General features: G+C 72.8%; 52 protein-coding genes and 1 riboswitch (1 of these 53 cut by a window edge). Of the genes, 30 read left to right on the forward strand and 22 right to left on the reverse strand.

The genetic code is table 11. From position 1 onward, the window contains the following. Positions 1–138: 138 nt before the first annotated feature. Entirely contained in the window at positions 139–1,740 is a 1,602-nt protein-coding gene (locus ACGF4C_RS02780) for a VWA domain-containing protein (protein WP_393562678.1), read from the reverse strand. Positions 1,741–2,266: 526 nt separating this feature from the next. Between ACGF4C_RS02780 and ACGF4C_RS02785 the strand changes: the two genes are divergently transcribed. After that, entirely contained in the window at positions 2,267–3,577 is a 1,311-nt protein-coding gene (locus tag ACGF4C_RS02785; RefSeq protein WP_393562680.1) for an alpha/beta hydrolase, read from the forward strand. 128 nt (positions 3,578–3,705) lie between these two features. Here ACGF4C_RS02785 and ACGF4C_RS02790 read toward each other — a convergent pair whose 3' ends face one another. Further along, positions 3,706–4,521 (reverse strand): polysaccharide deacetylase family protein, encoded by an 816-nt coding sequence (locus ACGF4C_RS02790; protein WP_393562681.1) that lies wholly within the window; start codon positions 4,519–4,521, stop codon positions 3,706–3,708. 219 nt (positions 4,522–4,740) lie between these two features. Here ACGF4C_RS02790 and ACGF4C_RS02795 point away from each other — a divergent pair, with 219 nt between their 5' ends. From ACGF4C_RS02795 to ACGF4C_RS02805, 3 genes are read left to right on the forward strand one after another with little or no spacing between them, the layout of a single operon-like run. Further along, on the forward strand, positions 4,741–5,508 hold the full coding sequence (locus ACGF4C_RS02795; protein ID WP_393562683.1) for an ABC transporter permease: 768 nt from the start codon (positions 4,741–4,743) through the stop codon (positions 5,506–5,508). Then, complete coding sequence (locus tag ACGF4C_RS02800; protein ID WP_030802809.1) at positions 5,505–6,182, forward strand: ABC transporter permease; 678 nt, start codon at positions 5,505–5,507, stop codon at positions 6,180–6,182. Before ACGF4C_RS02795 ends, ACGF4C_RS02800 begins: the two co-directional genes overlap by 4 nt. Before the next feature lie 23 nt (positions 6,183–6,205). Next, positions 6,206–7,141, forward strand: a complete 936-nt coding sequence (locus ACGF4C_RS02805; protein WP_393562847.1) for an ABC transporter substrate-binding protein — start codon at positions 6,206–6,208, stop codon at positions 7,139–7,141. Between the two features lie 123 nt (positions 7,142–7,264). Here ACGF4C_RS02805 and ACGF4C_RS02810 read toward each other — a convergent pair whose 3' ends face one another. Continuing rightward, positions 7,265–8,422, reverse strand: a complete 1,158-nt coding sequence (locus tag ACGF4C_RS02810; protein ID WP_393562685.1) for an ABC transporter ATP-binding protein — start codon at positions 8,420–8,422, stop codon at positions 7,265–7,267. Positions 8,423–8,511: 89 nt separating this feature from the next. Further along, positions 8,512–9,192 (reverse strand): response regulator transcription factor, encoded by a 681-nt coding sequence (locus ACGF4C_RS02815; protein ID WP_393562687.1) that lies wholly within the window; start codon positions 9,190–9,192, stop codon positions 8,512–8,514. Positions 9,193–9,417: 225 nt separating this feature from the next. Here ACGF4C_RS02815 and ACGF4C_RS02820 point away from each other — a divergent pair, with 225 nt between their 5' ends. After that, on the forward strand, positions 9,418–10,359 hold the full coding sequence (locus ACGF4C_RS02820; RefSeq protein WP_393562689.1) for an NADP-dependent oxidoreductase: 942 nt from the start codon (positions 9,418–9,420) through the stop codon (positions 10,357–10,359). Between the two features lie 11 nt (positions 10,360–10,370). Here the strand turns inward: ACGF4C_RS02820 and ACGF4C_RS02825 are convergent, their stop codons facing one another. The 3 genes from ACGF4C_RS02825 to ACGF4C_RS02835 form a co-directional block, all read right to left on the reverse strand. Next, positions 10,371–11,348 (reverse strand): hypothetical protein, encoded by a 978-nt coding sequence (locus tag ACGF4C_RS02825; protein ID WP_393562690.1) that lies wholly within the window; start codon positions 11,346–11,348, stop codon positions 10,371–10,373. A 129-nt stretch (positions 11,349–11,477) separates the two neighbouring features. After that, positions 11,478–12,113 (reverse strand): hypothetical protein, encoded by a 636-nt coding sequence (locus ACGF4C_RS02830; RefSeq protein WP_393562691.1) that lies wholly within the window; start codon positions 12,111–12,113, stop codon positions 11,478–11,480. Between the two features lie 125 nt (positions 12,114–12,238). Continuing rightward, on the reverse strand, positions 12,239–13,282 hold the full coding sequence (locus ACGF4C_RS02835; RefSeq protein WP_393562692.1) for a cation diffusion facilitator family transporter: 1,044 nt from the start codon (positions 13,280–13,282) through the stop codon (positions 12,239–12,241). A gap of 283 nt (positions 13,283–13,565) precedes the next feature. Between ACGF4C_RS02835 and cbiE the strand changes: the two genes are divergently transcribed. The 3 genes from cbiE (at position 13,566) to ACGF4C_RS02850 (ending at position 16,330) form a co-directional block, all read left to right on the forward strand. Then, positions 13,566–14,834 carry a precorrin-6y C5,15-methyltransferase (decarboxylating) subunit CbiE gene (gene cbiE, locus ACGF4C_RS02840; RefSeq protein ID WP_393562694.1) on the forward strand — a complete coding sequence of 423 codons (1,269 nt, stop codon included), beginning with the start codon at positions 13,566–13,568 and terminating at the stop codon, positions 14,832–14,834. A gap of 94 nt (positions 14,835–14,928) precedes the next feature. Beyond that, positions 14,929–15,735, forward strand: coding sequence for a precorrin-4 C(11)-methyltransferase (cobM, locus tag ACGF4C_RS02845; protein WP_393562696.1), 807 nt, complete (start codon positions 14,929–14,931; stop codon positions 15,733–15,735). Between the two features lie 187 nt (positions 15,736–15,922). Continuing rightward, entirely contained in the window at positions 15,923–16,330 is a 408-nt protein-coding gene (locus ACGF4C_RS02850) for a hypothetical protein (RefSeq protein WP_393562698.1), read from the forward strand. Positions 16,331–16,410: 80 nt separating this feature from the next. Here the strand turns inward: ACGF4C_RS02850 and ACGF4C_RS02855 are convergent, their stop codons facing one another. Continuing rightward, entirely contained in the window at positions 16,411–17,565 is a 1,155-nt protein-coding gene (locus ACGF4C_RS02855) for a cobalt-precorrin-5B (C(1))-methyltransferase (protein ID WP_393562849.1), read from the reverse strand. Positions 17,566–17,735: 170 nt separating this feature from the next. Between ACGF4C_RS02855 and ACGF4C_RS02860 the strand changes: the two genes are divergently transcribed. After that, entirely contained in the window at positions 17,736–18,518 is a 783-nt protein-coding gene (locus ACGF4C_RS02860) for a cobalt-precorrin-6A reductase (RefSeq protein ID WP_393562699.1), read from the forward strand. A 129-nt stretch (positions 18,519–18,647) separates the two neighbouring features. Here the strand turns inward: ACGF4C_RS02860 and ACGF4C_RS02865 are convergent, their stop codons facing one another. Continuing rightward, the gene (locus ACGF4C_RS02865) at positions 18,648–18,869 is read right to left on the reverse strand and encodes a hypothetical protein (protein WP_393562700.1); all 222 of its coding nucleotides are present in this window, start codon (positions 18,867–18,869) and stop codon (positions 18,648–18,650) included. A 139-nt stretch (positions 18,870–19,008) separates the two neighbouring features. Here ACGF4C_RS02865 and ACGF4C_RS02870 point away from each other — a divergent pair, with 139 nt between their 5' ends. The 4 genes from ACGF4C_RS02870 to ACGF4C_RS02885 are packed head-to-tail and all read left to right on the forward strand — an operon-like array spanning position 19,009 to position 20,946. Next, positions 19,009–19,830: a helix-turn-helix domain-containing protein gene (locus ACGF4C_RS02870; protein WP_393562851.1), complete on the forward strand. Its 822-nt coding sequence runs from the start codon at positions 19,009–19,011 to the stop codon at positions 19,828–19,830. Beyond that, a complete protein-coding gene (locus ACGF4C_RS02875; protein ID WP_393562702.1) occupies positions 19,827–20,033 on the forward strand; it encodes a DUF397 domain-containing protein in 207 nt (68 codons plus the stop codon). Before ACGF4C_RS02870 ends, ACGF4C_RS02875 begins: the two co-directional genes overlap by 4 nt. After that, entirely contained in the window at positions 20,030–20,440 is a 411-nt protein-coding gene (locus tag ACGF4C_RS02880; protein WP_393562703.1) for a DUF397 domain-containing protein, read from the forward strand. Before ACGF4C_RS02875 ends, ACGF4C_RS02880 begins: the two co-directional genes overlap by 4 nt. Further along, positions 20,410–20,946: a CchlQ gene (locus tag ACGF4C_RS02885; protein ID WP_393562705.1), complete on the forward strand. Its 537-nt coding sequence runs from the start codon at positions 20,410–20,412 to the stop codon at positions 20,944–20,946. The genes ACGF4C_RS02880 and ACGF4C_RS02885 overlap by 31 nt, the downstream gene beginning before the upstream one ends. A 38-nt stretch (positions 20,947–20,984) precedes the next feature. Here the strand turns inward: ACGF4C_RS02885 and ACGF4C_RS02890 are convergent, their stop codons facing one another. The 3 genes from ACGF4C_RS02890 to cobG are packed head-to-tail and all read right to left on the reverse strand — an operon-like array spanning position 20,985 to position 24,669. Continuing rightward, positions 20,985–22,598, reverse strand: a complete 1,614-nt coding sequence (locus ACGF4C_RS02890) for a precorrin-2 C(20)-methyltransferase (RefSeq protein ID WP_393562706.1) — start codon at positions 22,596–22,598, stop codon at positions 20,985–20,987. Beyond that, positions 22,595–23,227, reverse strand: a complete 633-nt coding sequence (locus ACGF4C_RS02895) for a precorrin-8X methylmutase (protein WP_362147101.1) — start codon at positions 23,225–23,227, stop codon at positions 22,595–22,597. Before ACGF4C_RS02895 ends, ACGF4C_RS02890 begins: the two co-directional genes overlap by 4 nt. After that, positions 23,224–24,669: a precorrin-3B synthase gene (gene cobG / locus ACGF4C_RS02900; RefSeq protein WP_393562708.1), complete on the reverse strand. Its 1,446-nt coding sequence runs from the start codon at positions 24,667–24,669 to the stop codon at positions 23,224–23,226. Before cobG ends, ACGF4C_RS02895 begins: the two co-directional genes overlap by 4 nt. A gap of 215 nt (positions 24,670–24,884) precedes the next feature. Further along, a riboswitch (cobalamin riboswitch) is annotated at positions 24,885–25,013 on the forward strand. Between the two features lie 36 nt (positions 25,014–25,049). Between cobG and cobN the strand changes: the two genes are divergently transcribed. Next, positions 25,050–28,703 carry a cobaltochelatase subunit CobN gene (cobN, locus tag ACGF4C_RS02905; protein WP_393562710.1) on the forward strand — a complete coding sequence of 1,218 codons (3,654 nt, stop codon included), beginning with the start codon at positions 25,050–25,052 and terminating at the stop codon, positions 28,701–28,703. 46 nt (positions 28,704–28,749) lie between these two features. Here cobN and ACGF4C_RS02910 read toward each other — a convergent pair whose 3' ends face one another. Further along, the gene (locus ACGF4C_RS02910) at positions 28,750–29,517 is read right to left on the reverse strand and encodes a DUF4097 domain-containing protein (RefSeq protein ID WP_393562852.1); all 768 of its coding nucleotides are present in this window, start codon (positions 29,515–29,517) and stop codon (positions 28,750–28,752) included. Positions 29,518–29,733: 216 nt separating this feature from the next. Here ACGF4C_RS02910 and ACGF4C_RS02915 point away from each other — a divergent pair, with 216 nt between their 5' ends. Beyond that, a complete protein-coding gene (locus ACGF4C_RS02915; protein ID WP_199816264.1) occupies positions 29,734–30,006 on the forward strand; it encodes a DUF1876 domain-containing protein in 273 nt (90 codons plus the stop codon). 166 nt (positions 30,007–30,172) lie between these two features. Here the strand turns inward: ACGF4C_RS02915 and ACGF4C_RS02920 are convergent, their stop codons facing one another. Together ACGF4C_RS02920 and ACGF4C_RS02925 are read right to left on the reverse strand one after the other, a co-directional pair. Beyond that, positions 30,173–31,504 carry an LCP family protein gene (locus ACGF4C_RS02920; protein ID WP_393562854.1) on the reverse strand — a complete coding sequence of 444 codons (1,332 nt, stop codon included), beginning with the start codon at positions 31,502–31,504 and terminating at the stop codon, positions 30,173–30,175. A 733-nt stretch (positions 31,505–32,237) separates the two neighbouring features. Then, positions 32,238–32,684 (reverse strand): BlaI/MecI/CopY family transcriptional regulator, encoded by a 447-nt coding sequence (locus ACGF4C_RS02925; protein ID WP_393562856.1) that lies wholly within the window; start codon positions 32,682–32,684, stop codon positions 32,238–32,240. 645 nt (positions 32,685–33,329) lie between these two features. Between ACGF4C_RS02925 and ACGF4C_RS02930 the strand changes: the two genes are divergently transcribed. The 3 genes from ACGF4C_RS02930 (at position 33,330) to ACGF4C_RS02940 (ending at position 34,899) form a co-directional block, all read left to right on the forward strand. Next, the gene (locus tag ACGF4C_RS02930) at positions 33,330–33,566 is read left to right on the forward strand and encodes a hypothetical protein (RefSeq protein WP_393562712.1); all 237 of its coding nucleotides are present in this window, start codon (positions 33,330–33,332) and stop codon (positions 33,564–33,566) included. After that, complete coding sequence (locus tag ACGF4C_RS02935; protein ID WP_393562713.1) at positions 33,563–33,985, forward strand: DUF5994 family protein; 423 nt, start codon at positions 33,563–33,565, stop codon at positions 33,983–33,985. The genes ACGF4C_RS02930 and ACGF4C_RS02935 overlap by 4 nt, the downstream gene beginning before the upstream one ends. Before the next feature lie 353 nt (positions 33,986–34,338). Next, complete coding sequence (locus ACGF4C_RS02940) at positions 34,339–34,899, forward strand: DUF6344 domain-containing protein (protein WP_393562715.1); 561 nt, start codon at positions 34,339–34,341, stop codon at positions 34,897–34,899. Positions 34,900–35,225: 326 nt separating this feature from the next. On the opposite strand, the gene ACGF4C_RS02945 is transcribed toward ACGF4C_RS02940, so the two are convergent. From ACGF4C_RS02945 to fabI, 3 genes are read right to left on the reverse strand one after another with little or no spacing between them, the layout of a single operon-like run. After that, entirely contained in the window at positions 35,226–36,794 is a 1,569-nt protein-coding gene (locus tag ACGF4C_RS02945) for a class I adenylate-forming enzyme family protein (protein ID WP_393562716.1), read from the reverse strand. Further along, a complete protein-coding gene (locus ACGF4C_RS02950) occupies positions 36,791–37,417 on the reverse strand; it encodes a MaoC family dehydratase (protein WP_393562718.1) in 627 nt (208 codons plus the stop codon). Before ACGF4C_RS02950 ends, ACGF4C_RS02945 begins: the two co-directional genes overlap by 4 nt. 6 nt (positions 37,418–37,423) lie before the next feature. Continuing rightward, on the reverse strand, positions 37,424–38,194 hold the full coding sequence (gene fabI / locus ACGF4C_RS02955; RefSeq protein WP_351539229.1) for an enoyl-ACP reductase FabI: 771 nt from the start codon (positions 38,192–38,194) through the stop codon (positions 37,424–37,426). Positions 38,195–38,337: 143 nt separating this feature from the next. Between fabI and ACGF4C_RS02960 the strand changes: the two genes are divergently transcribed. Both ACGF4C_RS02960 and ACGF4C_RS02965 read left to right on the forward strand, forming a co-directional pair. After that, complete coding sequence (locus tag ACGF4C_RS02960) at positions 38,338–38,826, forward strand: acyl carrier protein (protein WP_393562719.1); 489 nt, start codon at positions 38,338–38,340, stop codon at positions 38,824–38,826. 680 nt (positions 38,827–39,506) lie between these two features. Beyond that, a complete protein-coding gene (locus tag ACGF4C_RS02965) occupies positions 39,507–40,004 on the forward strand; it encodes a hypothetical protein (protein WP_393562720.1) in 498 nt (165 codons plus the stop codon). Between the two features lie 783 nt (positions 40,005–40,787). Here ACGF4C_RS02965 and ACGF4C_RS02970 read toward each other — a convergent pair. Continuing rightward, positions 40,788–42,032: a helix-turn-helix domain-containing protein gene (locus ACGF4C_RS02970; RefSeq protein ID WP_393562722.1), complete on the reverse strand. Its 1,245-nt coding sequence runs from the start codon at positions 42,030–42,032 to the stop codon at positions 40,788–40,790. 415 nt (positions 42,033–42,447) lie between these two features. Here ACGF4C_RS02970 and ACGF4C_RS02975 point away from each other — a divergent pair, with 415 nt between their 5' ends. Next, positions 42,448–43,689 carry an aldehyde dehydrogenase family protein gene (locus tag ACGF4C_RS02975; RefSeq protein WP_393562723.1) on the forward strand — a complete coding sequence of 414 codons (1,242 nt, stop codon included), beginning with the start codon at positions 42,448–42,450 and terminating at the stop codon, positions 43,687–43,689. Continuing rightward, complete coding sequence (locus ACGF4C_RS02980; protein WP_393562725.1) at positions 43,686–45,428, forward strand: thiamine pyrophosphate-binding protein; 1,743 nt, start codon at positions 43,686–43,688, stop codon at positions 45,426–45,428. Before ACGF4C_RS02975 ends, ACGF4C_RS02980 begins: the two co-directional genes overlap by 4 nt. 299 nt (positions 45,429–45,727) lie before the next feature. Here ACGF4C_RS02980 and ACGF4C_RS02985 read toward each other — a convergent pair whose 3' ends face one another. Next, positions 45,728–46,570, reverse strand: coding sequence for an ABC transporter permease (locus ACGF4C_RS02985; protein WP_030411461.1), 843 nt, complete (start codon positions 46,568–46,570; stop codon positions 45,728–45,730). 14 nt (positions 46,571–46,584) lie between these two features. Then, positions 46,585–47,253 (reverse strand): DUF1707 domain-containing protein, encoded by a 669-nt coding sequence (locus tag ACGF4C_RS02990; protein ID WP_393562727.1) that lies wholly within the window; start codon positions 47,251–47,253, stop codon positions 46,585–46,587. Positions 47,254–47,723: 470 nt separating this feature from the next. Here ACGF4C_RS02990 and ACGF4C_RS02995 point away from each other — a divergent pair, with 470 nt between their 5' ends. Continuing rightward, complete coding sequence (locus ACGF4C_RS02995) at positions 47,724–49,028, forward strand: helix-turn-helix domain-containing protein (protein ID WP_393562728.1); 1,305 nt, start codon at positions 47,724–47,726, stop codon at positions 49,026–49,028. A gap of 483 nt (positions 49,029–49,511) precedes the next feature. Here ACGF4C_RS02995 and ACGF4C_RS03000 read toward each other — a convergent pair whose 3' ends face one another. Further along, a complete protein-coding gene (locus ACGF4C_RS03000) occupies positions 49,512–49,691 on the reverse strand; it encodes a DUF5708 family protein (protein WP_030411458.1) in 180 nt (59 codons plus the stop codon). Positions 49,692–50,141: 450 nt separating this feature from the next. Between ACGF4C_RS03000 and ACGF4C_RS03005 the strand changes: the two genes are divergently transcribed. The 7 genes from ACGF4C_RS03005 to ACGF4C_RS03035 all read left to right on the forward strand — a co-directional run. Further along, positions 50,142–51,407 carry a beta-ketoacyl-[acyl-carrier-protein] synthase family protein gene (locus tag ACGF4C_RS03005; RefSeq protein WP_393562731.1) on the forward strand — a complete coding sequence of 422 codons (1,266 nt, stop codon included), beginning with the start codon at positions 50,142–50,144 and terminating at the stop codon, positions 51,405–51,407. Between the two features lie 92 nt (positions 51,408–51,499). Continuing rightward, positions 51,500–52,201 carry a GNAT family protein gene (locus ACGF4C_RS03010; protein WP_362144978.1) on the forward strand — a complete coding sequence of 234 codons (702 nt, stop codon included), beginning with the start codon at positions 51,500–51,502 and terminating at the stop codon, positions 52,199–52,201. Then, on the forward strand, positions 52,198–54,879 hold the full coding sequence (lanKC, locus tag ACGF4C_RS03015; protein WP_393562732.1) for a class III lanthionine synthetase LanKC: 2,682 nt from the start codon (positions 52,198–52,200) through the stop codon (positions 54,877–54,879). The genes ACGF4C_RS03010 and lanKC overlap by 4 nt, the downstream gene beginning before the upstream one ends. A gap of 9 nt (positions 54,880–54,888) precedes the next feature. Then, complete coding sequence (locus ACGF4C_RS03020) at positions 54,889–54,966, forward strand: class III lanthipeptide (RefSeq protein WP_355782455.1); 78 nt, start codon at positions 54,889–54,891, stop codon at positions 54,964–54,966. Between the two features lie 132 nt (positions 54,967–55,098). Then, the gene (locus ACGF4C_RS03025; RefSeq protein WP_236680023.1) at positions 55,099–55,176 is read left to right on the forward strand and encodes a hypothetical protein; all 78 of its coding nucleotides are present in this window, start codon (positions 55,099–55,101) and stop codon (positions 55,174–55,176) included. 77 nt (positions 55,177–55,253) lie between these two features. Then, positions 55,254–55,331, forward strand: a complete 78-nt coding sequence (locus ACGF4C_RS03030; RefSeq protein ID WP_355782455.1) for a class III lanthipeptide — start codon at positions 55,254–55,256, stop codon at positions 55,329–55,331. Between the two features lie 89 nt (positions 55,332–55,420). Further along, positions 55,421–55,624, forward strand: partial view of an FAD/NAD(P)-binding protein gene (locus ACGF4C_RS03035; RefSeq protein ID WP_393562734.1) — the 5' end (the start) only. The gene runs 1,611 nt beyond the window's last position; only the first 204 of its 1,815 coding nucleotides appear in the window; it begins with the start codon at positions 55,421–55,423; the stop codon falls past the right edge of the window.

A 55,624-nucleotide genomic window follows, 5' to 3' on the forward strand; every position in this document is an offset into this window, starting at 1 on the left:
TTTTGTTTTTTTTTTTTTTTTGTTTGGGGGGGGGGGGGGGGGGGGGGGGGGGGGGGGGGGGGGGGGGGCGCGGCGGGGGGGGGGGGGGGGGCGGGCCCCCCCCCCCCCCCCCGGCGGGGATGAGGGGGACGGGACGGGTCAGTCGTCCTTGAGGACCTTGGCGGTGCGGGCCTCGGTGAGCCACTCGGGGAACTCGACCATCAGCTGCTGGTAGAGCTCGTCGTGGGAGAGGCTGCGGGGGTCGCGGCCGGCGTGGAAGAAGCCCGCGTTGTCGACCGCGCGCTTTTCCGGAACGGTCAGGTCGTCGAGCTTGCGGAGGAAGTCGAAGCCCTTGGCCTCCGGGTCGCCGAAGCCGATGAACTGCCAGAAGATCGGCAGCTTCGCCGCTTCGCAGAGCGCCTTTTCGGCGGCCGGCTTGGAGGTCGGGGCGCCGTCGGTCTGGAAGATGACGAAGGCCGGGGCGGTGGTGCCGGACTTCTTGTAGTGCTCGACGACGGCGTTGACGGCCCAGTGGTAGTTGGTACGCCCCATGTGGCCGAGGCCGGCGTGCAGCTCCTCGATGCGGCCCTCGTAGTTGGTGAGGTCCAGATCGGCGGTGCCGTCGATGTCGGTGGAGAAGAAGACGACGGGCACGGTGGGCTCGTCGTCGAAGTGCGCGGAGAGGGCGAGGGCCTGCTCGGCGAGGTTCTGGACGGTGCCGTCCTTGTAGTAGTTGCGCATCGACCCGGAGCGGTCGAGGACGAGGTAGACGACGGCGCGCTGGGCGCTGAGGCCGTGCTTCTCCAGGGTGGCGCCGGCGGAGGCGTGAAGGGGGCGGAGACCGGCGGGAACTCCCTTCGCCTCCGGAACGGTCGCGACCTCCGGAACGGTCGCAGCCTCCGGCTCCGGCGCCGCTTCAGCCTCGGGCGCCGCTTCAGTCTCCGGTGCTGCTTCAGCCTCCGGGGCGTCCTCCGCCTTCGGGGCGGCCTCGGCCTCGGGGTCGGCCTCGGCCTCGGGCTCGGGCTTGGCCTCGGGCTCGGCTGCCGGGGTTTCGGCTGCCGGCTCCGGGGTCGCCTCCTGCACCGGCTCAGCCTCAGCCTCGGACTCGGCCTCAGCCTCCGCCCCGGACTTGGCCTCCACCTCGGGGGCGGCCTCCACCTCAGCGGTGGCCTCCACCTCAGGGGTGCTCTCGGCCTCAGCGGTGGCTTCCACCTCCGGGGTCGCCTCCGCCTCAGCGGTGGCCTCCACCTCCGGGGTCGCCTCCGCCTCAGCGGTGGCCTGCGGTTCCGGGGCGGTGGGCGGCTCCGGCTTGGTGGCCGGGGTCGGGTTGTCGAAGGCCTGGCTCACGAGCTCGGAGGCGGCGGTGTCGGGCGCGGCGGTGTCCGCCTCGGGGGCGTGCGTCTCGGCCTTGTCGTCGTCCTTGGCCTTGGGCTCTGCCTCGTTCTCCCGTACGGGCTTCTCCGCGCGGTCCACCGGGGAGCCCTGGGCGGGCAGGGTGGCCGTCGTGGGCGTCGGGGCCGGCTCGGGGCTCGGGTGCTCCGCGGGTGCCGTGCGGGCGGCCGGGACCTCGGCCTCGACAGGCTTGTCGGACGGCTTGTCGGACGGCTTGGGGGACGTGGCGGGCGCGGCCGGGGTGGACTCCTCGCGGGCCTCGGGGATGGTCGCGGATTCCGGGGCGGCGCTGTTCTGTGCCGCGCCGGTTTCTTCACGGGTCGCCTTGGAGCGACCGAAAGCGTTGCGCAGCAGACTCCGAATGCCCATCGGCGAACCTCTCTTGCGTGTGGTGGGTGCGGTGCGGCGTATGTCCGTGAAGCACGGACATGTCCCTGACCAGGACGGATACGTAAGCGTAGCGGCCGGGAGCGGCCTCATCGTGGGACCCTGCGGCTCGTGTGGTGGGCCATCCGTGGGCCATTTGGGGGCCATCCAGGGCGATCCGGTGTCGGGTCGGGTTTCGGCCGGGGCCGGCGTGACATCGCGGGGGCACGGCGCCGGGGTATCACATCCGTGACGGCAGGTCTCGGGGCGGAGCGTGGAGGCCGCAATGGAGGGGGAGTTGGTCTGGACCTGTGTGGTTGCGAGGGGTTCCGGGTGGCCTTCCGGGGTGCTCGCACATCACGCCGCGGAAACGATGTGGCAAGAGGTAAGTAAGAAGTGGGTCGTTCAGGTATCCGATGCGCAGGTGTGCCCGTCTTCTCCGGTGACCATTGTCCGGAGCCGCCCGTTGTGCCTTAGGCGGCCGTAAGAAGGCAAGAACCCTTCCGAGGGTGACGGGAGATGTGGGCGCATGGGGCTGACCAGTCAGTCGCTCGAATACACGGTGATCGTGCTGGCGGTTGCCTGCGTGGCCGCCACGGTGTGGCTGTGGCCCCGGCTGTCGCGGCGCGGGATCGGACCCGTCCTGGGCCGGCTGGGCGCCATCGTGGTCACCCAGGTGTCCATCGTGTGCGCGCTCGCGCTCGCCGTGAATACGAACTTCGAGTTCTACGGCAACTGGGACGAGTTGCTGGGCAACAACGAGAAGGCGCCGCCGGTGGCCGTGAGCCAGGGCGGCGGGCAGTACGCGTCGGTCGGGAACATGAAGGGCGGGCTGATCCAGCCGGCCGGTCCCCAGGGGCTGGACCGGGTGACCGGCCTGCCCAAGGGGCCCGCCAACCGGGTCGGCAAGATCGAGTCCGTACGGATCATCGGCCGCCGTACGCGGGCCATCAACCCCGGCTTCGTCTATCTGCCGCCGCAGTACTTCCAGCAGCAGTACCGCCGGCAGCGGTTCCCCGTCATGGTCGTCATCAGCGGCTACCCGGGCGGGATCATGAACCTCGCGCAGCATCTGCAGGTGCCGCAGAACGCCGGCCGGCTGATCGCGCAGGGACGGATGCAGCCGACCGTGATCGTGATGGTGCGGCCGACGATCGCGCCGCCGCGCGACACCGAGTGCGTGGACGTGCCGGGCGGGCCGCAGGCGGAGACGTTCTTCACCAAGGACCTGCCGGACGCGATGAAGGCGACGTACCGGGTGGGTCATGACCCCAGCGCCTGGGGCGCGTTCGGGTACTCGTCGGGTGGTACGTGCTCGCTGCAGCTGGCGATGCGCAACCCGAAGGTGTACACCTCGGCGGTCTCGCTCTCGGGCGACTACGCGATCAAGGACGACCTGACCACCGGCAGCCTGTTCGGCGCCGGCCCGGAAGGTGCCCAGCGCGAGCGCGAGCACGATCTGCTGTGGCGGCTGAAGCACCTGCCCGCGCCGCAGGTCTCCACGCTGGTCGCCAGCAGCCGTAAGGGCGAGGCCGATTACGGCGCCACCATGCAGTTCATCCACGCGGTCAAGGCCCCGATGACGGTGGACTCGATCATCCTGCCCCAGGGCAGCCACCAGTTCACGACCTGGCGGCGCGAGGTGGTCCCGGCCCTTGAGTGGCAGAGCCAGCAGCTGACGTTCCCGCAGGACACCGTGCCGCTGCCGGCGCAGCGCAAGCCGGGCGCCAAGGTGGGCCAGGGCGGCGCCCCGGCGAAGCCGACCGGGCCGGCCAAGGCCCCCGGGGCGGCCGATGACAAGGGCCGTCGGCGGGTGGAGGCCGAGCGGCCGCAGGGCTGAGCGAGCCCGAACCCGCCGGAAAACGCGGGGAGTCATAGCGGTAGCCGTGAGCCCGGCCCCTTCTCGGGGCCGGGCTCACGGCGTTCCCGGGCGGGCCGGCGTCCCCGCGCCGGTAACGGCCCTTGCCGCTACGGCCGGTACACCATCCCCGGCTCCGGCTTCGCCGGGGAGAGCAGCTGGGAGACCGTGACGATCGTGTAGCCGCGCTTCTTGAGCTCCTTGAGGATGCCGGGGACGGCCGGGACCGTGCCCCGGTAGATGTCGTGCAGCAGGATGATGCCGTCGCGGTCGGTCTGTTCCAGCACCCGCTTGGTGATCAGCGCCGAGTCGTTGGTCTCGTAGTCCTTGGCCGTCACGCTCCAGAGGACCTGGGCCAGTCCGAGTCCCTTGCTGATCTCGGAGACCTTGTCGTCGGTGCGGCCCTGCGGCGGGCGCATCAGCGTGGGCGTCTTTCCGGTGATCTTGCGGACCGCGTCCTGGACCCGGGAGAGCTCGCGCTTGGCCTCGGCGGGCTCGATCTCGGTGAGGATCTGGTGCGACCAGGTGTGGTTGGCCAGTTCGTGGCCCTCGGCGTCGATCCGCCGTACCTCGGCGGGGCGCTTCGCGATGTGGTTCTTGCCGAGCATGAAGAAGGTCGCGTGCACCTTCTCCTTCTTCAGGATGTCCAGCAGGCGGTTGGTGTTCTCGCTGGGGCCCGCGTCGAAGGTGAGCGCGACGCACTTGGCCTTGCGGCAGTCGACGTCCTGCCCGGCGCCCTCCTGGCCCCCTCCCTTCCCGTTCTTCGCCCCGGTCGCGCTGCCCGTTGCGTCGGCGCGGGCGTCGGCCGGTGCGGTCACGTCGTACGAGGCGCAGCCGCTGACGGCGAGGGCCAGGCAGGCCGCCGTCAGCAGCCCGGCTATGGAGGTGCGGCGCCTGCGGCCGGTGGTGCGGAAGTGCTTCGGCATACGGGGCTCTCTCCAGTGCTCGTGCTGCGGGCGGTGGGGGTGTTCGGGGCAGTCCGGTTGTGGATGTCTGCCGCGCACTTCCCGGACTATATACACGCAGTACACACTCGATGTATACATGGGGTGGAGAGAGGCGCGAGCACGGCCCCCGGGCAAGGTCAGGGCACGATCGGACGCGTCCGCCGCGACACCCCGACCCCGCCGGGGTGGACTTCTACCGTGACCGCACCTCCGCCGGACGACTGTCTGGCCCGTAACGAGTGGATCTGCGGCGAGTACCTGTCCACCCGCCGGCAGATCCTGCTCGACGCGGTCCTTCAGCACGTCCAGTTGACCGTCGTCTCGGTGGCGCTCGGGCTGCTGCTCGCGGTGCCCCTGGCGCTGCTGGCCCGCCGCCGGCGCTGGACGGCCGGGCCGGTCCTCGGGGTGACCACGGTCCTCTACACGATCCCGTCGCTGGCGATGTTCTCGCTGCTGCTGCCGGTCTACGGGCTGTCCGCCACGCTCGTCGTGGTCGGGCTGGCCCTGTACTCGCTCACCCTGCTCGTACGGAACCTCCTGGCCGGGCTGAACGGCGTACCGGCCGAGGCCAGGGACGCCGCCCGCGGCATGGGCTACGGTCCGCTGCGCCAACTGCTCACCGTCGAACTCCCGTTGGCGGTGCCCGCCGCGATGGCCGGGCTGCGGATCGCGACGGTCTCGGCGGTGGCACTCACCACCGTCGGCGCGATCGTCGGCTACGGCGGGCTGGGCAACCTCATCTACGCCGGGATGAACTCCTTCTTCAAGGCGCAGGTGCTCACCGCGTCCGTGCTGTGCGTCCTGATCGCGATCGTCTTCGACCTGCTGCTGCTCGGCGTGGAGCGGCTGCTCACGCCCTGGCGGCGGGCGGGCCGTACGGCGCGGGGTCGGCGGGCACGGTGGCGGGGCCGCACCGCCGTCGGGCGCGAGCAGCCGGTCGCGGCGGCATCGGGGCGGCGGGCGTGAACACCCTCTCCGCGGTCTGGGACTGGCTGACCACCGGCGCCAACTGGGCGGGTGAGAACGGCGTTTGGCACCGCCTCGTCCAGCACCTCGTCCTCACCGTCTCCTGCCTGTTCATCAGCGCGCTGATCGCGCTGCCGGTCGCGCTGACCCTCGGTCACCTCGGGCGCGGCGGGGCACTGGCCGTCAATCTCGCCAACGTCGGCCGCGCCGTCCCGACCTTCGCCGTGCTGGTCCTGCTGCTGCTCACCCCCGTCGGCCGGCACGGGCAGTGGCCGACGATCATCGCGCTGGTGCTGTTCGCCGTTCCGCCGCTGCTGACCAATGCGTATGTCGGGATGCGCGACGTGGACCGGGACGTGGTGCGGGCCGCGCGGGGCATGGGGATGACCGGGGCGCAGCTGGTGTGGCGGGTCGAGGTGCCGCTCGCCTTCCCGCTCGTCCTGACCGGCGTGCGGATCGCCGCGGTCCAGCTCGTCGCGACCGCCACGCTCGCCGCGCTGGTGGGCGGCGGCGGGCTCGGCCGGATCATCACCGCGGGATTCAGCCTCGCCAGCACCCCGCAGGTGGTCGCCGGTGCGGTGCTGGTCGCGGTGTTCGCCCTGCTGATGGAGGCCGGGTTCGAGCTGGTCGAACGGTATGCGCCGGGCGGCTGGGCGCGGGGGCGGGGCCGGTGAGGGCCGGGGCGGGCGCCGCCCTCGTGGCGCTGGGCCTGAGCGCGCTGCCGGTGCTCGCCGGCTGCGGCACCGGCCCCTCCCTGGAGACCCGTTCGCGGATCACCGCCCCGCCCGGGGACAGCCGCGATCTGGCGATCGGCTCGGCCGGCTTCACCGAGAGCGAGCTGCTGGCCCAGATGTACGCCGCACTGCTCGACCACACCGGGTACCGCACCCACGTCCTCACCGTCGGCAACCGCGAACTGTACGAACCGGCGCTGGAGGCCGGGCAGATCGACGTGGTGCCCGAGTACGCGGCCACCTTCGCGGACTGGCTCAACGCCAAGGAGCACGGCTCCACCGTGCCCCCGGTCGCCTCTCCCGACCTCGGTGCGACGCTGCGGGCGCTGCGCCGGCTGGCCGGGCCCCGCGGGCTGACCGTGCTCCCGCCCGGCCGGGCCGTGGACCAGAACGCGTTCGCGGTGAGCGCCGCGTACGCCCGCACCCACCACCTCAAGACCCTCAGCGACCTGGGCCGCGCCAAACTGCCGGTGCGGCTCGCGGCGGGCGAGGAATGCGTACAACGGCCGTTCTGTGCCCCGGGGTTGCGGAAGAAGTACGGGATCAACCTCACCGCCATCGACCCCAAGGGCGTCGGCACCACCCCCGCCAAGCAGGCCGTGCAGAACGGGCAGGACCAGATGGTGCTGACCACCAGCACCGATGCGACCCTGGGCCAGTTCGGGCTGGTGTTGCTCGCCGACGACAAGAAGCTGCAGAACGCCGATTACGTGCTGCCCGTCGTCAACCGGGCCCGCGCGGGCAGCGCCCGGCCGGCCGCCGCGCTCAACCGCCTCAACACGGTCCTGACCACAGCTGACCTGGCGCATCTCAACGAGCAGGTGGACAGCTGGCGACGGTTGCCGGCGGATGTGGCGCGCAACTACCTGCGGGAGAAGGGGCTGCTGCCGAAGGGCTGAGGCGGGTGGTGGGCGGCGGGCGGTGGCCGGCAAAGGCTGCGTGTTTCACGTGAAACCGGCGCCCTGTTCGCGACCGCGGCGTTTCACGTGAAACAGCCGGCCAGGAACGCTCGTGATCGTGCCTCACTGCGTCGGTACCGAGTCCACCCGCGCCCGGTCCCGCGGCACCCCCCGCTCGTCCGAGTCGATGGTGCGGCGCAGCGCTTCGTGCAGCTTGGTCGGGGTGAGGACGCCGAGGAAGCGGTGGCCGTCCAGGACCGCGATCCAGCCGGCGTCGTGCTTGAGCATCTCGCTGAACGCGGCCTTCAACGTGCCGGTGAACGGCACCCACGCCTCCATCCGCCGGGCGTGCCCGGCGACCGTGCCCCCGGCGCCGGCCAGTTCCTCGGCGCCCACCCAGCCGTGCAGTTCGCCGTCCTCGTCCAGCACCACCGCCCACCGGGCGCCCTCGGCCCGTAGCCGTCGCGCCGCCTCGGAGGCCGGTTCACCGAGGCGGGCGAACGGCGGGCGTTCGAGGTCGCCGTGGTCGATCCCGGTGACCGACAGCTGCTTCAACGCCCGGTCGGTGCCGACGAATTCGGCGACGTAGGGGGTGGCCGGGGCGCCCAGGACGCTCGCGGGGGTGTCGTACTGCTCGATCCGGCCGGCCCCGTAGACCGCGATCCGGTCGCCGAGCCGGATGGCCTCCTCGATGTCGTGGGTGACCAGCAGCACCGTCTTGTGCATGGTGGCCTGCAGCCGCAGGAACTCCTTCTGGAGGCGCTCGCGGACGACCGGATCGACCGCCCCGAACGGCTCGTCCATCAGCAGGACGGGCGGATCGGCGGCGAGGGCCCGGGCCACGCCGACGCGCTGGCGCTGGCCGCCGGAGAGCTGGTCGGGGTAGCGCGGGCCGTAGACGTCCGGGTCCAGCCCCACCAGGTCCAGGAGTTCGGCGGCCCGGGCCCGTGCCTCGGCCTTCTTCCAGCCGGTCAGGAAGGGCACGGTGGCGGTGTTGTCGAGGACGGTCCGGTGCGGGAAGAGGCCGGTCTGCTGGATGACGTAGCCGATCCGGCGGCGCAACCGGACGGGGTCGACGCCGGCGATGTCCGCACCGTCGACGAAGATCCGTCCGCGGGTGGGATCGATGAGCCGGTTGACCATCATCATGGTCGTGGTCTTGCCGCAGCCGGACGGCCCCACGAGGGTCACCAGCTCCCCCTCCGCGACCTCGAAGGACAGGTCGTCCACGGCGGTGGTGCCGTCGGGATACTGCTTGGTGACGGACTCGAACCGGATCATTGGCCCATTGAATCCCGCTGCTCGCGCCCCTTCGCGTCATGCGGGCAATCGGGTCATGCCGCCGTGCTCCGCCGGGCAGTCGGGCAGCCTCACCGGCCGCGCAGCCGGTAGCCGGCGCCCGGCACGGTTTCGATCACCGGGGGGTCGCCGAGCTTGGCGCGCAGCGTGCTGAGCGTGACCTGGACCGCGTTGGTGCGGTAGCTGGTGTGCTCCTCCCACACCTCCTCGATCAGATCGTCCCCGCTGACCACCGCGCCCTGGGCCCGCAGCAGCACCTCCAGCACCCCGAACTCCTGGCGGGACAGCGGCAGCGGCCGTCCGTCGCGCAGCGCGAGCCGGCGGGCGGTGTCGACGGTGACGCCGGCCCGCTCGATGACCGGCGGCCGCGTGGGCCGGGCCCGCCGGCCCAGCGCCAGTACCCGGGCGAGCAACTCCTCGTACGCGAACGGCTTGCCGAGGTAGTCGTCGGCACCCAGGCCCAGGCCCGGACCCTCCACCCGGTCCCCCACCCGGTCGTGGGCCGTGCCGGACGCGGTGAGCATCAGCATCCGGGTCGGCCGGCCCCGTTCCACGACGTGCCGGCGGATGTCGTCGCCGTGCGGGCCGGGCAGATCGCGGTCCAGGACGAGTACGTCGTACGCGCCGAGCCGCATCTTGGCCAGCGCCTCCCGGCCGTCGTGGGCGATGTCCGCGGCGATCGCGTCGCGGCGCAGGCCGGCCGCGATCAGCTCCGCGAGATATTCCTCGTCCGCCACCACCAGAACGCGCATGGCGTCATGTGTACCCGAGGGGCACCTTCCTGCGAGGTGAACGCCCTTCGCCGCAACGCCGCGCATCCCCGGCTGGCGGCATGCCCCGGCCCGGCTGGGCGCATGGCCCGGGGGCCGTACGAGTTGCTTCCGCCGCACCGCCTCTCCTCCTGCCGCGTCCGGCCGCACCGGCGTGCTTACGATCCACTCCGGCCACCGGTCGAAAGGGTGGAAGGGAACGCCACGATGAGAGCCGTAGCAGTCAGCGCATTCGGTGAACAGCCGCAGCTCATGGATCTGCCGCAGCCCGAACCAGGGCCGGGCGAGGTCCTGGTGCGGCTGGCCGCCGCCGGACTCAACCCCGTCGACTGGAAGATCGCCGACGGCATGTTCGGCGACGCCGTTCCGGTGGCCTTCCCCCTGGTGCTGGGCACGGACGGGGCCGGTGAGGTGCTCGCGATCGGCACCGGGGTCCGGCGGTTCACCGTCGGCGACGCGGTGTTCGGCCAGTTCCAGCGGCCGGAGCGGGGCGGCGGCTCGTACTGCGAACTGGCCCTCGCCGACGAGAACCGCATCGCGCACGCCGCCCGCAGCGTCACCTACGCGACCTCCGCGGCGCTGCCGACGGCCGGCATGACCGCGTACAACCTCGTCGAGGAGACCCGGATCAGCGAGGGCAAGCGGGTCCTCATCGTCGGTGCGACCGGTGGCGTCGGCACCTTCGCCACCCAGCTGGCGGCCGGCCGCGGCGCGGAGGTGATCGCCACCGCCCGCCCGGCCAAGGCGGAGCTGATGCGCACGCTGGGTGCCGCGGAGACCGTCGACCACACCGCGGGCCCGGTCGCCGACCAGGTCCTCGCGGCCCACCCGGACGGCGTGGACGTGCTGATCGACATGACCGGCGGCCCGGCCGAGTTCGCCGAGCTGACCCGGACCGTACGCGACGGGGGCACCGCCGTCTCGCTGATCGGCTCGGCGGACGCGGACGAGCTGACCGAACAGAACCTGCGCGGTTTCAACTTCGTCAACCGCCCCTCGCCGCAGCTCCTGGAGATCCTGGCCGGGCACGTGGACGCGGGCCGGCTGACGGTCCTGGTCGGCCGCGAGGTCCCCCTCGAAGAGGCCCCCGAGGCCCTGGAGACCAGCCGCACCGGCCGCGCCCAGGGCAAGACCGTCCTGACCGTCTGAGCGACCGGGCGTCAGCTCCGGTTCCGCCAGGCCCGGACCGCCGGCGGCCCCGCCGCGGCCAGCACCGCGGTGAGCACCCCCGCGCCGACCAGCAGCCAGACCCCGGTACGCAGTGGTCCGGTGAGCGCATCGGCGTACGCCCCGGCCGCCGGCCGGGAGATCATCGTGGGCAGGGCCGCCAGCGTGCGGCCGCGCACCAGCGCCAGCGCCACGGCCAGCAGGGCGGCGGCCGCCGCGCAGCCCGTACCGGCACAGACCAGCGCCCGCCGCCGGCGCCGCACCAGCAGCAGCCCGCCGCCCAGACACAGCGCGGCGGCCGGCGGCAGCAGCAGCGCCCCCCTGCGGACGACCTCGTAACCGGCCCGGATCCGCGGCACGTCGGGGGCCTTGAGCAGCACGATCTCCACCCCGGACCGCGGCACCCGGCGGAGCAGGTCCAGCCCCATGCCGTTGTGCGCCACCTGGCGGCGGACCCGTTCGACGACGGGGGTCAGATCGAGCGTGACCGGGGAACGGGGGTCGCCGGACGCGGCGAGGCTGCCGTCCAGCGTCCGGTGCGCGGACCGGTGCACGCCCTTCCACATCGCCGGGAAGCCGCGCCCGGTGACCACCTGCCGCACCTGCTTGGCCACGAACTCCCGGATGCCGCGGGTGAAATGGCGGCGCACCGCGGGCCGCCGGGCGGGGCTGACGGCCTTCAGCAGCCCGTCGATCCGGACGTGCGCCATCACCGAGTGCGTCACGTCGTCGACCACGGCCTGCTGCACGGCGGCGTTCCCGGCCAGCGGTGCCACCGCCGCCACATAGCCGTCGGTCTCGGTCAGCCGGTACCGCGCCCAGGTGGCGGCCAGGCTCAGCGGCAGCAGCAGCGCCCCCACGACCAGCAGCACCCCGCCGGCCAGCGCGCGCCCCGGCCACCGCGCTCCGGCCGGCGGCCCGTCCCCCTCCGTCACCCGCCCGCCCAGGCGTACGGGTGCGCTCGCTGGCATGGCGTCCTGTCCTTTCCTGCCCGGCGATCACGGCGACCACCTTCCAGGCAAGTGCGAACGCCAGGCGCCCGCGACCGGGACCGGTGCCAATGGGTGAGCCCGGCCAGGGCCCGGCCGTCGGCGGTGGGCTCAGCCGGTGGCGCCCGGGCCGGCCGCCCGCCGGCGGCGCACCGCCCGCACCGCCCCCGGCGCGAGCAGCGCCGCGACCGCGGCGGCCATCGCCCACCATGCCCAGCCACCGCCGTCCGCGTCCTCGGCCCGGGACTCCGGCAGGTCGTCCACATCGCCCGAGCAGGCCACCGGCGCGTAGGAACCGCCCAGGTACACACAGGCGGTGGCGGCGGCCCGCAGGGTCCCGGGCGCGGCGGTGGCGGCGCCGGCGGGACGGTCACCGAGCACGGCCTCGGCGGTGAACACCTGGATGTCGTGGGCCGGCAGATCGGCGCGCCAGGTGACCTTCCGCTCCTCCGTCCCGCGCCCCTCGACGACGCCGTCGGCAGCGGTCACGGCGGTCGTGGTCGCGGGCATCCGCTGCTCGATCCGGACCCCGTGGACGTCCTCGGCGCCCAGGTTGTGCACGGTCACGCGGTAGTCGAGCCGCCGCCCCGCCTCGGCGTCGTCGGTCCCGTCCGTCACCGCGACCGTGACGGAGACGGCCGGCGGCGCCTGCGCGACCTGCCGGGCGTACGCGAGGGTGGACGGGCCGGGGAGCGTGGCGGCGCACAGCAGCGCGCAGACGACGGCGGCCCTCGTGCCGGTTCTCATGCCGGTTCTCATGCCGCCATCGGAGCATCGCGCCGGCCGCGACCGGTGTCATGCGGCCCGCCACCGCTCCGGGTTCACCCGAGTGAGGGCGCAGCGGCGGACGCGGGCCTGCGGGACCTGGGGCTTCAGTGCCGGTGCGGCCCGGGCCGGTGCACCGGCCCGTGTGCGTCCGCGCAGTGGTCGGGGGCGGTGGGCGGCTCGGCCGGTGACCCGGTGCCGGGCCGCGGGCCGAGTGTCAGCACCTCGCCCGCTTCGGCCTGCTCCCCGACGTGATCGACCTGGAGCGTGGCGTGCGTGATGCGGTACTCGCCGCTCAGCAGCTCCTGCAGACCGCGGCGCACCTTGTGGCAGTCGCCGCCGGGGGCCACCAGGATGTGCGCGGAGAGCGCCGGCTGCCCGGAGGTGATCTGCCAGATGTGCAGGTCGTGCACCTCGACGACCTCGTCCTGGGATACCAGCCGGTCGCCCAGCGCGTCCGGGTCCAGGCCGGCCGGCGCGGCCTCCATGAAGATCCGTCCGGACTCCCGCACCAGCCCCGTACCGGCCCGCAGCATCAGCGCGACGACGACGAGCGTGGCGATCGCGTCGGCCCGCTCGAAGCCCGTGGTCAGTACGACGAGACCGGAGAGCGCGGTGGCCACGAAGCCGAACAGGTCGGTGAGGATGTGCTGGTAGGCGCCCTCGACGTTCAGGCTGGAGCGGTTGGCCCTGGACAGCAGCCAGGTGCAGATCAGATTCACCACGATCCCGGACAGCGCGGTCCACAGGACCATCGCCCCGCCCACCGCGGGCGGCGAGATCAGCCGCTGCACCGCCTCGTACGCCAGCCAGACCGACAGCAGGAGCAGGGTGATGCCGTTGGCCTGCGCGGACAGGATCTCGGCGCGCTTGAGCCCGTAGGTGTACCCGCCGCGCGCCGGCCGCGCCGCCAGCCGCATCGCGATCAGGGCCAGCAGGATCGAGACCGCGTCGGTGAGCATGTGGGCGGCGTCCGAGATCAGCGCCAGCGATCCGGCCAGCACACCGATGACGACCTCGACCGCCATGTACGCGGTGAGCAGCCCGAGCGCGGCCCGCAGCCACCGCCGGTCGGCGTCCGGCGCCACCCCGTGCGCATGGCTGTGCCCGTGCCCGTGGCTGTGCCCGTGGCTGTGCGCGTCGCCGCTCATGGCGCTCCTTCCTCCGGTCCCCTCCTTGCGAAGCAAACAGCACTTCGACAAAAGATCCAAAGGCTGCACCGGTGACCGTTGTCATTACCGTCGAACGGCGTATCGTGCCTGGTCAGGGCGATGAGGTGGCCAACCGGTGAGACCGCGCCAACGGACCCGGACCGTCCGGTCGGACCGCCCGCCCGGCCCGGCCCCACGCCCGTCCCACCCCGGTCAGTAGAGTTTCCGCTCCCGTACGACACGCGCTTGAGGTCCCGAGGCGAGAGGCAAGAGGTAATCGGCAGTGAGCCCCGCACCATCCGCACCGGCCGGTTCCGAGCACCTCACCGTCGTCGGCGTCGGAGCCGACGGCTGGGCGGGTCTGTCCGGGGCCGCGCAGCAGGTGCTGCGGGCGGCCGAGGTCCTCATCGGCGGCGCCCGCCAGCTCGCGCTGCTGCCCGAGGGGGAGTGCCCCGGTGAGCGCGTCACCTGGCCCTCGCCGCTGCGCCCCGCCGTCCCCGGGCTGCTCGCCGCGCACGCCGGACGCCGGGTGTGCGTCCTGGCCAGCGGTGACCCGATGTTCTACGGCATCGGGCGGACGCTGACCGAGGTCCTGGCGGAGAGCGGCGCCGGGCACCGGCTCCGGGTGCTGCCCCACCCCTCCGCCGTCTCCTACGCGTGCGCCCGCCTCGGCTGGCCGGTCGAGGACACCGAGGTCGTCACGCTCGTCGGGCGGCCCGTCGAGAACCTGGCCCGCGCGCTGTACGACGGCCACCGGCTGCTCGTCCTGTCCGCCGGCGCCGGCACCCCCGCCGAGGTCGCCGCCCTCCTGCGCGCGCACGGTTTCGGGCCGACCCGGATGCGCGTACTGGAGCAACTCGGCGGCGAGCGGGAGCAGTTGACCGAGGGCCACGCCGCCGACTGGGGCCGGGAGCCCGGCGATCCGCTCAACGTCATCGCCCTCGACTGCGCCCGGGAGCCCGGCACCGTGCCGCTCTCCACCGTCCCGGGCCTCCCCGACACCGCGTACGAGCACGACGGCCAGCTCACCAAGCGCCACGTCCGCGCCGTCACCCTCGCCGCGCTGGCCCCCGCCCCCGGCGAACTCCTCTGGGACATCGGCGGCGGCTCCGGCTCCATCGCCATCGAGTGGCTGCGCGCGCACCGTAGTTGCCGCGCCGTCAGCGTCGAACGCGACCCCGTACGGGCCGAGCGGATCGGCCGCAACGCGCACACCCTCGGCGTCCCGGCCCTGCGCGTCGTCCAGGGCCCCGCGCCCGCCGCGCTGGCCGGCCTGCCCACCCCGGACGCGGTGTTCATCGGCGGCGGGCTGACCGCCCCCGGCCTGTTGGACGCCTGCTGGGAGGCGCTGCCCCCGGGCGGCCGGATCGTCGCGAACACCGTGACGCTGGAGTCCGAGGCGCTGCTCGCCGACCGGTACCGGCGGCACGGCGGCGAACTGGTCCGGCTGGCGGTCGCCCACGCCGCCCCGGTCGGCGGCTTCACGGGCTGGCGGCAGGCGATGCCGGTGACCCAGTGGTCGGCGGTCAAACCACCGGAAGACCGGCCGTAACCCGCCCTCCGGTGCCACCCTCTGCCCGTACCGCCCCCGTCCCCCCTCAGCGTCCGCCGCCCCGTATCGCCGCCTCCCAGGAGACCGAACGACCATGACCGTCCACTTCATCGGTGCCGGCCCCGGCGCCCCCGACCTGATCACCGTCCGCGGCGCCCGCACGCTCGCCTCCTGCGGGGTCTGTCTCTACGCCGGCAGCCTGGTGCCGCGCGAACTGCTCGCCGAGTGCCCGCCCGGCGCCCGGCTCATCGACACCGCGCAGCTGGACCTCGACACCATCACCGCCGAGATGGTCCGCGCCCACGAGGAGGGCCACGACGTCGCCCGGCTGCACTCCGGCGACCCGTCCGTCTTCAGCGCCGTCGCCGAGCAGATGCGCCGCCTGGACGCGGCCGGCGTGCCGTACGAGGTGGTGCCGGGCGTCCCCGCGTTCGCCGCCGCGGCCGCCGCGCTCAAGCGCGAACTGACCGTGCCCACCGTCGGCCAGACCGTCATCCTCACCCGCGTCGCGCAGCGCGCCACCCCGATGCCCGAGGGCGAGGACCTCGCCACCCTCGGGCGCAGCGGTGCCCTGCTGGTGCTCCACCTCGCGGCGATGTACGTCGACCGGGTCGTCGCCGAACTCCTGCCGCACTACGGCGCCGACTGCCCGGCCGCCGTCGTCGCCATGGCCTCCCGCCCCGACGAACTCGTCCTGCGCGGCACCCTCGCCGACATCGCGGACCAGGTGAAGGCCGCGGGCGTGGTCCGTACGGCGGTCATCATGGTCGGCCGCACGCTGGGTGCCGAGCAGTTCCGCGACAGCCACCTGTACTCGACCGACCGCGAGCGCCCGCACGGGCCGTGCGACGGCGGGCCGGGGGCCGTACCGGGCGGGCGTGCGGCGTCCGACGCAGGTTGATTCAGACGTCCGACGCCGGCTGATCGGACCTCCGGCCCGCGCCGCTCGGGCGTCTGACTGATCATATGACCGCATCGGGGTGAATGTCCGATGAATGTCCGTTACCGGCCGCTCGGGGGCCGGTAAGCAACGTGGACACGCGCGGACCAAGGGAAGCCCGCGGCACCCGAGCAAAGGAGCACCCACGATGCGCACCCGCACCCGCACGAGACTGGCCGCCGGATCCGTCGCCGCCGCAGCCCTGCTCACCCTCGCCGGCGGCACCGTCGCCGCCGCCGACACCCCGGCCCACCAGGCAGCCGCCCGGCCGAAGACCGACCCCGCACCGGTGGGCGGCAGTACCGACACGGCGGCCCGGACGCCCGACACCTCGGGCCTGCGCGACTACAGCCGGAGCAACAGCCGCCGGACCAGCGAGCGCCAGTACCGCACGGACTGGATGCGCGACAGCCCGCTGCGCCTCGCCACCTGCGCCCTCGGCACGGCCCTGGGCAGCCTGACCAACGGCCCCGACTGCGTGGCGGACCGCATGGGCTACCGCTTCCGCGACGCCGCCCAGGCGGGGCGCAAGGACGTCCTCCGCGCCAGGCACTGAAGGAAGGCCACGGGCGCGAGCCGCGGGGCCCCGGCCGCCGTCAGCGGCGCCTGCCGCCGGCCCCGGGCCCCCGGCCGGCGTCAGCGGCGCCGGTCGCTGCCCCCGGGCCCCCGCGGCTCCGCCCGGCCGACCACCATCCCGGCCCGGTCGATGCAGAGCACGTCGACGGCGACCGGCGCCCCGCGCAGCACGGCCAGCGACTCGTCCCGCGCCCTCGCCGCCACCAGATCGCCCAGTGGCACCCCGGCCGCCGTACACAACTGCAGCGCCCCCAGCCCGGTGTTGGCCGCGGCCACCGCCTCCGCCAGCGCCTCGTCGGCCCCGCCCTGCCGGGCCAGCTCCGCGAGGAACCCCTTGTCCACCTGGGACCGTGCCGAGTGCAGATCCAGGTGCCCGGCCGCCAGTTTGGACAGCTTGGCGAACCCGCCGCAGATCGTGAGCCGGTCCACCGGGTGCCGCCGCACGTACTTGAGCACCGCCCCCGCGAAGTCCCCCATGTCCAGCAGGGCGTCCTCGGGCAGGTGGTGCAGCGCGACCGCGACCTTCTCCGACGTCGATCCCGTACACCCCGCCACATGCGTACGTCCCGCCGCACGCGCCACATCCACCCCACGCCGGATGGAATCGATCCACGCCGAGCACGAATACGGGACCACGATCCCGGTGGTCCCCAGGATCGACAGCCCGCCCAGGATGCCGAGCCGCGGATTCCATGTACTACGGGCGATCTCCTCCCCGTGATCGACGGAGATCTCGACCTCGATGTCGGGCTCCGCACCGGGCTCCGCACCGGTTCCCGAACAGGTTCCCGAACCGGGCACCGTGGCACCGCCGTACCGACGGGCCACCTCGGTCAGGTGCTCCCGCATCATCTGCCGCGGTACGGGGTTGATCGCGGGCTCGCCGACGTCCAGCGGCAGCCCGGGACGGGTCACGGTCCCCACACCCGGCCCGGCCTTGAACACCACGCCGGACCCGGGCGACAGCACCCGCACCCGCGCCCGGACCAACGCCCCGTGCGTCACGTCCGGATCGTCCCCCGCGTCCTTGACCACCCCGGCCATGGCGCTGCCGGTCCCGGCGTCCAGTTCCTCCACCGCCAGCGCGAACGACGGCGTCTGCCCCTTCGGCAGAGTGATCGTCACCGGGTCCGGGAACTCGCCGGTCAGCAGCGCGGTGTACGCGGCCGTGCTCGCCGCCGTCGCACACGCACCGGTCGTCCAACCGGGCCGCAGCCCGGTGTGCGCAAGCTGCGCACTCCGCCCTCCCGCGGCGGTCTGCTGCCCTCCCGCGGCGGCCTGCTTCCCGCTCGCGGCCGGTTGCTGCCCGCCCTCGGGCGTCCCGCCATCCGGCCGCCCCGTACCCTGCCGCCGTTGCGCTTCACCCACGGAGGAACCCACATCCCATGCCCGACGCAGCCCGCCCGCCACGCCACGTACTCATCCTCGGCGGTACTACGGAGGCCCGCCGCCTGGCCGCCGCCCTGGCCGCCGAGCCGGCCCTGCGTGTGACGACCTCGCTGGCCGGCCGGGTGGCGGCGCCGCGCCTGCCCGACGGGGAGGTCCGCATCGGCGGTTTCGGCGGCCCCGACGGCCTTGCCCGCTGGCTGCGCGAGCACGCGGTGGACGCGCTCATCGACGCCACCCATCCTTTCGCCGGCACGATCAGTTTCCACGCGGCCCACGCGGCCGCCACCACTCATGTTCCCCTGCTGGCGCTCCGCCGTCCCGGCTGGGTACCGGGCCCCGACGACACCTGGCACCAGGTCGCCTCCCTGGAGGAGGCCGCCACGCTCCTCCCCACCCTCGGCTCCCGCATCTTCCTCACCACCGGCCGCATGGGCCTGGCCCACTTCTCCCGCCTCACCGACCTCTGGTTCCTCGTCCGCTCCGTCGACGCCCCCGAGCCCCCGCACCCGCCCCGGATGGAGGTGCTCCTCGACCGCGGCCCCTTCACCCTGGAGGGCGAGCGCGAACTGCTCCACACTCACCGCATCGACGTCCTCGTGACGAAGGACAGCGGCGCGGCGGCCACCGCCCCGAAATTGACCGCGGCCCGTGAGGCGGGAATTCCGGTAGTGGTCGTACGCCGGCCCCCGACACCGGTGGGAATTCCGGAGGTGGCCACTCCGGCCGACGCGGAGAATTGGCTCCGGACGCGCCTTTTCACCGAGGCCACCGAACACTGAACCGATTCGCTTCCCGTACCCGCTCCACCAGCTCTTCGAGCCGCCGCCGTGTGGTTTCCGCATTCCGCGCCACGCGTTCCGGATCACGTGTCGTGCCGGCCTCGTTCCCTTCGCCCCTCACCGAACCATTCACCGAACCTCGCCCCGCAATGCCTCAGCCAGCCGCCGCGCAGTCTGCGGCGTACAACGCCCCAGGTCCACGAGCGGCCGCGGAAAGTCCCCCACCAGCGAGACGCCGTCCAGGGTCAGCGAGGGCAAGGTCACTCCCGCTCCCTTCAGCGCCACCCGCAACTCATCCCGCGCCTCCTCCGCATCCTTGATCGTCGCGGCCGCCCGACTGCGCTCCACCATCTATTTCTTTCCTTCCCCAAGTTCGGATCCTGGCGGGTGATGTCAACGCCCTTGCTGGTCACTAGAGTTGCTGGCGCGACGCCGCTTGTGAAAGTAGGTGGACGTTGCCGTGGAAAAGGGCAACAAGGGGAGAGTGGGGATGGTCGAAAAGAATTCCGATAACGAGGATTCCGCCCGCTGGGTCCTCGCCTGCGAACTCCGTCGGTTACGCGAGGCGGCTGGCAAATCCCTGGCCCAACTGGCCGAGGAAACCAACTACGACCGCACGTACCTGCACCGCCTGGAAACCGGCGAACGCCTCTCGAAGCTACCGGTGATGGAGGCGCTCGACCGGGTCCACGGGACGGGCGAACTGCTGGTGCGGTTGTGGAGGTTGGCGCGGCTGGATGCGTTCAAGGACAGGTATCGCGAGTTCATGCGGTACGAGGCGAAGGCCGTGATCATCCACAAGTACTCGGTGGTTGTCCCTGGCTTGTTGCAGACCGAGGCCTTCGCCCGGGTGGTGCTCTCCTCTTCCCCGACACCCATAAGTCCCGATGAGCTGGAAGAAGCCGTCGCGGCCCGCATGGGCAGGCAGGAGCTCCTCCAGCGAGACCGACCGCCGAGCATTCGGATCATCCTCGACGAGGCGGCGCTACGGCGCCCAGCCCCCGATCCGGTGGTGTGGCATGGCCAACTAGCGCGGCTTGCTGAGGCTGCGGAGGCGCCTCATATGGCCATCCAGGTACTTCCGTTCGCGACCGGCGTGCATAACCTCATGGGTGGCTCCCTGACGATCCTCTGGATGGCGGACGGGAGCGCTGTTGCCCACTTGGAAGGCAACACGTCAAGCGAACTGATCGAAGAGCCAGACGAAATCACTCGATACCGCCTGTCCTACGATCGGCTTCGAGACGCGGCACTTCCGCCGTCCGACTCAGCAGCGTTCATCCGGCAGTTGGTGGAGGAAAGCAAGCCATGAAGACGACCTCAGACCTTGCGGGTGCGGCTTGGCGCAGGAGCAGCTACAGCGATGGCGGTGAGGACAACTGCGTCGAGGTGGCCGACGGTTTCACCGACATCGTCCCCGTCCGTGACAGCAAGGTTCCCGACGGTCCGGTGCTGCGCGTCACCGCCGGTGCGTGGACCTCATTCATAGAGACGGTGAAGGACGGGCGGCTATGACTGCGTTGCCCGGTCGGAGCGGCACGGTGTGGCGCAAGAGCAGCTACAGCGACGGCGGAGACAACAACTGCGTCGAGGTAGCCGCTGGTTTCACCGGTGTCGTACCCGTCCGCGACAGCAAGCTTCCCGACAGCCCGGTGCTGTACGTCCCGGCTGACGCATTGGGGCTCATTCATAGCGACGGTGAAGGGTGGCCGGTTGTGACGGTGTGGCGCAAGAGCAGCTACAGCGACGGCGGAGCTGACAACTGCGTGGAGGTAGCCGACGGGCTCCCGCACACCGTGTCCGTCCGGGACAGCAAGAACCCGAACGGTCCGGTGCTGCGCATCCGCGCTGCCGCCTGGTCGTCGTTCATCGCCACCGTGAAGGGGGACGTGTGGACTGGGGGACGCTCGTCGCGACCGTGAGTGGTGGTCTGATCGCCATTTCCGGGACCGTGCTTGCGGATCAACTCAAGCAGCGCCACGAGAAAGCCCGTAGCAGTGCGGAGCGGCGGCGGGCGGTCTACATCGAGTTCATCTCCGCTGCCGGGGTGTGCCACGCGCGGCTTCGGCAGATCGCCCAGTGGGCGGATGACGAGGCGGATGTCGGTGCCGCCGCGCGTGCGGCGCTGACCGACGCTGCGATCCATGAGGTGCGGGAGCGGCTGTTCATCGACGCGAGTACCGCCGTTGCCGGTGCCGGACAGGCCATGTTCGAGCGGCTGCGGGCGCTGCAGCGTGCCGTTGCGGAAGGGGCGCGGCACAACTCGCGCGCCTTCCACGACGTCTATCACCCCTACCTCGAAGCGGTCTGGGCCTACCGCGTGGCCGTGCGCGAGGAACTGGAGGGCCGCCCCTTTGCGCCCACCGCCTTCGGGTGGGAGGAGTGGGACGGCACGGACCGGTGTCAGGTTTGCCGGCAAGGGGCGTGACCCCGGGCTCGTGTCCGGGGCCCACACCCACCTGCCTGCTACTTCTCCGGATACCTCCGCGGTGTCCACACGATCTCCGTGCCGTCGTCGCGTCGTACCTTCTGCGTCTGGGACGAGCCGATGATCAGGAGGGTGCGCATGTCGACCTGGGTGGGGTCGAGGTCGGCGAGGGGGACGGTGCGGACGGATTCCCCGGGGCCGCCGATGTCGCGGGCGAGGATGACCGGGGTGTCCGGGGCGCGGTGTTCCAGGAGGAGTTCGCGGGCCTTGGCCACCTGCCAGGTGCGGCTGCGGGAGCCGGGGTTGTAGAGGGCGAGGGCCAGGTCGGCGGAGGCGGCGGCATGGAGGCGTTCGGCGATGACCTCCCACGGCTTGAGACGGTCGGAGAGGGAGATGACCGCGTAGTCGTGGCCGAGGGGGGCACCGGCGCGGGCGGCGGCCGCGTTGGCGGCGGTGACGCCGGGGAGGACGCGGACCGGGATCGAGCGGTACGGGTCCTGCGAGGCGACTTCCAGGACTGCTGTCGCCATGGCGAAGATGCCCGGGTCGCCGCCGGAGACCACGGCCACCCGGCGGCCGCGGCGGGCCAGGTCCAGGGCGAGTTCGGCGCGTTCGGACTCGACCTTGTTGTCGGAGGCGTGGCGGCGCTGGCCGGGGCGTACCGGGACGCGGTCCAGGTAGGTGGTGTAGCCGACCAGGTCCTCGGCGGCGGCGAGGGCGCCGCGGGACTCGGGGGTGAGCCAGAGGGGGCCCGCCGGGCCGGTGCCTACGACGACCACTTCGCCCAGTTCGTCCAGCTCATCCAGCTCGCGTACCTCACCCAGCTCGCCTGCTCCCCGTGCGGACGCCGGGGTCTTGGAGGGCTGCGGTGCCGACTGGGCCGCGATGCGGCTGGGGACGACCGTGACGGAGAAGTAGGGGACGGTGTCGGAGTCGATCGCGGCGAGGTCGGCGGTGCGTTCGCCGGGCATCGTCGCGCGTTCGACGTAGTGGGCTTCGGGGAGGCGGCCGGCGCGTTCCATGGCGCGGCGGACGGTCGGGAAGGTGCGGCCCAGCTTCATGACCACGGCGGTGTCGGTGGAGGCCAGGCGGGCGGTCAGTTCCTCCTCGGGCAGCGTGCCGGGGAGGATCGTCAGGACCTCGTCGGCCTCCGCGAGCGGCTTGCCCAGGCGGGCCGCGGCGGCGCTGATCGAGGTGACGCCGGGGATCACCTCGGTCGGGTAGCGGTGCGCGAGCCGCTTGTGCATGTGCTGGTAGGAGCCGTAGAAGAGCGGGTCGCCCTCGGAGATGACCGCCACCGTGCGGCCGGCGTCGAGGTGCGCGGCCAGGCGCTCCGCGGCCTCCTCGTAGAACTCGTCGAGCGCGCCGCGGTAGCCGCCGGGGTGGTCGGTCGACTCGGTGGTGACCGGGTAGACCAGCGCCTCCTCGATGTGGTCGGCGCGCAGGTGCCGGGCCGCTATGGAGCGCGCGATCGAACGGCCGTGGCGGGCGCTGTGGTAGGCGATGACGTCGGCCTCGGCGATGACGTCGACGGCCCGCACGGTCATCAGGGACGGGTCGCCGGGGCCGAGGCCCACGCCGTAGAGACGGCCGGTGGTCCCGGTGCGGGCGCCCGTGCCGGTGCCGGTTTCCTGCTGCTCGCTCACGCTCACTCTTCCTCGCTAGCCAGGGCGTTGAGGGCGGCCGCGGCCATGGCGCTGCCGCCGCGCCGTCCGCGCACCACGATGTGGTCCAGCTCCGACGGATGGGCGATGAGGGCGTCCTTGGACTCCGCCGCGCCGATGAAGCCGACGGGTATGCCGATCACGGCGGCCGGGCGGGGAGCGCCCTCCTCGATCATTTCGAGGAACCGGAAGAGGGCGGTCGGGGCGTTGCCGAACGCGACGACGGCGCCCTCCATGCGGTCCCGCCACAGTTCCAGGGCCGCGGCGCTGCGGGTGGTGCCCATCCGGGCGGCCAGGTCCGGCACCGCGGGGTCGGCCAGCGTGCAGAGCACCTCGTTGCCGGCCGGCAGCCGCTTGCGGGTGACGCCGCTGGCGACCATGTTGGCGTCGCAGAGGATCGGCGCGCCGTCACGCAGCGCCTTGCGGGCGGCGGTCACCACACCGGGGGTGAAGGCCAGATCGCGTACGAGGTCGACCATGCCGCAGGCGTGGATCATCCGGACCGCGACCCGGCTGACGTCGGCGGGCAGGCCGGCGAGGTCCGCCTCGGCGCGGATGGTGGCGAAGGACTGGCGGTAGATCTCCGCACCGTCCTTCTCGTAGTCGAACGCGGTCACTCTGGCCTCGTTTCTGGCGTTCCTGGTGTTGCGGGTGGTGCGGATGGTGCCGGTACTGCGGATGACGCGGGGGTTGCTGTCGCTGTCGGTGTGGTCGGTGTTGCTGTCGCCGGCGGCGTCGGCCGCGGTGTGTCCGGGCCGACGACCGCGACCCGGTATCCCGCCTCCGTCGCCAGTACGTCGATCCAGGTGCCGTGCGGATGCCCGCAGCGGCGCTCGCAGCCGGACCAGTAGAGGGGGGCTGACGGTGGCACGGGAATGGATGCGGGGAGGCCTGGTGGCAGGGGTACGCCCGCCTCGACCGCGGCCGTCACGTCCGCGCGGACGTCGGTGAGGGACTTGGCGCAGCCCGGTCGGCCGGTGCAGGCGCCGATGCGGTGCCAGGGGGAGGACGGGTCGGTGACCAGGCCGGCGGCGGACAGTGCGCGGAGGCGGGGCGCGGCCGCGGCGGCCGGCAGGCCGGGGACGACGATGCCGCGCCACGGGGTGAGGCGGAGTCCGCCGGATCCCTCGTCGGCCGCGAGGGAGGCGAGCAGCCGCCACTGGGCCACCGACAGCCTGCCGAGCGGCGCCAGTACGGACAGCGCGCGGCGGCCGTCGCGGCCCTCGATGATGCCGGGGGCGGAGGAGTCCGCGTGGCGGACCACTGGCTCGGCCACACCTTCCCCCTCCGCCACGTACGACGCCTCGATGCCCGCCGCGCGCAGCCCCGCCGCCACGTCCCGCGCCGACAGTGCGTGGCCCTCGGGGAGTTCACGCACCCGCCAGGCGCCGGTGCCGCCGGCCGCCGCGGCGGTCAGGAACGTCTCGGCGGCGGCCAGTGCCGCGCGCGGTGCGTCCGGGCCGGCGATCCGCAGCGCCGCCGGGTCGTCGCCGACCCGCAGCAGCGCCCCGCCGCCGGCCGCCCCGTCACCCGTGATGCCCGATTCTGCGACCAAGGTCACATCGCCGCCGAGCGCCGCCACATCGCCCCGCCCGTCGTCCAGGACGAACAGGAAGCGGCCGGACAGCGCAGGTGCGGAGTCGCTCGCGCACAGCAGCTCGTCCAGCCGGCGGGCCCACCACCGCACGTCAGCAGGGGTGTTCCGGTCCAGTCCGGCCAGCGGGGAGGCGAGGATGTTGCGGATGCGTTCGTGGCGTTCGGAGGGCAGCAGGCCGGCGTCGTGCAGCAGCTCGGCGAGGCGGCCGCCGCAGCCGTCCGGCAGGCCGCGCAGCTCGACGTTGCCGCGCGAGGTCAGGGACAGCCGGCCGTCACCGAGCAGGTCCGCGGCATCGGCCAGCGCGTGCGCCTGACGAGCCGTCAAGTCACCGGCGGGGATGCGTACTCGGGCGAGATGGCCGTCGGCGGCCGGATGCAGCCGCAGTGCTCCCGGGCAGGCGTCACCGCGGGCCCGCACGGGCGGCTCGGCCCGTCGGGGCCGTGGTGAGGGGGAGGGCGGCATGGCGGCGAGCATACCTACGACGGTGCGCGACCGATCCGGGGCGGATCCGGCCATGAAACGGACGAATCCGGCCACCGCGGCACGGGCCGCGAAGGCCCGCGTCCCGGGCGTGCGGAAGCCGCCGCCCGCGGTGTCGCCCCGCCCCCGCCAAGGCCCGCTTACCTCCTCCGCCCGCAGCCCTTACTATGCAGGTCGGCGGGTCGGCTGACCCGTCGGACGCCAGCGACGGCGCCGGGCCCTTCGGCCCGAGGGAGGAAGCCCGGTGAGAATCCGGCGCGGTCCCGCCACTGTGAACCCGGCCGGTGCCGGGTGAGTCAGGAACTCCCGCCGTCCTTACGACCACCCGGGGCGCGGACACCCCGAGGAAGGCCAGCGCTCGCATGCTGCATTCGTCCGGGGACCACCCCGCGGCCCCCCGAATCCTGCTGCTGTCGACCTCCGACACCGACCTGCTCAGTGCCCGCGCGGCCACCGGCCCGGTGGCGTACCGGCTCGCCAACCCCGCCCGCCTCGACGTCACCGGTCTGCCCGACCTGCTCGACGGCACCGACCTCGTCGTCGTACGCCTCCTCGGCGGCATCCGCGCCTGGCAGGAGGGCCTCGACCTGCTGCTCGCCCAGGACCAGCACCGGCCGGTGGTCGTCCTCACCGGCGAACAGGCCCCGGACGCCCAGCTCATGGAGCAGTCCACGGTCCCGGTCGGCATCGCGGCCGAGGCGCACGCCTACCTGGCGCACGGCGGCCCCGGCAACCTCGAACAGCTCGCCCGCTTCCTCTCCGACACCGTGCTGCTCACCGGCCACGGCTTCGAACCGCCCGAGCCCGCCCCGACCTGGGGCCACCTGGAGCGCCCGGCCGCCGACGGCACCGGCCCGGTCGTGGCCGTGCTCTACTACCGCGCCCACCACATGAGCGGCAACACCGGCTTCGTGCACGAACTGTGCGCGCAGATCGAGACGGCCGGCGGCCGCCCGCTCCCCCTCTACGTCGCCTCGCTCCGCGCCCCCGAGCCCGAACTCATCGACGCGCTGCGGACCACCGACGCCATCGTCACCACCGTCCTCGCCGCCGGCGGCACCAGGCCCGCCGAGGCCGGCGCCGGCGGCGACGACGAGTCCTGGGACGCCGGCGCGCTGGCCGCCCTCGACGTCCCGATCCTCCAGGCGCTGTGCCTGACCGGGCCGCGCAGTGCCTGGGAGGAGAACGACGAGGGCCTCTCGCCGCTCGACGCCGCCTCGCAGATCGCCGTGCCCGAGTTCGACGGCCGGCTGATCACCGTCCCGTTCTCCTTCAAGGAGGTCGACGAGGACGGCCTCCCGGTCTACGTCGCCGACCCCGAGCGCGCCGCCCGGGTCGCCGGCATCGCCGTACGCCACGCCCGGCTGCGCCACCTCCCCAACGCCGACAAGCGCCTCGCGCTGGTGCTCTCCGCCTACCCCACCAAGCACTCCCGCATCGGCAACGCCGTCGGACTGGACACCCCCGCCTCCGCCGTCGAACTGCTGCGGCGGCTGCGTGCGGACGGCTACGACTTCGGCGACGAGAGCGCCGAGCCGGTGCCCGGCCTCGCATCCGGTGACGGCGACGAGCTGATCTACGCCCTCATCGAGGCCGGCGGCCACGACCAGGAGTGGCTCACCGAGGAGCAGCTGGCCCGCAACCCCGTCCGCATCCCGGCCGCCGACTACAAGCGCTGGTACGCCACCCTCCCGGAGGACCTGCGCACTTCGGTGGAGCAGCACTGGGGGCCGCCGCCGGGCGAGATGTTCGTGGACCGCACCCACAACCCCGACGGCGACATCGTGCTCGCCGCGCTGCGCCGCGGCAATCTGCTGGTCCTCATCCAGCCGCCGCGCGGCTTCGGCGAGAACCCGATCGCGATCTACCACGACCCCGATCTGCCGCCCTCGCACCACTACCTCGCCGCCTACCGCTGGATCGCCGCTTCCCGCGAGGACGGCGGCTTCGGCGCGGACGCCATGGTTCACCTCGGCAAGCACGGCAACCTGGAGTGGCTGCCCGGCAAGAACGCCGGCCTGTCCGCGGCCTGCGGCCCGGACGCCGCCCTCGGCGACCTCCCGCTCGTCTACCCCTTCCTGGTCAACGACCCCGGCGAGGGCACCCAGGCCAAGCGCCGGGTGCACGCCACCCTCGTCGACCACCTCGTCCCGCCGATGGCCCGCGCCGACTCCTACGGCGACATCGCGCGCCTGGAGCAGCTGCTCGACGAGTACGCGCAGATCTCCGCCATGGACCCGGCCAAGCTCCCGGCCATCCGCGCCCAGATCTGGACGCTGATCCAGGCCGCCAAGCTCGACCACGACCTCGGTCTGGAGGAGCGCCCGGACGACGACGGCTTCGACGACTTCCTGCTGCACGTCGACGGCTGGCTGTGCGAGGTCAAGGACGCCCAGATCCGCGACGGTCTGCACGTCCTGGGCGCCGCGCCGGCCGGTGAGGCCCGGGTCAACCTCGTCCTGGCCATCCTCCGCGCCCGGCAGATCTGGGGCGGCACCTCCGCCCTGCCCGGCCTGCGCGAGGCCTTGGGCCTCGACGAGTCCGCCGCGACCCGCACCACCGCCGACGAGGCCGAGGCCCGGGCCCGCGCCCTGGTCCAGGCGATGGAGGACGCCGGCTGGGACCCGGCCGCGGTGCCCGGCGTGGCCGCCGGCCACGGCCCGCAGGTCGCCGACATCCTCGACTTCGCCGCCCGCCAGGTCGTCCCGCGGCTGGCCGCCACCACCGACGAGATCGACCACGCCGTACACGCCCTGAACGGCGGTTTCGTCCCGGCCGGCCCGTCCGGTTCGCCGCTGCGCGGGCTGGTCAACGTGCTGCCGACCGGCCGCAACTTCTACTCCGTCGACCCCAAGGCCGTCCCCTCCCGGCTCGCCTGGGAGACCGGCCAGGCCCTGGCCGACTCCCTGCTGGAGCGCTACCGCACCGACAACGGCGACTGGCCGCAGTCCGTCGGCCTGTCCCTGTGGGGCACCAGCGCCATGCGCACCAGCGGCGACGACGTGGCCGAGGCCCTGGCGCTGCTCGGTGTCCGCCCCGTATGGGACGACGCCTCCCGCCGCGTCACCGGCCTCGAAGCCGTCCCGCTCGCCGAACTCGGCCGCCCCCGCATCGACGTCACGCTGCGCATCTCCGGCTTCTTCCGCGATGCCTTCCCGCACGTCACCGGCCTGCTGGACGACGCGGTACGGCTCGCCGCCGGCCTGGACGAACCGGCCGAGGACAACTTCGTCCGCGCCCACACCCAGGCCGACCTGGCCGCCCACGGCGACGAACGGCGCGCCACCACCCGCATCTTCGGCTCCCGCCCCGGCACCTACGGCGCCGGCCTGCTCCAGCTGATCGACTCCCGCGACTGGCGCACCGACGCCGATCTCGCCGAGGTCTACACCGTCTGGGGCGGCTACGCCTACGGCCGCGGCCTGGAAGGGCGCCCGGCCCGGGACGAGATGGAGGCCGCGTACAAGCGGATCGCGGTCGCCGCCAAGAACACCGACACCCGCGAACACGACATCGCCGACTCGGACGACTACTTCCAGTACCACGGCGGCATGGTGGCGACGGTGAAGGCCCTGCGCGGCGGCCAGGCGCCGGCCGCCTACATCGGCGACTCCACCCGTCCCGAGACCGTCCGGACCCGCACGCTGGTCGAGGAGACCTCCCGGGTCTTCCGCGCCCGGGTGGTCAACCCCCGCTGGATCGAGGCGATGCGCCGCCACGGCTACAAGGGCGCCTTCGAACTCGCCGCCACCGTGGACTACCTGTTCGGCTACGACGCCACCACGGGCGTGATCGCCGACTGGATGTACGACAAGCTCGCCCAGACCTACGTCCTCGACGCCGAGAACCGCGCCTTCCTCCAGGACGCCAACCCGTGGGCACTGCACGGCATCGCCGAACGCCTCCTGGAAGCGGAGTCCCGCGGTATGTGGGAGAAGCCGGACGCGGAGACCCTGGCCGCGCTGCGGGACGTCTTCCTGGAGACCGAGGGCGAGCTGGAGGGCGGCGAGGAGTAGCCCTCCCGGGTGCCCGGCCGTCGGCCGGGCACCGGCAGGTCACGCCTCACGCCGCCTTCGCGGTGATGTCCCCGTTCGTGGTGGTCAGGCTCAGCCGGTAGCGGCCCGAGGGGTCGTCGGTCAGGCCGATGTGCTTCGCGCCGTTGCTGGTGGACGCGGAGATGTCGTAGCGGCCCTTCGGCATCTGTACGGTGACCGAGCCGTTGGAGGTCTTCGCGCGGACGTCCTGGGGCCGGGCCGGGGTCAGGTCGATCGCACCGTTGGACGTCTCGGCGGTGATGTGCCCGCCGGACAGGCCGCGTCCGGTGATCGCACCGTTGCTGGTCCGTACGTCGACCGGGCCGGTGACGCCGTCGAGATCGACCGCCCCGGAACTGGTCGTCACCTTCACCGCGCCGACCTGGCTCAGGTGCACCGCCCCGTTCGAGGTCTCCCCGCTGACCGGGATGCCCGCCGGAAGCTTGATCGTGTACGTCACGGAGCAGGCGTCACCGCAGCCGCCGAGCACCAGCACACCGTCCTCGACCCGGTACGTCGCCCCCTCCGGGCGGTCGTCGTGGTACTCCACCGAGCGGTGCAGCGAGACCGCGTCGCCGTTCTTGCCGCCGCCCTCGCCGCCGCGGACCGTGACACCGCCCGAGTCGGAGTCCAGCCGGACGGCCGTGATCTTCTTCGACACCACGGCGTCATCCTCGAACGTCTCCCCCGGCAGCAGACCGCAGGCACTGATCCCGCACACCCCGACGACGGCGGCCGCGGCGGCCGCGAAGGTGCGGCGGGGGAGGCGGGCGCGGTGGTGGTGGCGGTGCGGCATGAAATCCCCCGGAAAGAACGGCAGTTGGTGGTCGGAAGAGGCGGGCCGCCGGGCGGCCGCGAAGAACGAGACTAAGGCGGCGGCGGGGGCGTGGACCATGGGGAAAACCCGAGAGTGGGGGTGCAGAAAGCTGCAGGTGCGGCCCGCGGGCCCCGGTGCGAGGATTTTTGTGGGGGCGGTTCATGTGCTGCGTACGGGCGGATGAGGAGGCTTCCGGTGACTGCCACGAAGACATGGAACGCCGAGATCAGCATCACCGAGACCGGCAGCGAGGTCCGGGCGGAGGCCAGGCTGCGCGGCAAGGAAGGCGGCCAGATGGTCGGCCAGGGCTCGGCCCGCTGCAACCCCGCGGACGAGAACGTTCCGGCCATCGGCGACGAGTTGGCCGTGGCCCGGGCGATGTCGGACCTCAGCCACCAGCTGCTGCAACGGGCGGCGCACGACATCGAGGTGCACACCGCCCGGCCGGTGGAGCGGCTGCAGGCGTGAGGAACACACAAGGCTGACGCAGGGCTGACGCAGGGCTGCCGCAGGGCCGAGGCGCACGGCCGAGGCGCACGGCTGAGGTGCAGGCCTGGGCGAAGGCGCAGGTGAAGGCGAGACCCCGGACGCGCTGTGCTGGTGGCACGGCGTGCCGTCCGGGCGCGTACGAGTGCTAGCCGCCCATCAACGCCGTGAAGTCCGGGCCGATGGTCAGCGTCACCGCGCCCGCTGCCGCATCGGCGGACCGGGTCGGCTTCAGGCCCGGGAGGCGGGCGGCGAGGACCTCGCTCTGCGGCTGGAGGGAGCCGGAGTAGGTCAGCGTGGTCCGGTCCGTCGCCGGGGCGTTGCCGGTGCCGATGACCGTGAAGCCGAGCCGCCGCAGCTGCTCCGCGGCGGTGGCGGCCTGGCCGGAGGTGCCGGTGCCGTTGAGGACGCGTACCCGCACGGAGCGCGCGGTCATCGGGTTCTTGGCGGCCTCGGCGAACTTCGCCTTGCCGGCCGCGCCGATCTCGCGGTCGTGGGCGAGGTCGCTGAACAACTCGCCGGCCTGCGGGTACTGCCAGATCACATTGGCGTGGTCGGTGGGGACGTCGGCCTCGCGGTAGTAGTTGGGCACGGTCAGGAAGGTGAGGCGGTCGCTGGGGATGTCCTTGACCGTCGAGGCGAGGTCGTAGAGAGGCTTGAGGCCGGCCAGGTCGTTGTCGGTGGTCAGGGACTTGGTCGCCGAGTCCAGGAAGCCGTAGAGGTCGCCCGGGCTGGTCAGCTTGGACTGCGCCTTCGCGGCCAGCGCCTTCATGAATTCCTGCTGCCGGCCGATCCGCCCGAGGTCGGAGCCGTCGCCGACGCTGTAGCGGGTGCGGACGTAACCGAGCGCCTTCTCGTCCTGGACGTTCTGGCAGCCGGCGTCCATGTCCAGGTGCGCCTTCTTGTCGTGGATGGCGTGCTTGGGGCAGACCTCGATGCCGCCGAGCGCGTTGACCATGCCCTTGAAGCCCTGGAAGTCGATCGAGGTGAAGTGGTCGATCCGCAGCCCGGTGTTCTTCTCGACGGTCTTGATCGTGCAGGCGGCGGCCTTGGTGACATCACCGGTGTCGCCGCCGATCGAGAACGCCTCGTTGACCTTGAAGTGGTGCACGGAGGACTTCGAGCCGTTGCCGCGGGTGCAGGCGGGGATCTGCACCCATGAGTCACGGGGGAACGACACCGCGGTGGCCCACTTATGGTTGGCCGCGATGTGCAGCACCATCAGGGTGTCCGACTGCATGGTGGTCAGGCCCTTGCCGTATTTGGCGTTGGCGCCGGCCCGGCTGTCGGACCCGACGACCAGGATGTTCTTGGAGCCGGGGCTGAGGTTGACCGGCCGCTTGCCGTCCACGCCGATGTCCACGCCGTGGATGTTGCTGTCCAGGTGCTGGTAGACCCACGCCCCGGCCCCGGCCGTGCCGAGGATCAGGACGCCGAGCACACCACCGGTCCAGGCCACGATCCGGCCGCGACGGGTCATCCGGACCTTCCCTTCCGACGCGTTCCTCCGGCCCGACGGCTTCGCCCTGCCCGCCCTGCGGGAGCCACCGGAGCGGCGGCCGGGCCCGTCGGGGGAGGAGCGGGGCGTGGCGTCGGGGGTCGCGTCGTCGTCCCATCGGGCCGTCTGCTGGTGCGGCTGCCTGTCGTGCACGCGGATGGCCCTTCTGGCTCTTCTGGTCGCGCCGGACCCGCCGGGGAAGCCGTTCTCCTGCCGGGACAGCTTGTCCTGCCGGTCCTGCTGCTGGTTCTGCTGGTCTGGGGATGGTGCTGGTCGAACTGCTCATGTCCGGCGCATTCGGTACGAGGAGTGCGCCGGTCTGCTGATGCAGATGGTTGGGGCGCCGCGAAGGTTGCACAGGACGCCAAAGTCGCGGCCCGGGGAGCCCGGCCGGTGCGGAGGCGGTGGGCCAGATGCCCGCGCCGGGCAACGGCCGGACGGACTCCGGGTCGTAGGGGCACCGGCGGGGGCCGTCGCCGCCGGGCCGCGGCCGCAGCCGGCACCACACCTCGCCGCCGGCATCCGTCCACCAGCCGCCGATCCGACCCAAGGCCCGGATGCCGTCCGGGAGTTGAACCCCCGCCGGCTGGTGGGCCCACCGCCCCTCCGCCACCGGCGGCGCGCAGTCCCGGCTCAGGAGTCCGCACCTCGTCGCCATCTCCCCCGCCGGACGCGCCCGTTGCGCATGTGTACGGCAACTCCACCAAGACAAGTTCTACATGGGTGTAGAAGAACGCCGACGGTCCGAGGGCGCGTCCTGGCCGGTGGTGTCGTCCGGGGCGGCGTCCCGGCCGGTGGTGTCGTCCGTGGTCGCGTCCCGGGCGGGGGCGTCGTCCGTGGCGCGGTCGAGGAGGGTGCGCAGCAGTTGCCCGTCGTGGGGCGAGAGGGCGGAGACGAAGCGGGTGAGGACCGTGTCCCGGTCCGGTTGGCCGTCCAGGACGCGGCGCATCCGCAGCGCGGCGAGCCCGGCCTCGTCGGCGGCCGCGGTCCACACGTAGGCGCGGCCGGAGCGCTCGCGGGAGACGGCCTGCTTGGCGTGCAGCCGCGACAGGATCGTCATCACGGTGGTGTACGCGAGGTCGCCGCCGAGCCGTTCCTGCACCCAGGCGGCGGTGACCGGCCCCGGTGCGTGCTGCAGGGCGGCCAGTGCCTGGGCCTCCAGCTGCCCCTGCCCGCGCCGGCGGCCGTGCTCCCGCCCCGCCGCGCCGAGGTCCCCGCGCCCCGGATTCCCGTGCCCCGGATTCCCGTGCCCTGAATCCCCGCGGCCGGCTCCTCCGGCGCCGGGCGCCGTCCCGAAGGGCTTCCCGCCCATGCCGTCGCCTCCCATCGCGCGGGGCGTCCCGCCGGCCGGGACGTCGGGGCATCTTAGACGCCGCCACCTGCCGACGCCTGAGGGCCGCCGAGGCCCTACGGAAGTAAAATCTACAGACTTGTAGAAGTTGGCGCGGAAGTTGGCGGATCATGGCCGTCGGCGGGCTTGGGCAGGAGCCGGGCGCAGGCGGCCCGGTCGTTGCCGCTACCGAGAGCACAGGGCCCTTCACCTGCTACGGAGGGATGCGCCGGGCCCGTGCGGGGTACCGTAAAAGCACCAAGGGACTCGGGGACCCACAACACCGGGCGCACCAGGATCGGCCGCGATCCACCGACCGTCTGCGGCACCCGGATGATCGTCTGCCGGACACGGATCGGGTGCCGACACTGAGCGGTTGCCGGACACCGATCGGTTGCCGCACAGGGATCGTCCGCCGTGCACAGAACGTCCGCCGTCCGCCGATCTGCCGCGGTTCGCCCGAGTGAGGTGAGCACCATGCAGACTCTGTTGACCGTGGTCGTACTGCTGGCGCTGATCGCGCTGGGAGCGCTGTTCATCACCCGGGTGAATGCCCAACAGGCCGGACGGATGGCCACCCACCGGCACGCGGACCGGACGCAGTCGATGCGGCAGCGGATCCGCAGGCGCCCGCGCGACGGCGCCCGGCCGGGACCACTGGCAGGCCCACCACCCTCACCACCGCCCTCCGGCAAGACGGGTGGCGACCTGTGACGACCGCCGGGCAGCACCAGCACCACGCCCCGCCGCCCGTCGCCCGGGTCGCCATCGCCCCGCACAGCGAGACGGTCCGGCGCATCGACGGTGTCTGGTGGCCGCATTCGACCGACCTGCTGGCCGAACTCCCCGCGCTGTTGATGGCGTTGCCCTTCGACTGGCCGCGGATCACCCACGCCACCGTGAACGGCGATGCCTGGCCCGCCCTGCCGGCCCGGGTCATCGTCGACGGGCACGTCGTCCGCCTGCGCCGGACCACCGGCCACCACGCCCCGGACACCCTCTGCCTGGTCTCCACCGGCAACGGCCGCTGGGACCTGTTGATCATCCCGCCCACCACCCCGGAGCCCGAGGCCGTCCGCATGATGGCCGAGATGGCCCGCACGGGAGCACTGCACCCGGCCACCCCGGCCTGACCCTGCGCCTCAACCCCGGCCCCCTCCGCCCGGCCCCCTCCGCCCTGCGGGCGCCCGTCCTGCGGGCCCCCGCCCCGAGCTGCCCCGAGCTGTCCCGACCCGCCATAACCCGGGAATCCGTGGCGCGCACCCGCGGCGGCTACTGCGTACGGGTGGTGTTCATCGGAAGAACGCCGACCCGGGGGCGTCGGTCCGTGAATCCTCCCATTGCGTACTCATCATAAGAAAACGCAACAGAAGCGGCGCAACGTAAGCGATGCGAGCGGAGCGGTGCAACTGCGGCGGTGCAACCGAAGTACAGAGGGAAGCAAGCGGATCTCCCGTACGGAGATCCTGATGGGAAGTGAGGAGCCATGGCTGCGAACAAGGTCATGACGTTCTGGGCGATGTGCCTTGCCGTACTCGGCAAGTTGCTGGCATCGCTGGGTGTCTCCGCGCCGGCATCGGCCGCGCGCCGGGAGGCCGCGCTCTACGAGCGGACACTGGGCAAGGCGGACGCGGGCAGCGAGCCGCGGGGCGCGGACGGCCCGGGCCCGGATACCCCGGCACCAGGGACACCCGTCGCGGCGGCACCCGCTGCCCCGGCACCCGCGGCGGAGCCGCCCGCCTTGGAGACACCGGTCGTCGAGGGGCCCACGGTGCCGGCGCCGCGCACGGTGACGCGGTACGGCCAGGCCGCCGCACCCGCCCGCCCGATGCTCACCCGGCCCGAGCTGCCGCCCACCATCAAGCAGCGCATCCACGCCGAGGCGCACGGTGCCTCTCCCGGTCTGCGCAGCCGCTGCATCCGTGGCACCGAGCCGCTGTCCACCGCTAACGCCGGGACCGCACCGCAGAGCCCCGGCACCGTGAACCCGCGCCCCGCGGTCATCCCGGCGGCCCGTCGCCGTGCGCACACCGCCCGTACGGTCTGAGCCCGGCGGCGGCAGGTCTTCGCGAGCACTTCCACCGGCCAGGCCCGCCGGCCCTGACAGGGGCGGGACGGCGTGTGACAGCTCCGCGCCGACGAGCCGAGCAGGCACAGGACGAGTCGAGAGCAAGACAGGACGAGTGCAAGACGAGCGCAAGGCATGACGAGCGCAAGACGAGCGCAAGACGAGCGCAAGACGAGCGCCAGGCAAGACGAGACGCAGACTCTTCGCTGCAGCACGATGGTCAGCGCAACGCACCAGCGCAACGCACCGTCCCCAGCTGACCAAGAAGAACCCGCAACTCTAAAAGACTTGAGAATTCATCCCCCTCAGGCCCCCAACCCCAGCTGAGCACGCAACGCGCGCGTGTCCGGCTTTCCGTTGGCGGTGAGGGGGAAGTGGTCGACGACATGGACCGCGTTGGGCTGTTCGTACTCCGCGAGGTGCTCGGCCAGGCGCCGGCGCCAGGTGAGCGGGGCACCGCCCTCCGGGTCCGCGACGACGAAGTGCAGTGCGCTGCCGCGGCGTTGGTCTTCCACCGCCAGGACCTTGACCGGGCGGCCGCAGGCCTCGGCACGGCGCTCCAGGCTCTCGGGATAGAGCGTGAAGCCCAGCCGGTGCACGGCCTGGTTGCGGCCCGCCACCCGCACGGTGCCGTCGGCGTCGACGCTGCCGAGATCGGCCGTCGGGTACCAGGCGTCCGGGTCGACGGGACGGAGTGAGCCGTCCTCGCGGAGGTAGCCGGCCATCAGACCGGGGGAGCGCACCTCGATGCCGCCGAGTTCGCCGGGCGCGGCAACGGTGCCGTCCGGGCGCAGCACGCGCAGCCGTACGCCGGGCAGCGGGCGCCCGCAGCCGTGCGGTGAATCCGGCGTGGCCAGTGCGACGTTGCCGAGTTCCGTCAGGCCGTAGCCGTCCAGCAACGGGCGGCCCATTGTCGTGCGGAAGGACTCGGCCAGGGGGGCCGGCAGGGGCGCGCCGCCCACGCCCCAGACGCGGACGCCGGCGAGGCCGGCGCGTACTTCCGGGCGGCGGCGGACGACGCCGAGCAGCGAGTGGTAGGTGGACGGGGCGGCGTCCACGGCGGTGGCGCCGTGCGCGGCGGCCTGGCCGACCGCCGCGTCGAGCCGCTGGTACGGGGTGACCAGCAGGGTGCAACGGGCCAGCCACCACAGCAGGATGACCGAGAGCCCGTACTGGTGCGAGAAGGGCAGCAGCGGCGCGAGGACGTCGTCCGCGCGGTAGCCCATGGCCCGGATGGTGCGCAGCGAGTTGTCGAGGACGGCGTGGCCGGGTTTGACGATGCCCTTGGGGCGTCCCGTGGTGCCCGAGGACCACAGGACGAGCGCGTCCGGACGGCGGAACCAGGCATCGAGGGGGTCGGCCCCGGGCGCCAGGGGCGCCGGCGCGGACGCGGATACGGATGCGGATGTGGAAGCGGAGAGGGATTCGGAGGGGGATACGGATGCGGTGGGGGGTACGGGGGCGAGGTGCGGATAGTGGACGATGCGGTGGTCGGGAATGCCGGGGAAGCCGGTGGTGCGGTCAGTGGCCGTGACGAGCCAGCGGGCCCGGGCCTGGCGGGCGGCCGCGGCGGCGTCGGCGGCGGACAGCCGGTGGTCGAGCGGAACGAGTGAGGTGTCCAGCCGCATGAGGGCCAGCAGCGTCACGACGTAGTCGATGCTGTTGTCGCCCTGGACCAGGACCCGGTCGCCGGCGCGGATGCCGAGCCGGTGCAGCGCATGCGCGGTGGCCGCCAGCCGGTGGCCGAGCGCCGGTCCGTCGAGGGCGCCGGTGGCGTCGGTGGCGTCGGGCGGGTTCCCGGTGCCGCCGCGCGGTGCCGCGGTGCCGTCGACGAGCCGGGCGGCGGCGACCGGAGGGGCGATGGTGTCGGTCATGGGTGCTCCGATCCCGTGGGGTCGAGGGGGCGGCACAGCAGGGTGGAGGTGGTGGTGGCCACCCACAGGCCGTCCGCGTCGTGGAAGGCGCAGTCGAGGGTGAGGAGCCGACGGCCGGCGAGGTGCGCGACGTCGGTGAGGCGGACGGTCGCGTGGAGGACGTCGCCGGCGTGGGCGGGGCGGGCGTGCCGCAGGCTCTGGGCGCGGTGCACGGCACCGTCGAGACCGGGTATGTCCGGCCGGGCGCGCAGCAGTTGGTCCTCGGCGTGCGCCGCGAGAGTGACGAGGTAGGTGGGCGGGGCGAGCGTGTCGGGGTGGCCGAGAGCGCGGGCGGCGACCGGGTCCGTGTAGGCGGGGTGCGGGTCCCCGACCGCGGCAGCGAACCCGGCGATCCGCGCCCGGTCGAGGACGTACGGGCCGCAGCGGAGGACGTCCGGCGCCCGGCCGGTGGTGCGCATACCGCCGTCGGGTTCGATACGCCCGGCCCCGCCACCTAAGTCAATGTCGGTGCTGGTGCTGGTGCTGGTGCTGGGGCCGTCATCCAAGCCGGCACCGGCACCGGCACCGGCTCGGATGACGGGCTCCGGGTGGCCGGTCGGGCCGGAGGTCGCTCTGACCGTCATGGTGGGTCAGTCGCCGATCATGTGGTGGCCGCCGTCCGCGTGGACGATCTCGCCGGTGGTGGCGGGCAGCCAGTCCGAGAGCAGGGCCAGGCAGGTACGGGCGACCGGCTCCGCGTCCTGCGGGTCCCAGCCCAGTGGGGCCCGCGCCGACCAGCTCTTCTCGAAGGACGGGCCGTCACCGCCGATGCCCCGGGCGGCCAGGGTGCGCAGCGGGCCGGCCGCGACGAGGTTGGCGCGTATGCCGTGGCCGCCGAGGTCCCGCGCCAGATAGCGGGAACAGGCTTCGAGGCCCGCCTTGGCGACGCCCATCCAGTCGTAGCCGGGCCAGGCCCGCGAGGCGTCGAAATCCACGCCGACGACGGAGGCGCCCGGGCGCAGTAGTGGCCGGCAGGCCATGGTGAGCGCCACCAGGGAGTACGTGGAGGTGTGCAGCGCGGCGGACACATCGCGCCACGGGGCGGTCAGGAAGCCGCCGTCCAGGCAGGTGGCGGGGGCGTGGGCGACCGAGTGCAGCACGCCGTCGAGTCCGTCCAGATGCTCGCCGACCCGGTCGGCGAGCGTGCTGAGCTGGGCTTCGTCGGTGACGTCCAGCTCCACGACAGGGGGTTCCACCGGCAGCCGCCGGGCGAGCCGGGCCACCAGACTCGGCCGCCCGTACGCGGTGAGGACGATCTTGGCGCCCTCTTCCTGGGCGAGCCGGGCCACCGCGTAGGCGATCGAGCTTTCGGTGATCACACCGGTGATCACCAGCTGTTTTCCGTCGAGCAGACCGCTCATGCGGTGCCTCCGTCTGACTCGTCCTCGACTTCAGAGTCACCGGACAAAACTCAACGCCAATGTCCGGCCTTGGTCTTGATAGGTCGTCATTGACAACCTATCCGACCTCCAGTTGACTAGAATAGTCAAGCATAGTCAAAACCATGACTCTTGCGTCGCGTGTGCGCGCCGGCGCCGCCGCACTCCATCACTTCGCGTGGAAGGCAGCGCGGCGCCGCGCATCCAGCCGCGCAACCGGCCGTGCATCCAGCCGCGCGCCGGGCCACCCGCCCGGGCCGTACTCGGGCCGCGCTCAGGCCGTACGCCCGGCACCCACGCGGCCGTCCATCCGGCCGCAGACCCATGCCCCGCCCGTGTCCGACAGAGAGGTGATCGTCATGACCGTTCCGCCCAGAGAAGAGATCGTTGCTCAGCTCGCCGAGATCCTGCACGAGGTGGCCGGTGTCGTACCGGCCGAGGTGACCGAAGAGAAGTCCCTGGTCGAGGAGTTGGACGTGGACTCCCTGGCCATGGCCGAGGTGATCGTGGTCGCCGAGGAGCGCTTCGGGATCGCACTGCCCGAAGAGGAAATGAAGGACATGCGTAGAGTTTTGGACATTGTGCTCCGGGTCGAGAAGCAGCTGGCGTCCTGAGGCCCGCCCGGAACGCGTACGTCACGCGGTCCCCTGGGCCGGCGCGCGCTCCTGCCGGCGTGCGGTCCCGTCCGGCAGGAGCGCGCCGCTGTCGCGCGGGACAGTGGCGAATTTGAATATCGGTCAACCATCACAACTGCCCACGGGCGCACGGCAGTTGTGCTGACCTCGCAGGTCCAGGCTCTGCGCGAGCCGGCCCCGGCCGGCCTGACCGGAGCAGGACCGGGGAGCGCTCCGCATCGCCACCTCGGCCACAAACTTGGCGAAATCTGGTAATGCCGATGAGTAAACCAGAGTTGATTTTCGGTCGTCGCTTGTTGACGCAGGCATAGACCAGGGTTACCTTGAGGATCTCCGAACGGTAAATCAAATCGACTCAGTGCACTGCTTTCTGCGGATGTCGTCCATCCGCGGAAAGGAGACATGGTGCGAGGGGATGTATGCGGGGGGACGAGCCTTTCTGTGACACGCACCCGAGCGGCCATTCGCTCAGACCTGCCGACCCCGGCGAAGCGTCCAACCTACCTGTTGACGAGGGGATTTGGCACCCGGAGCACACCGAAGAATTAGCCGACGGCGCATTACACATATTCTGGTCCGACGGCGAAGACATTCGCCAACCGCACTGTTTGGCAGAATTTCTCGGCGGGTTACTCCAGTGTTCTCCACGGGATATTCCGGTGACCCACGACGGGTTCGGCCGCCCGGTGTCCGCCGCACCCCCGGACGCGGCCGGCTGGCCTCCGGGCGCGCGTCTCTGCCTCGGCCTCGCCACCGACCCCGGCCGCCAGTTCCTCGCCGTGTCCAGGGACCTCCCGGTGGCGCTCTCCGTCCACACCGTGCCGCGCGGCCCGGTCGGTGAACTGCTGCTGCCCTTCACCTTGTTGGAACGCCGTTACGTCCAGGAGGCCCCGGAGGACCGCCGGGCCCACCGGCTGGCCCAGCTGTGGACCCGTAAGGAGGCGGCCTTGCGGCTGACCGGCCGCGGCGGGCTGGCCCTCGCCGACGAGATCGACGCACTGAGCGAGGCGCGCGACGGCAAGGTCGTCATCCCGGCGTCCCCGGCCCACCCCGGCGGCACCGCCTACGTGCGCGACCTCCCCACGGGCCCCCGCACGGTAGCCTCCGCGGCCACGCCCGCCCCGTCGTCGGGCCTCCGCGTGTGGCGTGTGGGCTAACGTTCCGCTGCGCTTTGCGGTGCCGCCCACGTACCTGGCTGTCCCGCCGCGGGGGTTGGTCGCCGTTGCGCGCTTTGCGGCGCCGCGTACGTAGTTGTCTGCGGCGCCGCGGGGCTTGCTCGTCGTTGCGCCTGCGGCGGGCTGGGTTTGTGGTGGGTGCGGTGACGGGCCTCCGGGGCCGGTTGTGTGGACTGCTGACGCTTTACGCTCCGCTGCGCTCCGCCTTCGCTCTTTATTGAGTCCTCGGAAGCGAAGCCCACACAACCGGCCCCTCCGGCCCGTCCCCTCCCGTTGGGGGAGGGGAATGCGGTGGGTGGGGGTGGGCGTTGGGGCTGCAAGGGGTCCTTGGGACCCGTAGGGGTCGGTCGAACAGAACCCGTAAGGGTCGTGAGGGCCCCCTGCGGGGCCACAACTCGACAGGCGAGGCGAGGTATTCCCGCTGCCCGGCGACGTCAGGTGTATGCGGTACGACGCGCGCCCCCACTCGTCCGCACACTCCCCCCACGGGAGGGGACGGGCCGGAGGGGCCTTGTTCGTGGACGTAAAGCGTCAGCAGTCCACGAACAAGGCCCCGGAGGCCCGTCACCGCACCCGACACGCACCCAGCCCGCCGCAGGCGCCACGGCGAGCAACAACCGCGGCGGGACAGACAGCTACGTGGGGGGCGCCGCAAAGCGCGCAACGGCGACCAAGCCCCGCGGCGGGACGGCCAAGTACGTGGGAGGCGCCGCAAAGCGCGCAACGGCGAGCCCCGCGGCGGGAAAGCCAAGTACGTGGGGAGGATCAAGGCATGAGCACCGCGTGCGGGTCCGTGCCCTCGGCGCGGCGCGTGCCCGCGGTGAGTTCGCGCCAGGTTTCCAGGGCCAGGCGGAAGGCGCCGGCCTGTTCGTAGCCTTCGGCGGCCAGCTTGAAGTCGGCCTCGGCGGTCTCCTCGTGGTGGTCCGCGCGGTGGGCGCGGGCCAGGTGGAGCAGGCAGCGGGCCCGGTCGAGGGGGGACAGGTCTCCGGCCGTGAGGTCGATCTTCGCGGCGTGCTCGGCGGCCGCCGGCCCGTCGTTGTGGCGCAGTGCCGCGGCGGTTTCCAGCACGGCCAGCCAGGTCCGGGACGCGGGGGTGCCGACCAGTGCGGTGGCCTGTCGGGCGCGGGTGAGCAGGGCCTCCGCCTCGTCCGCAGGGCCCGCCGCGAGGGCGAGCAGCGTACGGGCGCGGGCCAGCCGGAGGCGGAGCCGTACGCCGTCGGTGGTGGCGAGCTGGTCCTCGGCCTCGGTGAGGAGTTCCAGGGCCTCGTCCGGGTGCCCGGCCAGATATTGCGCACCGGCCACCGCCCACAGGGCGCCGGCCCGCAGTTCGCCGGCCGGGAGCGGTGCGGCCTCGGCGCGCAGCTCCGCGCCGAGCTGCTCGGCGCGGCTCCACTCGCCGCTGTCGACGGACGCGGACAGCAGCGCCATCCGGGCCTGGGCCCGCTCCGGGCGGCCGGGCTCCAGGTCGGCGGTGACCCGTACGGCCTCCTCGGCGAAGCGGACGCCCTCGGGGAGGCGGCCCTCGGTGCGCAGCAGCTGGGCGAGTTCGATGGCGACCCGGGCGTGCAGCACCGGTGCGGTGCGGGTGAGCGGGTCGTCGAGTAGCCGGCGCAGGGCGGCCTCATGGCGGGCCGGATCGTCCAGTCGCCCGAGGACGGTGGCCAGCTCCCAGTGCGCCTCCCAGCGCACCTCGTCCTGGTCGGCGCCGCCGGCCCGCTCCACCACGGCCTCCAGCTGGCGGCGCGCTGCCGCCCAGTCGCCGGCCAGCTGGCTGGCGCGGGCCGCCACCAACTGGCCGACCAGGCCGAGGCGCTCGGACAGCCGGGCGCCGGGCTCCTCGGCGGCGCTCAGCGCCTCGACAGTGGTGCCGAGCCGTTCGGCGATCGACCGGGCGATCTTGGCGCTCGGGATCCGGCGGCCGTTCTCGACCAGCGAGACGTAACTGGGCGAGAGATCGCCCCCGGCGAGGTCCCCCTGGGACAGGCCCTGCGCGCGGCGGACCTCCCGCACTCGCTTCCCGAAAGCAGGCTGCTCAATCACCAAGGAATCGCTCGCAGTTGAGTTGGGTGGACGGACAGTGACGGTGTACGGACGGCGCCGGACGGTGGAACGTGATGACGGGGAGTCTACTCACCGGACGCCCGCGCGGGGGCCCCTGTGGACGACCTTCGTTCCGCCGGGGAGTCATTTTTTGTCACTTACGGAGGTAGGAATTCCTCTTGTCCGTGCGATGGGCGTTGCGACAGTTCGGAGGCGTGTTCGGGCCTGTGGGGCGGGGGTCGCCGGGTCCGTGGTGGGCGTTGTGGACGGGGCGTGAGGAGAGGTGCTTGTCACAATGGGCAGTCGTGTGCAATGACTTTACTTGACAATAAATGACAATTGGCTGACGCTGACCCTCCATGGACTACGCCCCGAGGAGGGACATATGAGCTCCGCTCCCGCATGGCCGACCGTGGCCGCCGAGCCGGAGGACCGTGTCGACGGCCGACGCGCGGCGGCCGTGCACCGGGTCCGGGACTTTCTGGTGGACAACGCCGACACCGTGCACGCGCTGCTGTGCGAGATCTCCACCCACCGCGCCGCGCGCTACGAGATCGAGTCCACCGTCGCCACCCTCGACGGGGCCCTGGACGAGGTGGCCACCCACCGGCCCGGTCGCGTCCCCCGGCTGGCCGCCTTCATGCCGTCGAACGTCATCCTCTACTCCTACGCCCTCTACCTCCTGGTCCCCGCCCTCTACACCGAGCGGCTGGTCTTCCGGCCCTCCAGCCGCGTCAAGGACCAGATGTGCCGGCTGCACGCCCTGCTCGCCGAGCAGCACCGCCTGCCCATCACCCTCAGCACCGCCAGCCAGCGTGAGTTCCTCCAGGACCACGTCAGCCCGGCCGACGTCGTCGTCTTCACCGGCGCCTACGCCAACGCCGAGCAGATCCGCGCCCGGCTCTCCCCCGGGCAGCTGTTCCTCTTCCTCGGCTCCGGCGTCAACCCGTTCGTGGTCGCCCCCGGCGCCGACGTCGAACGGGCCGCCCGCGACGCGCTCGCCATCCGCGTGCTCAACACCGGCCAGGACTGCCTGGGCCCGGACCTCTTCAGCGTTCACGAGTCGCTGCTCGATCCGTTCGTGGACGCGCTGGTCGGCGAGTTGAAGGGGCTGCGCTACGGCCCGTACACCGACCCGGATGCCGACTTCGGGCCGATCTTCTACGAGAACGCGCTGGAGGACGGCGCACAGTTCCTCGCCCGCAACCGGGGCGGCATCGTGCACGGCGGACACGTCGACTTCCGGGCCCGCCGCCTCGACCCCACCGTCGTCGTCGGCGACGAGGTCACCCCGCGCACCCACGTGCCGGAGTTCTTCGCCCCGATCTTCAACGTCGCCTCCTACCGCGACGAGGACGCGCTCGCCGCGACCCTGACCACCGGCACCTTCACCGAACGCGCCCTCGGCTCCAGCGTCTACGGCCACGCCCCCGCCCTCGTCCAGGCGCTGCGCCGCCGCACCACCGTCACCCTCGACACCACCCTGCTGTCCATCGACGACGGCAACGCCCCCTTCGGCGGCTACGGCCGGATGGCCAACTACATCTCCGACGGCCAGGAAGTGCGCGCCGAACCCGTACTGGTCTCCAAGGCCGTCGCCGCCTACCGTCCGGGCGGTGACCGATGAGCCAGGACACCGCGGCCCACCCGTCCGCCTGGGCGGCCATCGCCGACCACCTCCACCACCTGGGCACCACCGCGGTCTTCGGGCTGCCCGGTGACGACATGGCGCCGCTCGGCGCGCTGGAACACTCCGACGTCCGGGTGGTGCTCTGCCGCGACCAGCGCAACGCCGTCTTCATGGCGACCGGTTACGCGCTCGCCTCGGGCCGCCCCGGGGTCTGCGTGATCGGCAAGGGGCCGGCGGTGACCAATGCGCTCACCGGCCTGTTGGAGGCGCGCTCCGCCGCCGTACCGCTGATCCTCATCGCCGACGGCACCCGGCTGGACCGGGTCGGCACCGGCGCCTTCCAGGAGCTGGACCAGCTGGCCGCGGTCCGCCCGTACGTGAAGTGGGCGGTCCGCGTCGACCACGCCGAGCGGCTGCCGGGCGCCCTGGAGAAGGCCGCCGCGCTCGCCGTCAACGGCACGCCCGGTCCGGTCTACGTCGAACTCGCCGAGCAGAGCGCCGGCGACCCCGTCCCCCGTACCGGTGCCTGGCGCCCCGCCGTGCCGCAGCGGCCGGCCCCCGACCCCGCCGCGCTGGCCGCGACCGTGGCCAGGATCGCCGCGGCGGAACGGCCGTTGCTGCTGGTCGGCGGGGGCGCCCGGCACCGGAACGCGGACCGCCGGATCGAACGGTTCGCCGAGCGGCTGGGTGCCGGGATCTTCACCACCGCCTCCGGCCGCGGCACCGTCGCCGAGGACCACCCGCTGCACTGCGGCGTCAGCGGCCTCTACACCGTCGCGCCCGTGGACGCCCTGTGGCGCGAGGCGGACCTGGTCGTCGCGCTGGGCAGCCGCCTGGAGGAGACGGCCACCTTCGGCTGGCCGGAGGGCGCGGACCAACTCCCCGTCGTCCAGGCCGTCCTGGGCGAGGAGAGCCTGGTCCTGGACCGTCCGGGGGCGTACGTCCTGGCGGACGTGGCGGCGACCGTGGACGGCTGGACCGGGCTGCTCGAGGGGCACCGGCCGGACGGGGCCTGGGCCGAGCGGGTCCGCTCCGTGCGGGCGGCGCTGGCGCAGCGGGCCGCGGACCGGGCCGAGGAGGCCGGGAAGCGGGCGCCGGACGGCACCGTCCCGGTCGCCCGGGTGCTGGCCGAGCTGGAGCGGGCCGTCCCCGCCGGCCGGGTCCTCGTCCAGGAGAACGGCCTGCAGGACATGTGGTCGTACTTCTTCCCGCACTACGCGCTCGGTGCCGGCGGCGGTTCCGTCGTCCCCAGCGAGCAGACGCCGCTGGGCTTCGGCGCGGCGGCCGCGGTGGGCGTACGGCTGGCCGAGCCGGCCGGGCGCCCCGTGGTCGCGGTGGTGGGCGACGGCGCCTTCCACCTCTTCCGCGCCGAACTGCCGACGGTCGCGGACGCCGGCGCGGCCGTGCTCTACGTCGTCCTGGACAACGGCGGCTACGGCTGGCTGCAGTCCAACCTCGACCGGGTCTCCGGCCCGGACTCCCGCTTCGCCTTCACCCGCCCCCGGCCCACCGGCACCGACGGCCTGACCAGCGCCTACGGCCTGAACCACCGCCGGGTGACGGAGCCCGACCGGCTGCCCGACGCACTGGCCGCGGCCTGGCGCGAGGTCACCGCCGGCACCACCTCCGTCGTCGAGGTGGCGGTCGCGCTGGCGGACACCCCACCGGGGATGACGGGCGCGGCGGGCGACTTCCCGGAGCGGGCGGAGGAGGCGGCGGAGGAGGCGGAAGCCTAGCCACCGGCCGGAACCCGGTGTGTCTGGGGCGTACCTGGAACGTATCTGGGGGTCGCGCTGCCATCGGCGGCGCGGCCCCCGCGTGCGTACCTGGGGGCCTGCACGGGACGACGCCCAGGCACCTACGGGGCGAGCACCTGCGCCGGGCCTCTACGGCGCGCAAGGCCGGAAGGGCGTGCGTGGGCCGGCCCCTTCCCCGGCTCGGGGGTTGCCGGGGGCGGGGCCGGTCCACGTCTTCTTCGTACGGGGAGCCACGCCGAGGCGTGACGGGGATGCGCTCCCTTTCGTACGGATCGGTGTCAGCTCGTGGTCTTGCGGCGGAACTTGGTGACGGCCAGCGGGGCGGTGAGCGCGGTCAGGCCCACCGACCACACCACCGTCCAGAGCACCGGGCCGGCCACCGGCCCCTCGCCCAGGGCGAGGCCGCGGGCCGCGTCGGCCATGTGGGTCAGGGGGTTGATCCGGGTGAAGGCGGCCAGCCAGTCCGGCATCGTCGTGGGCGAGACGAAGATCGAGGAGGCGAACTGCAGCGGGGTCAGGACGATCACCGAGAGCCCCTGGATGGCCTGTGCGGTGCGCAGGGTCAGGCCGAGGAGCATGAAGATCCAGATCAGCGATGTGCCGAAGAGCGTGGTCAGACCGATGGCCGCGGCTATACCGGGCCAGCGGCCGGAGAAGTCGAACCCGAGCAGAGCGGCGACGATCAGCAGGACCGTGATGGCGACCAGCATCCGGCCCGTCTCCACCACGACCTTGGCCAGGAGTATCGAGGAGCGGGCGATCGGCATCGTACGGAAGCGGTCCATCACACCGCTGCGGAAGTCGTCGTTGACGCCGGTGCCGACGGCCATGGCGATGGTCATGCCGAGGATGACCATCAGGCCCGGCACCAGGAAGGCGGTGTACTGCGCGCGGCTGCCACCGCGGCCGATCACCCCGCCGAAGACGTAGACGAACAGCAGCGTCAGCACGATCGGCATCAGCAGGGCGTCGGTCATCGACTCCGGGTTCTGCCGGATCTGGAGGAGGTTGCGGCGGACCAGCGCGCCGGTGTGCCGGGCCGTCGCGCGCAGCCCGATGCGGCCCTCGTCGAGGAGGGCGGCGGGCGCCTCGGGACGGGGCGCGGCCTGAAGGGTCGTCACGGCTGCTCCTCCGGTCAGGCCCGGCCGCGGCGTTCGTCCAGCCACTTCTGCCAGTACGAGCGGCGGTCGCTGCTGGGGTGCGCGACGATGATGTCGCCGAAGACGGCGGAGCCTTTCACGCGGACGCGCGGGGTGACGGACTCGGGGCCGGAGTGCGCCCGGGTCAGATCGCGGAGGTCACCGAAGACCTGGCTGCAGTTCATCTCCACCCGGACGCCCTCGGGGAGCAGCAGATGCACGTCGCCGACCAGCGCCTTGGCGACGATGGTGAGCTCACCGGTCGGCGGTGCGGGGGAGGAGCACAGGTCGAGGGTGATGTCGCCGAGGACCGCGGTGGCCTCGATGCCGTGTTCCAGTGCGGGGCTCTGGTGGACGACGTCGCCGACGAGGGCGCGGAAGGAGCGCTGTCCGGAGCCGGCGGTCGGCGGTGCCGTGACATGGGGCAGGTCCTCCCCCACGGACGCCAACTCCTCGCGCGTCCGGGCGAGGTACGCCGCCTCGGAGCGCTCGGCGAGCTCTTCGAGGGTTAACCGCCCTTCCGCGGTGGCCTCCCTGAGCCGCTCGACCATGGCCTCCCGCTCGGCGTCCGACGCCAGCACCGAACGCGCGGACGCGGAGGGGGCGGGGGAGGCGGATGCGGAAGCCACATCCTTGGTCAGGTCGGGACGATGGGGCTGGGTCATGGATGGTGCCTCCGCGGGGTCCGGCGGTGGTGGGGCGTGTGCGTGCTCATCGCACCACGTCGCGCGGGGCGCGGGCATCGCCGCGGGGTACTACATCGAAAGGTTGACCCGCGGCCCCGGCCACACAGTTCGGCGTACGGGACGTCTCCGGTGCGTACACCGCGTACGGAGCCTGAGGGGTCTCCGGGGTCTCCCGTGAGGGGGGCCGGCCGGTCGCGGCGGTCCCGGGAGATCGGCGGACCGGCGGACGCGACCTCCCCGGCTTTCCTGTACTCGGCGGCCGGTTTTCCGCTCCCGTAGTCACGCGGGAAATGATCTCGGTGACCCCCGGTGAAGAACGGTGAAGGAATCCGAATATCGGTCGACTTCTTCTTGACTACTTGGTAAAGTACCCAGCACTCATTGTGACTCGGCGATTTGATCCGACCGGCCGGAGTCATCCACTGTTCGAAATCCGGAGGGTTTGTCGAATGCCTGAGCTGGCGGACACCGGGCGGCGAATCAAAGAGCTTCGGGTCAGCGCGGGAATGACGCAGCACGACCTCGCCGGGTCCGAAATGTCGTCCAGCTACATCTCGCTGGTCGAGCGCGGGAAGCGCATTCCCAGTGGCCGGGCGCTCAAGATCCTCGCGGCCCGCCTCGGCGTCGGCGTGGACGAAATCTCCAGCAGCCCCCAGCCGGCCGAAAGCCCGGGCCTGGCCCGCCGGCTGGACCTGGTCGGACGATTGGTCGCGGCCCGCCGGCAATGGGAGGGCGGCGACGCCGAGGGAGCGCTCTCAGAATTCCGCGCACTGGCCTCGATGGAGCCCGCCGGCCGGCAGGACGACGTATTTACCGAGGCACAGCTCGCCATTGCCGAAATACTGGGCTCGCTCGGCCGCGCCGACGAGGGTGCCGACGTCCTGCTGCGGATGCTGGATACCCTCGCCCCCGCGCCGTACGCCGAGGCCCGGCTGCGCGCCCTGATCGCCCTCGCCGACCTGCTGGAATCGGCCGGCCGGGTGCAGGACGGGCTGCGCTACGCCCTCACCGGCTACCTCGAATGCACCGACCGCCGGACCGCCCAGGGCCCCGGCACCGGCCCGGCCACCGGCCCCGGCACCGGCTTCCACCTGCTGCTCGTCCTCGACGTGCTCACCCGCTGCGCCTACTGGAGCGGCTGCCCGGACTGGGCTCCCGAGCCCGAGCACCCCCGCCCGCCGGCCGACGGCGTCCTTCCCGGGCCGCGCGCCGCCATCGATCTGCACCGGGCGCTCGCGCTGCGCGACCGCGGCGAGTGGGAGCGCGCCGCCGAGCTGCTGGGCGCCTGCGCGCGCCGGGTCACCCCGGCCGCCGGGTTCCCGCTGTGGGAGAAGGTCAACGGCCAGTACGCCCTGCTGTTGCTGCACCGCGGTGAGCCGGCGGCGGCGCGCAGCATCGTCGAACGCGGGCTGGTGGTCGCCTCGGTGGCGCAGGAGCCGGAGTTCCCGCTCTGGCTCACCACCGCGGACGCGGTCTGCGCGGAGGTGTCCGGCGACCGGGACCGGCTGATCGCCCTGGGCGAGGAACTGGCCGCGCTGCCCGAGACCGGCCGCAGCCACGAGAAGGCCGCCGCACTCTGGGAGATCGCGGCGGCGTGCGAGCGGGTGGGAGAGCGTGAGCGGGCGGCCGGGCACTACCGGCAGTCCGCCGACCTGTTCCGCCGGGCCCAGGCGTACCGGCACGCCGAGCGGGCCCGGGAACGGCTCGTCCAGCTCACCGAAAGCCGCGACCGGCAGCCGCAAGAGCAGCTCTGAGACAGCTCTGCGGCAGCCGTGAAGCACCTCTGAAGCAGCTCTGAAGCGGCCCTCGCGCGGCTCGCTCGGTAGCCGTCTCCGCAGCCCCTCACGTAGCCCTCCCGCAGCTCTCTCCGCAGCCCTGAAGCCGCTCCGGAGCCGCTCTGCCGACGCTCCGAGGAGCGTGTGAGCGGCCGGTCGAGGACGTCCGGCGAGCGCGAAAGCGGCCCGTCGCGGGCACCCGGCGAATGCGAAAGCAAACCCGGCAATCGCAGATGCGCGGCCGGCGGCCGGAAAAGCCCGGCGGACGGCCACATCGGCACCATGGTGGTTGAGCGCAAAAGCAAGCCCGCGGTCCGCATATACGTGGCCGGTGAACGGAATTTGCGGTGCGACCGGTCGCAAAAGTGGCCCGGCGACCGCCGGGACGGAAAGACGCCGCGGCGGCGCTATGGGCCCTGGGGTGTTATGCCCTTATGTCGTTATTGCGGGTAATTGACGCATTCATTTATTAGCTTTCTTTCCCAATCCGAGCAGTGCGAACAGTGCCTCCGCGCCGCCCACGATCGCCAGGATGAGCCCCGCCTTGGACAGGGAGAAGATCGGCGTCTCGACTTCCTTTGTGGTCAGCCACAGGACCAGCCCGATGACCGCCAGAACAATGCCTACCGCAAAACCCTTCATCGGTTCCCTTGTCTCCTCGCCCGGTGGTGGTCCCGGTGTTGGCGCCCCGGCCGGTCGGCGCGGGGCGGTGCAGATACCAGCGTCCCGTCGCGAGGCAGCCTCCGGATCGTCCGCAGGTAGGCACTTTCCCGCCCGCGGTCTGTCACTTTCTATGTACGCCGGGCCCTACCCGGGGGCCGTGGGACGCGCGCCCTCGCGGAGCCCGCCCATCGCGACCCGGCCCCCTTCCCGGCCCCTCGAACCGCCGCCATAGTCAATTTTCCTGACTCAACCTGTCATGACTCTGAGAGCGTTTCCGCTGGTGCGAGGCCTGATGGTCCGCTTCGCCGGAGGGTCCTGACGAACCCTCCTCCACGCAACCTGTTGACAAGCTGATGACTCAGCTGTCATGTTTCTGGTCATGAGGACGCCCCGAGCGTGACAACGGGGCAGAAAAACAGGAGGCGTTTCATGGAGTTACGCACGGATCGGCGGCGCGTCGTCGTCACCGGCTGCGGCGTGGTGTCCCCCGTGGGAAACACCACCGAAGACTTCTGGACCGCCCTCCTCGCCGGCCGCAGTGGTGTCACCGCGCTCACCCGCTTCGACACCTCCGGACTTCCGGTCCGGATCGGCGGCGACCTCACCGGTTTCGACCCGGCCGGCTCCGGCTTCCTCACCCCGCAGGAGGTCCGGCGCACCGACCTCTTCACGCAGTACGCGGTGGTCGCCGCCGGCCAGGCGATGCGGGCCGCCGGCCTCGAAGCCAAGGGCGACGTCGACCCGTACCGCTTCGCCGCGGTGATCGGCTCCGGCTACGGCGCCGCCCACGCCATCCAGCAGCAGTACGACGTGCTCAAGAACCAGGGCGCGCGGCGGGTCTCGCCGTACCACTCGGTCCTCACCGCCATCGACCACCCGGCCGGTCTGCTGTCCATCAAGTACGGCATCAGCGGCCCCAGTTGCGCGGTCTCCGCGGCCTGCGCGACCGGCGCGGTGGCCCTCGGCGAGGCGGCCGAGCTGATCCGCCACCGCCGGGCCGACGTGGTCCTGGCCGGCGGCACCGACGACTCCCTGACCGCCGCCGATCTGGCCGGTACCGCCAACGCCCGGGCGCTGTCCCGCCGCAACGACGATCCCGAAGGCGCCAGCCGGCCCTTCGACCGGGACCGCGACGGCTTCGTGATGGCCGTCGGCGCCACCGTCCTGACCCTGGAGGAGGCCGGCCACGCGGAACGCCGCGGTGCCACGATCCTCGCCGAGGTCGCCGGTTACGCCGCCACCACCGATGCCCACCACGCCACCGCCCCCGATCCGACCGGTGCCGGCGCGGTCCGCGCGATGCGCGGGGCGCTCACCGACGCGGGCCTGACCCCCGGCGACGTCGGGCAGGTCAGCGCCCACGGCACCGGCACCGTCCTCAACGACCGCATCGAAGCGGCCGCGCTGCGCGAAGTGCTCGGCCCCGACCAGCTGCGCCGTACGCCGGTCACCGCCGTCAAGAGCATGACCGGGCACATGCTCGGCGCGTCCGGGGCCGCCGAGGCGGCCGCCGCGGTGCTCTCGCTGCGGGACCGCACGATCCCGCCGATCCGCAACTGCGACCACCCCGAGGACGACGACCTCGACCTGGTCGTCAAGGGGCCCCGGGAGTGGGACGGCGACGTGGTGCTGAGCAATTCGTTCGGCTTCGGCGGCCACAACGCCGTCCTCGTCCTGAAGCGCTACCGCCCATGACTCCGCACCTGACCCCGTACGCGCCCCCGGGCACCGCACCCGTGACGACCACACCCGCTGACCCACGAGACCACTGAAGGAGGAGACGCACCATGCAGGGACGACTGGTGACCTTGGAATGGCCCGGCGACGACGACTGGGCGGCGATCGCCTCCTGGCTGCGCCCCGGCTCGCCGGCGGCCGTACTCAGCGGTGACTGGGAGCTGCTGGGCGCCACCGAGGTCGAGCAGGCCAACCGCTCCGGCCGGGTCCACCACCTGGTGATCCGCACCAAGGACGGCACCCGCATCGGCACCGTCAGCTACCAGCGCTCGGGCCGGATCGGCGGCTGGACCGTCGGCGGCGCGATCGGCTCGCCCGAACTGTGGCGCCGCGGCTACGGCGCGGAGGCCGTCGTCCTGCTCGTCGACTACCTCTTCCACCAGCTCGACGCCCACCGCGTGCAGGTCACCACGGCCGGCTACAACAAGGGCATCATCCGGCTGATGACCAAGACCCCGTTCGTGGTCGAAGGCATCCTGCGGGACCACTGTTACCTCGACGGCGAGTACCACGACGCCATCGTGTGGGGCCTGCTGCGCGAGGAGCACTACGCCTCGCTCAAGCCCAGCGAGGACAACCGCGTACTGGCCGTCGGGCTGGCGGACTTCGTGTCCGAGGACGACAAGGTGCAGGCCCGGGCGGTGCTCGCCGCGCACCTCGCCACGGCCGGCCGGACCGCGCTCACGCCCTACCTGGAACCGGACGCCGAAACCCTCGGCGAGGTCGTGCCGGCCGAGCGGGGTGCCGCATGAGAGACGGCGCCGAGAGCTTCGCCCTGGCCGACCGCACCTTCTTCGACTGGCCCGGCAACTGGGACCTGGAGGCCACCCGCTTCCCCGCCCCGCCGCTGCCCGACGGCTGGACCCGCGACGACAACGAGGCCTGGACCTTCTGCCGTCCGCCCCAGGACCGGCTCCCCGACCAGGGCTGGAAGATCCACGTCAGCGCGTCCCCCGACGACGCGCCCCGCACCATCGCCGACGTCGCCGACTACTGCGCCCGGCACGGCATCGCCTTCAAGTACCTCAAGAGCGCCAACGTCCTGCGCGCCCTGAGCCGCAAGTACGCCCAGCGCTCCTCCGCCGGAAAGCTGCTGACCGTCTACCCCGCGGACGACGCCGAACTGGCCCGCACCCTCGAAGGACTGGACGCGCTGATCGGCGGCCGCCCCGGCCCGTACGTCCTGACCGACCTGCGCTTCCGCCAGGGCCCGCTGTACGTCCGCTACGGCGGATTCCGCACCCGCTACGTGGAGGACGCCGACGGCGAGCTGGTCACGGCCTTCCGGCGCCCCGACGGGACGCTCGAACCGGACCGCCGCACCCCGGTCTTCCACACCCCCGACTGGGTCACCGTGCCCGACGTCCTCAAGGACTCGCTGGCCGCCCGGCAGGCCGTGGACGACTTCCCGTACCGGATCACCGGCGCGCTGCACTTCTCGCACGGCGGCGGCGTCTACCGCGCCGAACCGGCCGGCGAACAGGCCCTCGGTGCCGGACAGCGCAGCGTCGTCCTCAAGGAGGGCCGGCCGTACTCGGGCACCGACGGCGTCGGTCGGGACGCGATCGCCCGGCTCGCCCACGAGCACCGGATCCTGACCCGGCTGGCCGGACTGCCCGGCATCCCCCGCACCTTCGGCACCTTCCAGGCCGGCGAGCACCTCTTCCTGGTCCTGGAGGACATCGAGGGGCAGGACTTCCAGTCCTGGCTCGCCGGGATCTACCCGCTGACCGTCCCCGAACCCGACGAGGCGGCGGTGGCCGCCCACCGGGACCGCGCCCTGGCCCTCTTCGGCCGGATCGAGCAGCTGATCGCCTCGGTGCACGACCGCGGGGTCCGCATCGGCGACCTGCACCCGGGCAACTTCATCATCCAGCCCGGCGACGTCCCGGTCCTCCTGGACTTCGAGGTGGCCGACGGGATCGACCTGGCCACCCCCAGCAGCCTCGGCGCCCCCGGCTTCCACCGGGCCGACGCCACCGGCGCGGACGGCGACCACTACGCACTGGCCGCGATCGCCCTGTGGCTCTTCCTGCCGCTCGCCGCGCTCGGCGGTCTGGCCCCCGACAAGGCGTCGGCACTGCTCGACACCGCGGCCCGCAGGTTCGGCCTCCCCGGCCACCTGGTGTCCCGGCTCGCCCCCCAGCTCGCCCCCAACGACAACACCACGTCGCCGCTGCGCAGCCTGCCGGAGACCTTCCCGCCCTCCGACCTCCTGACCTCGATCGGCCGGGGCCTGCGCGACAGCGCCACCCCGCACCGCACCGACCGGCTCCACCCCGGCGACTTCGCGCAGTTCGCCGAGGGCGGCGCGGGCTTCGCACACGGCGCCGCCGGCGTCCTGTGGGCCCGGCACACCGCCCTCGGGGAACGCGACGAGGAGGGCGCGACCTGGCTGCGCGCCGCCGTCGACCGGGTCCCCGCCGAACGCACCGGCTTCTACGACGGCCTGCACGGAATCGCCTACGTACTGCGGCAGTTGGGCGACCACGAAGGAGCCCTCAAGGCCCTCGACCGGGCCGCCGACCGGCTCTCCGTACGCCACTGCCCCAGCCTCTACCGCGGTCTGTCCGGCGTCGGCCTGAACCTCCTGCACTTCGCCGACGCACTGGACGACGACGCCCTGCGGCAGCAGGCCCTCGGCCTCGCCGACCGCGTCACCGCGCGGCTCGCCACGGCCCGCACCGAACCCGTCGAGCACAAGCGCCGGCGCGGCTCCACCCACGCCGCCGGTCTGATGTACGGCTGGTCGGGCCCCGCGCTCTTCCTGCTCCGCGCCCACCGGGCGACCGGCGACCCGGCCCTGCTCGACGAGGCGTTCCGCGCGGTCCACCGCGACCTCGACCGCTGCGGCCCCGGCCCGCAGGACACCCTCCAGGTCGACGAGGGATTCCGCCTGCTGCCCTACCTCGACAACGGCAGCGCGGGCATCGCCCTGGTGGCGGCCGAACTCCTCCGCCACCGCGACGACGCCCGGCTCCGCGAGGCCCTACCGGGTCTGCTCCGGGCCTGCTCCTCCGACTTCGTCATCGAGTCGGGTCTGTGGGGCGGCCGCGCCGGTCTCATCGGCACCCTCGCCACCCTCCGCGCGCAGGCCCCCTGGCCACCGGAGACCGCCGAGCGGTACCTGGACCGCCATCTGACCAATCTCCACCAGCACGCCATGACGCTGAACGGCGCAACGGTCTTCCCCTGTGACGGCCGGGCCCGGATCTCCATGGACGTGGCCACCGGCGGGGCCGGCGTACTGCTGGCACTCTCCGCCGCCGAACGGGGCACACCACTGCTCCCGTTCCTCCCTGACCCGCGGTCCGCCGCGGCCGGTTCACCGGCCGTCCCGGAGCGCGCCCGTGGTGCCCACGGCACCACGACCCCCACCGTCCCGACCGGGCCGGCGGGCACTGCGGACAACGGAAGGGAGGTGTCGTAAATGACCATCATGGATCTTCAGGGTCTGGAGGTGCCGGGCGAGCGTGAGGCCCAGGCGCTCGGCTCCACCGTCAGCACCGGCTGCTGAATGACGCCGACGGGCCGTGCACCGTCATTGCACGGCCCGTCGGGTCCAGGTGTCCCGCAACGGCACCTGATACGTCAGTAGCGCTGTCCACCACTCCTGCTCACCCCCCGGAGGGAGGTTCACATGTCGGTCATGGATCTTCAGGGTCTGGAGGTGCCGGGCGAGCGTGACGCTCAGGCGCTCGGCTCCACCGTCAGCGGCGGCTGCTGACACCGAGTTCGGTGTCGTCCTACGCACTGTACGCATCCGGAACGGACAACGGAAGGGAGGGGTTCGAGATGACTGTCATGGATCTTCAGGGTCTGGAGGTGCCGGGCGAGCGTGAGGCCCAGGCGCTCGGCTCCACCGTCAGCACCGGCTGCTGACCCGATGCCCGGTGGTCCCGTGCTCCCGGCACGGGGCCACCGGGTGTCCCTTTTTCCGCGAAGCCCAACTCCTCGGGGGGAGAGCCGAGTTGAACGACCGCACGGGTCCGGCAGCCCGCTCCCTCTGCATCATCGGCTGCGGCCCCCGCGGCACCTCACTCGTCGAGCGGATCCTCGCCAACGTCCCCGCCCTGTACGGCGACCGGCCCCTGGACCTGCACCTCGTCGACCCGTACCCGCCGGGCGCCGGCCGCACCTGGCGCACCGACCAGCCCGGCCTGCTGTGGATGAAC

The sequence above is a fragment of the Streptomyces sp. NPDC048197 genome (genome assembly GCF_043202395.1).
Taxonomy (GTDB): Bacteria; Actinomycetota; Actinomycetes; order Streptomycetales; family Streptomycetaceae; genus Streptomyces; species Streptomyces siderophoricus.

Bases quoted from the DNA above. Each gene is read 5' to 3' on its own strand.
- ACGF4C_RS02825 (WP_393562690.1), bottom strand. From the start codon at position 11,348: ATGCCAGCGAGCGCACCCGTACGCCTGGGCGGGCGGGTGACGGAGGGG.
- cobM (WP_393562696.1), top strand. From the start codon at position 14,929: ATGACCGTCCACTTCATCGGTGCCGGCCCCGGCGCCCCCGACCTGATC.
- ACGF4C_RS02830 (WP_393562691.1), bottom strand. From the start codon at position 12,113: ATGAGAACCGGCACGAGGGCCGCCGTCGTCTGCGCGCTGCTGTGCGCC.
- ACGF4C_RS02810 (WP_393562685.1), bottom strand. From the start codon at position 8,422: ATGATCCGGTTCGAGTCCGTCACCAAGCAGTATCCCGACGGCACCACC.
- cobN (WP_393562710.1), top strand. From the start codon at position 25,050: ATGCTGCATTCGTCCGGGGACCACCCCGCGGCCCCCCGAATCCTGCTG.
- ACGF4C_RS02815 (WP_393562687.1), bottom strand. From the start codon at position 9,192: ATGCGCGTTCTGGTGGTGGCGGACGAGGAATATCTCGCGGAGCTGATC.
- ACGF4C_RS02860 (WP_393562699.1), top strand. From the start codon at position 17,736: ATGCCCGACGCAGCCCGCCCGCCACGCCACGTACTCATCCTCGGCGGT.
- ACGF4C_RS02835 (WP_393562692.1), bottom strand. From the start codon at position 13,282: ATGAGCGGCGACGCGCACAGCCACGGGCACAGCCACGGGCACGGGCAC.
- ACGF4C_RS03020 (WP_355782455.1), top strand. From the start codon at position 54,889: ATGGATCTTCAGGGTCTGGAGGTGCCGGGCGAGCGTGAGGCCCAGGCG.
- ACGF4C_RS02920 (WP_393562854.1), bottom strand. From the start codon at position 31,504: ATGACCCGTCGCGGCCGGATCGTGGCCTGGACCGGTGGTGTGCTCGGC.
- ACGF4C_RS02975 (WP_393562723.1), top strand. From the start codon at position 42,448: ATGAGCTCCGCTCCCGCATGGCCGACCGTGGCCGCCGAGCCGGAGGAC.
- fabI (WP_351539229.1), bottom strand. From the start codon at position 38,194: ATGAGCGGTCTGCTCGACGGAAAACAGCTGGTGATCACCGGTGTGATC.
- ACGF4C_RS02850 (WP_393562698.1), top strand. From the start codon at position 15,923: ATGCGCACCCGCACCCGCACGAGACTGGCCGCCGGATCCGTCGCCGCC.
- ACGF4C_RS02980 (WP_393562725.1), top strand. From the start codon at position 43,686: ATGAGCCAGGACACCGCGGCCCACCCGTCCGCCTGGGCGGCCATCGCC.
- ACGF4C_RS02865 (WP_393562700.1), bottom strand. From the start codon at position 18,869: ATGGTGGAGCGCAGTCGGGCGGCCGCGACGATCAAGGATGCGGAGGAG.
- ACGF4C_RS02880 (WP_393562703.1), top strand. From the start codon at position 20,030: ATGACTGCGTTGCCCGGTCGGAGCGGCACGGTGTGGCGCAAGAGCAGC.
- ACGF4C_RS02820 (WP_393562689.1), top strand. From the start codon at position 9,418: ATGAGAGCCGTAGCAGTCAGCGCATTCGGTGAACAGCCGCAGCTCATG.
- ACGF4C_RS02790 (WP_393562681.1), bottom strand. From the start codon at position 4,521: ATGCCGAAGCACTTCCGCACCACCGGCCGCAGGCGCCGCACCTCCATA.
- ACGF4C_RS02785 (WP_393562680.1), top strand. From the start codon at position 2,267: ATGGGGCTGACCAGTCAGTCGCTCGAATACACGGTGATCGTGCTGGCG.
- ACGF4C_RS02960 (WP_393562719.1), top strand. From the start codon at position 38,338: ATGACTCTTGCGTCGCGTGTGCGCGCCGGCGCCGCCGCACTCCATCAC.
- ACGF4C_RS02780 (WP_393562678.1), bottom strand. From the start codon at position 1,740: ATGGGCATTCGGAGTCTGCTGCGCAACGCTTTCGGTCGCTCCAAGGCG.
- ACGF4C_RS03025 (WP_236680023.1), top strand. From the start codon at position 55,099: ATGGATCTTCAGGGTCTGGAGGTGCCGGGCGAGCGTGACGCTCAGGCG.
- ACGF4C_RS02990 (WP_393562727.1), bottom strand. From the start codon at position 47,253: ATGACCCAGCCCCATCGTCCCGACCTGACCAAGGATGTGGCTTCCGCA.
- ACGF4C_RS02945 (WP_393562716.1), bottom strand. From the start codon at position 36,794: ATGACCGACACCATCGCCCCTCCGGTCGCCGCCGCCCGGCTCGTCGAC.
- ACGF4C_RS02995 (WP_393562728.1), top strand. From the start codon at position 47,724: ATGCCTGAGCTGGCGGACACCGGGCGGCGAATCAAAGAGCTTCGGGTC.
- ACGF4C_RS02870 (WP_393562851.1), top strand. From the start codon at position 19,009: ATGGTCGAAAAGAATTCCGATAACGAGGATTCCGCCCGCTGGGTCCTC.
- lanKC (WP_393562732.1), top strand. From the start codon at position 52,198: ATGAGAGACGGCGCCGAGAGCTTCGCCCTGGCCGACCGCACCTTCTTC.
- ACGF4C_RS02910 (WP_393562852.1), bottom strand. From the start codon at position 29,517: ATGCCGCACCGCCACCACCACCGCGCCCGCCTCCCCCGCCGCACCTTC.
- ACGF4C_RS02950 (WP_393562718.1), bottom strand. From the start codon at position 37,417: ATGACGGTCAGAGCGACCTCCGGCCCGACCGGCCACCCGGAGCCCGTC.
- ACGF4C_RS03000 (WP_030411458.1), bottom strand. From the start codon at position 49,691: ATGAAGGGTTTTGCGGTAGGCATTGTTCTGGCGGTCATCGGGCTGGTC.
- ACGF4C_RS02940 (WP_393562715.1), top strand. From the start codon at position 34,339: ATGGCTGCGAACAAGGTCATGACGTTCTGGGCGATGTGCCTTGCCGTA.
- ACGF4C_RS02930 (WP_393562712.1), top strand. From the start codon at position 33,330: ATGCAGACTCTGTTGACCGTGGTCGTACTGCTGGCGCTGATCGCGCTG.
- ACGF4C_RS02875 (WP_393562702.1), top strand. From the start codon at position 19,827: ATGAAGACGACCTCAGACCTTGCGGGTGCGGCTTGGCGCAGGAGCAGC.
- cobG (WP_393562708.1), bottom strand. From the start codon at position 24,669: ATGCCGCCCTCCCCCTCACCACGGCCCCGACGGGCCGAGCCGCCCGTG.
- ACGF4C_RS03010 (WP_362144978.1), top strand. From the start codon at position 51,500: ATGCAGGGACGACTGGTGACCTTGGAATGGCCCGGCGACGACGACTGG.
- ACGF4C_RS03005 (WP_393562731.1), top strand. From the start codon at position 50,142: ATGGAGTTACGCACGGATCGGCGGCGCGTCGTCGTCACCGGCTGCGGC.
- ACGF4C_RS03030 (WP_355782455.1), top strand. From the start codon at position 55,254: ATGGATCTTCAGGGTCTGGAGGTGCCGGGCGAGCGTGAGGCCCAGGCG.